Source organism: Telluria aromaticivorans (assembly GCF_013003915.1).
GTDB classification, from domain to species: domain Bacteria; phylum Pseudomonadota; class Gammaproteobacteria; order Burkholderiales; family Burkholderiaceae_D; genus Telluria; species Telluria aromaticivorans.
Window position 1 is genome coordinate 796,244 of record NZ_JABAIV010000001.1, and the last position, 57,406, is coordinate 853,649.

The 57,406-nt window shown below is 65.7% G+C and carries 50 protein-coding genes, 1 pseudogene and 1 riboswitch (2 of these 52 cut by a window edge); of the genes and pseudogenes, 28 read left to right on the forward strand and 23 right to left on the reverse strand.

The genetic code is table 11. From position 1 onward, the window contains the following. Positions 1-1,645, reverse strand: the 5' portion of a protein-coding gene (gene htpG, locus HGB41_RS03670) for a molecular chaperone HtpG (protein ID WP_171081149.1). 275 nt of this gene lie to the left of the window's left edge; the window shows 1,645 of its 1,920 coding nt (coding positions 1-1,645); its start codon is at positions 1,643-1,645; its stop codon lies beyond the left edge, outside the window. 223 nt (positions 1,646-1,868) lie between these two features. Here htpG and HGB41_RS03675 point away from each other — a divergent pair, with 223 nt between their 5' ends. The 3 genes from HGB41_RS03675 (at position 1,869) to HGB41_RS23370 (ending at position 5,007) form a co-directional block, all read left to right on the forward strand. Continuing rightward, entirely contained in the window at positions 1,869-2,330 is a 462-nt protein-coding gene (locus tag HGB41_RS03675; RefSeq protein WP_171081151.1) for a RidA family protein, read from the forward strand. 148 nt (positions 2,331-2,478) lie between these two features. After that, the gene (locus tag HGB41_RS03680; protein ID WP_171081153.1) at positions 2,479-3,672 is read left to right on the forward strand and encodes an aminotransferase-like domain-containing protein; all 1,194 of its coding nucleotides are present in this window, start codon (positions 2,479-2,481) and stop codon (positions 3,670-3,672) included. 174 nt (positions 3,673-3,846) lie between these two features. Continuing rightward, complete coding sequence (locus HGB41_RS23370) at positions 3,847-5,007, forward strand: response regulator (protein ID WP_171081955.1); 1,161 nt, start codon at positions 3,847-3,849, stop codon at positions 5,005-5,007. A 22-nt stretch (positions 5,008-5,029) separates the two neighbouring features. On the opposite strand, the gene HGB41_RS03690 is transcribed toward HGB41_RS23370, so the two are convergent. From HGB41_RS03690 to HGB41_RS03700, 3 genes are read right to left on the reverse strand one after another with little or no spacing between them, the layout of a single operon-like run. Beyond that, complete coding sequence (locus tag HGB41_RS03690) at positions 5,030-6,592, reverse strand: FGGY-family carbohydrate kinase (RefSeq protein ID WP_171081155.1); 1,563 nt, start codon at positions 6,590-6,592, stop codon at positions 5,030-5,032. Continuing rightward, a complete protein-coding gene (locus HGB41_RS03695; RefSeq protein ID WP_171081156.1) occupies positions 6,585-8,147 on the reverse strand; it encodes a glycerol-3-phosphate dehydrogenase/oxidase in 1,563 nt (520 codons plus the stop codon). The genes HGB41_RS03690 and HGB41_RS03695 overlap by 8 nt, the downstream gene beginning before the upstream one ends. Further along, entirely contained in the window at positions 8,144-9,739 is a 1,596-nt protein-coding gene (locus tag HGB41_RS03700) for an FAD-binding oxidoreductase (protein ID WP_171081158.1), read from the reverse strand. Before HGB41_RS03700 ends, HGB41_RS03695 begins: the two co-directional genes overlap by 4 nt. Positions 9,740-9,814: 75 nt before the next feature. On the opposite strand from HGB41_RS03700, the gene HGB41_RS03705 reads away from it, so the two are divergent. From HGB41_RS03705 to HGB41_RS03740, 8 genes are all read left to right on the forward strand, one after another. Then, positions 9,815-10,855, forward strand: coding sequence for an AraC family transcriptional regulator (locus HGB41_RS03705; RefSeq protein ID WP_171081161.1), 1,041 nt, complete (start codon positions 9,815-9,817; stop codon positions 10,853-10,855). A 112-nt stretch (positions 10,856-10,967) separates the two neighbouring features. Continuing rightward, positions 10,968-12,194 carry a succinyldiaminopimelate transaminase gene (dapC, locus tag HGB41_RS03710; protein WP_171081163.1) on the forward strand — a complete coding sequence of 409 codons (1,227 nt, stop codon included), beginning with the start codon at positions 10,968-10,970 and terminating at the stop codon, positions 12,192-12,194. Between the two features lie 36 nt (positions 12,195-12,230). Next, a complete protein-coding gene (dapD, locus tag HGB41_RS03715) occupies positions 12,231-13,058 on the forward strand; it encodes a 2,3,4,5-tetrahydropyridine-2,6-dicarboxylate N-succinyltransferase (protein ID WP_171081165.1) in 828 nt (275 codons plus the stop codon). 134 nt (positions 13,059-13,192) lie between these two features. Next, positions 13,193-14,338, forward strand: coding sequence for a PilT/PilU family type 4a pilus ATPase (locus HGB41_RS03720; protein WP_171081167.1), 1,146 nt, complete (start codon positions 13,193-13,195; stop codon positions 14,336-14,338). A gap of 126 nt (positions 14,339-14,464) precedes the next feature. Beyond that, positions 14,465-14,818: an ArsC family reductase gene (locus HGB41_RS03725; RefSeq protein ID WP_171081168.1), complete on the forward strand. Its 354-nt coding sequence runs from the start codon at positions 14,465-14,467 to the stop codon at positions 14,816-14,818. After that, positions 14,815-15,948, forward strand: a complete 1,134-nt coding sequence (gene dapE, locus HGB41_RS03730) for a succinyl-diaminopimelate desuccinylase (RefSeq protein ID WP_171081171.1) — start codon at positions 14,815-14,817, stop codon at positions 15,946-15,948. Before HGB41_RS03725 ends, dapE begins: the two co-directional genes overlap by 4 nt. 68 nt (positions 15,949-16,016) lie before the next feature. Beyond that, positions 16,017-16,907 carry a 50S ribosomal protein L3 N(5)-glutamine methyltransferase gene (prmB, locus tag HGB41_RS03735; protein ID WP_171081173.1) on the forward strand — a complete coding sequence of 297 codons (891 nt, stop codon included), beginning with the start codon at positions 16,017-16,019 and terminating at the stop codon, positions 16,905-16,907. A 161-nt stretch (positions 16,908-17,068) separates the two neighbouring features. Further along, on the forward strand, positions 17,069-19,066 hold the full coding sequence (locus HGB41_RS03740; protein ID WP_171081175.1) for an ATP-binding cassette domain-containing protein: 1,998 nt from the start codon (positions 17,069-17,071) through the stop codon (positions 19,064-19,066). 36 nt (positions 19,067-19,102) lie between these two features. On the opposite strand, the gene HGB41_RS03745 is transcribed toward HGB41_RS03740, so the two are convergent. Both HGB41_RS03745 and HGB41_RS03750 read right to left on the reverse strand, forming a co-directional pair. Further along, positions 19,103-19,564, reverse strand: a complete 462-nt coding sequence (locus HGB41_RS03745; RefSeq protein WP_229422704.1) for a chemotaxis protein CheW — start codon at positions 19,562-19,564, stop codon at positions 19,103-19,105. Between the two features lie 225 nt (positions 19,565-19,789). Next, positions 19,790-20,350, reverse strand: a complete 561-nt coding sequence (locus HGB41_RS03750) for a PEP-CTERM sorting domain-containing protein (protein WP_171081180.1) — start codon at positions 20,348-20,350, stop codon at positions 19,790-19,792. A 352-nt stretch (positions 20,351-20,702) separates the two neighbouring features. Here HGB41_RS03750 and HGB41_RS03755 point away from each other — a divergent pair, with 352 nt between their 5' ends. After that, positions 20,703-21,041, forward strand: a complete 339-nt coding sequence (locus tag HGB41_RS03755) for a hypothetical protein (RefSeq protein WP_171081182.1) — start codon at positions 20,703-20,705, stop codon at positions 21,039-21,041. 27 nt (positions 21,042-21,068) lie between these two features. On the opposite strand, the gene HGB41_RS03760 is transcribed toward HGB41_RS03755, so the two are convergent. Then, positions 21,069-21,695, reverse strand: a complete 627-nt coding sequence (locus HGB41_RS03760; RefSeq protein ID WP_171081185.1) for an NUDIX hydrolase — start codon at positions 21,693-21,695, stop codon at positions 21,069-21,071. A gap of 374 nt (positions 21,696-22,069) precedes the next feature. Between HGB41_RS03760 and HGB41_RS03765 the strand changes: the two genes are divergently transcribed. Together HGB41_RS03765 and HGB41_RS03770 are read left to right on the forward strand one after the other, a co-directional pair. Further along, entirely contained in the window at positions 22,070-22,912 is an 843-nt protein-coding gene (locus HGB41_RS03765; protein ID WP_171081187.1) for a DUF817 domain-containing protein, read from the forward strand. A gap of 129 nt (positions 22,913-23,041) precedes the next feature. Continuing rightward, positions 23,042-23,545 carry a nuclear transport factor 2 family protein gene (locus HGB41_RS03770; protein WP_171081188.1) on the forward strand — a complete coding sequence of 168 codons (504 nt, stop codon included), beginning with the start codon at positions 23,042-23,044 and terminating at the stop codon, positions 23,543-23,545. 18 nt (positions 23,546-23,563) lie between these two features. On the opposite strand, the gene HGB41_RS03775 is transcribed toward HGB41_RS03770, so the two are convergent. From HGB41_RS03775 to HGB41_RS03785, 3 genes are all read right to left on the reverse strand, one after another. After that, on the reverse strand, positions 23,564-23,950 hold the full coding sequence (locus HGB41_RS03775; RefSeq protein ID WP_171081190.1) for a DUF2750 domain-containing protein: 387 nt from the start codon (positions 23,948-23,950) through the stop codon (positions 23,564-23,566). A 13-nt stretch (positions 23,951-23,963) separates the two neighbouring features. Then, entirely contained in the window at positions 23,964-25,871 is a 1,908-nt protein-coding gene (locus tag HGB41_RS03780) for a flagellar assembly protein A (protein WP_371868434.1), read from the reverse strand. A gap of 163 nt (positions 25,872-26,034) precedes the next feature. Further along, a complete protein-coding gene (locus HGB41_RS03785) occupies positions 26,035-26,433 on the reverse strand; it encodes a hypothetical protein (RefSeq protein WP_229422706.1) in 399 nt (132 codons plus the stop codon). Positions 26,434-26,644: 211 nt separating this feature from the next. On the opposite strand from HGB41_RS03785, the gene ompR reads away from it, so the two are divergent. The 7 genes from ompR to HGB41_RS03820 all read left to right on the forward strand — a co-directional run bounded on the left by ompR (position 26,645) and on the right by HGB41_RS03820 (position 31,816). After that, on the forward strand, positions 26,645-27,406 hold the full coding sequence (ompR, locus tag HGB41_RS03790; RefSeq protein WP_171081964.1) for an osmolarity response regulator transcription factor OmpR: 762 nt from the start codon (positions 26,645-26,647) through the stop codon (positions 27,404-27,406). 157 nt (positions 27,407-27,563) lie between these two features. Further along, entirely contained in the window at positions 27,564-28,937 is a 1,374-nt protein-coding gene (locus tag HGB41_RS03795; RefSeq protein WP_171081194.1) for an ATP-binding protein, read from the forward strand. Further along, positions 28,938-29,567, forward strand: coding sequence for a class I SAM-dependent DNA methyltransferase (locus HGB41_RS03800; RefSeq protein ID WP_371868436.1), 630 nt, complete (start codon positions 28,938-28,940; stop codon positions 29,565-29,567). A 101-nt stretch (positions 29,568-29,668) separates the two neighbouring features. After that, positions 29,669-29,923 (forward strand): tetratricopeptide repeat protein, encoded by a 255-nt coding sequence (locus tag HGB41_RS03805; RefSeq protein ID WP_171081196.1) that lies wholly within the window; start codon positions 29,669-29,671, stop codon positions 29,921-29,923. 55 nt (positions 29,924-29,978) lie between these two features. Next, positions 29,979-30,956 carry a threo-3-hydroxy-L-aspartate ammonia-lyase gene (locus HGB41_RS03810; RefSeq protein WP_171081198.1) on the forward strand — a complete coding sequence of 326 codons (978 nt, stop codon included), beginning with the start codon at positions 29,979-29,981 and terminating at the stop codon, positions 30,954-30,956. Beyond that, complete coding sequence (locus HGB41_RS03815) at positions 30,956-31,342, forward strand: RidA family protein (RefSeq protein ID WP_171081200.1); 387 nt, start codon at positions 30,956-30,958, stop codon at positions 31,340-31,342. Before HGB41_RS03810 ends, HGB41_RS03815 begins: the two co-directional genes overlap by 1 nt. 96 nt (positions 31,343-31,438) lie before the next feature. Continuing rightward, entirely contained in the window at positions 31,439-31,816 is a 378-nt protein-coding gene (locus HGB41_RS03820; RefSeq protein WP_171081202.1) for a DUF4124 domain-containing protein, read from the forward strand. Positions 31,817-31,998: 182 nt separating this feature from the next. Here the strand turns inward: HGB41_RS03820 and HGB41_RS03825 are convergent, their stop codons facing one another. From HGB41_RS03825 to HGB41_RS03840, 4 genes are all read right to left on the reverse strand, one after another. After that, positions 31,999-34,881, reverse strand: coding sequence for a putative bifunctional diguanylate cyclase/phosphodiesterase (locus tag HGB41_RS03825; protein ID WP_371868437.1), 2,883 nt, complete (start codon positions 34,879-34,881; stop codon positions 31,999-32,001). A gap of 173 nt (positions 34,882-35,054) precedes the next feature. Continuing rightward, positions 35,055-35,843 carry an N-acyl amino acid synthase FeeM domain-containing protein gene (locus HGB41_RS03830; RefSeq protein WP_229422709.1) on the reverse strand — a complete coding sequence of 263 codons (789 nt, stop codon included), beginning with the start codon at positions 35,841-35,843 and terminating at the stop codon, positions 35,055-35,057. A gap of 195 nt (positions 35,844-36,038) precedes the next feature. Next, the gene (locus tag HGB41_RS03835; protein WP_171081206.1) at positions 36,039-36,893 is read right to left on the reverse strand and encodes a PhzF family phenazine biosynthesis protein; all 855 of its coding nucleotides are present in this window, start codon (positions 36,891-36,893) and stop codon (positions 36,039-36,041) included. Positions 36,894-36,965: 72 nt separating this feature from the next. Next, a complete protein-coding gene (locus HGB41_RS03840) occupies positions 36,966-37,460 on the reverse strand; it encodes a VOC family protein (protein ID WP_171081208.1) in 495 nt (164 codons plus the stop codon). Between the two features lie 133 nt (positions 37,461-37,593). On the opposite strand from HGB41_RS03840, the gene HGB41_RS03845 reads away from it, so the two are divergent. Further along, positions 37,594-37,890, forward strand: coding sequence for an autorepressor SdpR family transcription factor (locus tag HGB41_RS03845; RefSeq protein ID WP_229422711.1), 297 nt, complete (start codon positions 37,594-37,596; stop codon positions 37,888-37,890). Continuing rightward, entirely contained in the window at positions 37,887-38,561 is a 675-nt protein-coding gene (locus HGB41_RS03850) for an SdpI family protein (RefSeq protein WP_171081211.1), read from the forward strand. The genes HGB41_RS03845 and HGB41_RS03850 overlap by 4 nt, the downstream gene beginning before the upstream one ends. A 168-nt stretch (positions 38,562-38,729) precedes the next feature. Here the strand turns inward: HGB41_RS03850 and HGB41_RS03855 are convergent, their stop codons facing one another. Further along, on the reverse strand, positions 38,730-39,626 hold the full coding sequence (locus HGB41_RS03855; RefSeq protein WP_171081213.1) for a LysR family transcriptional regulator: 897 nt from the start codon (positions 39,624-39,626) through the stop codon (positions 38,730-38,732). Positions 39,627-39,728: 102 nt separating this feature from the next. On the opposite strand from HGB41_RS03855, the gene HGB41_RS03860 reads away from it, so the two are divergent. Continuing rightward, complete coding sequence (locus HGB41_RS03860) at positions 39,729-40,934, forward strand: MFS transporter (RefSeq protein ID WP_171081215.1); 1,206 nt, start codon at positions 39,729-39,731, stop codon at positions 40,932-40,934. A gap of 18 nt (positions 40,935-40,952) precedes the next feature. Then, on the forward strand, positions 40,953-41,759 hold the full coding sequence (gene dkgB, locus HGB41_RS03865; protein WP_171081217.1) for a 2,5-didehydrogluconate reductase DkgB: 807 nt from the start codon (positions 40,953-40,955) through the stop codon (positions 41,757-41,759). Positions 41,760-41,765: 6 nt separating this feature from the next. Here dkgB and HGB41_RS03870 read toward each other — a convergent pair whose 3' ends face one another. Beyond that, the gene (locus tag HGB41_RS03870; protein WP_171081220.1) at positions 41,766-42,473 is read right to left on the reverse strand and encodes a glutathione S-transferase; all 708 of its coding nucleotides are present in this window, start codon (positions 42,471-42,473) and stop codon (positions 41,766-41,768) included. Positions 42,474-42,798: 325 nt separating this feature from the next. Here HGB41_RS03870 and HGB41_RS03875 point away from each other — a divergent pair, with 325 nt between their 5' ends. The 3 genes from HGB41_RS03875 to HGB41_RS03885 all read left to right on the forward strand — a co-directional run bounded on the left by HGB41_RS03875 (position 42,799) and on the right by HGB41_RS03885 (position 47,580). Continuing rightward, complete coding sequence (locus HGB41_RS03875; protein ID WP_171081222.1) at positions 42,799-43,788, forward strand: DUF535 family protein; 990 nt, start codon at positions 42,799-42,801, stop codon at positions 43,786-43,788. A 125-nt stretch (positions 43,789-43,913) separates the two neighbouring features. Then, positions 43,914-45,071 carry an iron-containing alcohol dehydrogenase gene (locus HGB41_RS03880; protein ID WP_171081224.1) on the forward strand — a complete coding sequence of 386 codons (1,158 nt, stop codon included), beginning with the start codon at positions 43,914-43,916 and terminating at the stop codon, positions 45,069-45,071. Between the two features lie 182 nt (positions 45,072-45,253). Beyond that, positions 45,254-45,359: riboswitch (TPP riboswitch) on the forward strand. Positions 45,360-45,447: 88 nt separating this feature from the next. Then, complete coding sequence (locus HGB41_RS03885; RefSeq protein ID WP_171081227.1) at positions 45,448-47,580, forward strand: TonB-dependent siderophore receptor; 2,133 nt, start codon at positions 45,448-45,450, stop codon at positions 47,578-47,580. 347 nt (positions 47,581-47,927) lie between these two features. Here HGB41_RS03885 and HGB41_RS03890 read toward each other — a convergent pair whose 3' ends face one another. The 7 genes and pseudogenes from HGB41_RS03890 to HGB41_RS03920 all read right to left on the reverse strand — a co-directional run. Then, the gene (locus HGB41_RS03890; RefSeq protein ID WP_171081229.1) at positions 47,928-48,902 is read right to left on the reverse strand and encodes an HDOD domain-containing protein; all 975 of its coding nucleotides are present in this window, start codon (positions 48,900-48,902) and stop codon (positions 47,928-47,930) included. 90 nt (positions 48,903-48,992) lie between these two features. Further along, positions 48,993-49,529, reverse strand: coding sequence for an AAA family ATPase (locus tag HGB41_RS03895; RefSeq protein WP_171081232.1), 537 nt, complete (start codon positions 49,527-49,529; stop codon positions 48,993-48,995). Continuing rightward, positions 49,526-50,119, reverse strand: coding sequence for a nicotinamide riboside transporter PnuC (gene pnuC / locus HGB41_RS03900; RefSeq protein ID WP_171081234.1), 594 nt, complete (start codon positions 50,117-50,119; stop codon positions 49,526-49,528). Before pnuC ends, HGB41_RS03895 begins: the two co-directional genes overlap by 4 nt. 102 nt (positions 50,120-50,221) lie before the next feature. Continuing rightward, positions 50,222-52,360, reverse strand: coding sequence for a S46 family peptidase (locus HGB41_RS03905; RefSeq protein WP_171081236.1), 2,139 nt, complete (start codon positions 52,358-52,360; stop codon positions 50,222-50,224). Between the two features lie 271 nt (positions 52,361-52,631). Further along, positions 52,632-54,065 carry an efflux transporter outer membrane subunit gene (locus HGB41_RS03910; protein WP_171081238.1) on the reverse strand — a complete coding sequence of 478 codons (1,434 nt, stop codon included), beginning with the start codon at positions 54,063-54,065 and terminating at the stop codon, positions 52,632-52,634. Further along, complete coding sequence (locus HGB41_RS03915; RefSeq protein ID WP_171081240.1) at positions 54,062-57,346, reverse strand: efflux RND transporter permease subunit; 3,285 nt, start codon at positions 57,344-57,346, stop codon at positions 54,062-54,064. The genes HGB41_RS03910 and HGB41_RS03915 overlap by 4 nt, the downstream gene beginning before the upstream one ends. Continuing rightward, positions 57,343-57,406 (reverse strand): annotated as a pseudogene (locus tag HGB41_RS03920) (efflux RND transporter permease subunit); it runs 3,035 nt beyond the window's last position. The gene HGB41_RS03915 and the pseudogene HGB41_RS03920 overlap by 4 nt, the downstream one beginning before the upstream one ends.

Here is a 57,406-nt window from a genome sequence, read left to right on the forward strand (position 1 = left end):
AGGCAGGCGAGTCGGTCAGGCGGAAGGTGACGCGCACGTCCTTGGCCTTGTCGCCCAGGGCGCCCTTCATCTTCTCGACCAGCTCCTTGTAGCCTTCTTCGGTCTCGGCATGTTCCTTCTTCTCGGCCTCGTCTTCCAGCGAACCGAGGTCCAGGCCGCCCTTGGCCACCGACACCAGCTCCTTGCCTTCGAATTCGGTCAGGAAGGACAGCATCCACTCGTCGACGCGGTCGGTCATGAGCAGCACTTCGACGCCCTTCTTGCGGAAGATCTCCAGGTGCGGGCTGTTCTTCGCGGCGTTGAAGCTGTCGGCGGTGACGTAATAAATCTTGTCCTGGCCTTCCTTCATGCGGGCGATGTAGTCCGCGAACGACACGGCCTGCTCGCTCGAGTCGTTCGAGGTCGATGCGAAGCGCAGCAGCTTGGCGATGCGGTCCTTGTTGGTCGCGTCCTCGCCGATGCCTTCTTTCAGCACCTGGCCGAACTCTTTCCAGAAGGTGGTGTATTTGTCCTTGCCGGCCTGCTCGTCGGCGTTCGCCATTTCTTCCAGCATGCCCAGCACGCGCTTGGTCGAGCCTTCGCGAATCACCTTCACGTCGCGCGACTCCTGCAGGATCTCGCGCGAGACGTTCAGCGGCAAATCGCTCGAATCGATCACGCCTTTAATGAAGCGCAGGTAGGTCGGCATCAGCTGGTCGGCATCGTCCATGATGAAGACGCGCTTGACGTACAGCTTGATGCCGGCACGCTTGTTGCGGTCCCACAGGTCGAACGGCGCGTGGCTCGGCACGAACAGCAGCTGGGTGTATTCGCTGCGGCCTTCGACCCGGTTGTGGGTATAGGTCAGCGGTTCCTGGAAGTCGTGCGAGACGTGCTTGTAGAACTCGTTGTACTGTTCTTCGGTGACGTCGGCACGGTTACGGGCCCACAGCGCGCTGGCCTGGTTGACGGTCTCGACCTCGTCTTTCAGCACGGTCTGCTTCTGCTCTTCGTCCCACTCTTCCTTCTGCATCACGATCGGCAGCGAGATGTGGTCCGAATACTTGCGGATGATCCCCTTGAGCTTCCACGACGACAGCAGCTCTTCTTCGCCGGCGCGCAGGTGCAGGATCACGTCGGTGCCGCGGCCCGGCTTTTCGATCGACTCGATGCTGTAGTCGCCTTCGCCGGTCGACTCCCAGCGCACGCCTTCCGAGGCGAACGCGCCGGCGCGGCGGGTGTTGACGATGATCTTGTCGGCCACGATGAAGCCCGAGTAAAAGCCCACGCCGAACTGGCCGATCAGGGCCGCGTCCTGCTGCTGGTCACCCGAGAGCTTGCTGAAGAATTCCTTGGTGCCCGACTTGGCGATGGTGCCAAGGTGCGAGATGACCTCGTCGCGGCTCATGCCGATGCCGTTGTCCGAAATCGTGATGGTGCGCGCGTCCTTGTCGAACGAGACCTTGATCTTGAGCTCGTGGTCGTTGCCGTACAGGGCATCGTTATTGATCGCTTCGAAGCGCAGCTTGTCGGCCGCGTCGGATGCGTTCGAGATCAGTTCGCGCAGGAAAATCTCCTTGTTCGAATACAAGGAGTGGATCATCAGTTGCAGCAGCTGTTTTACTTCTGCTTGGAAGCCAAGGGTTTCTTTTTCGGCGATAGCCATGTTGTTCCTCGTGGTGGTTCAGGTTAAACGGATTGCAGCCATATAGGGATGGCGAAAGCGATTTCAAGGCCTGTTTTACAAAGGCAATGTTGCAATTATTTTAACCCAGCAGGGCAACTGCGGCCAAGCCCTCCCCTGGCAGGCCCAGCGCTGCCAGTAAACGTGCCGGGTGCGGCTGGCTGGACGTACAATATCGGCTTCATTCACCGCATCCATTAAAACCATGTCCGTCTACGACAAACTCAAAGAACTGAACATCACCCTGGCCGCACCGGCCACCCCGGCCGCCGCCTACGTCATGTACGTGCAGACAGGTAATCTCGTGTTCATCTCGGGCCATATCGCCAAGAACGCGGACGGCTCGCCGAACGCCGGCATCCTGGGCCGCGACAAGACCACCGCGGATGGCCAGGCCGCCGCGCGCTCGGTCGCGATCGACCTGATGGGCACCTTGCAGGAAGCCGTCGGCGGCGACCTGTCGCGCGTCAAGCGCATCGTCAAGGTCATGAGCCTGGTTGCCTCGACCCCGGAATACAACGAACAGCACCTGGTCACCAACGGCTGCTCGGAACTGATCGGCGAAGTGTTCGGCGATGCCGGCAAGCACGCGCGCTCGGCCTTCGGCGTGGCTTCGCTGCCGCGCGGCACCTGCGTCGAAATCGAAATGATCGTCGAAGTCGCATAACATTTGTTTAGGCAAATATAACATTTGTTTAAACCTATCGGTGGTGGGTGGGGCTTATCCAGCCCTGCCCTTTCCGAAGCCGCCTACCCGGCGTGCTTTATAATGGCCCGGCACTACCGTGCGGTCCCTTCCTGTCAGTGAGAACAGTATGAAAATCGAGAATCCAAATCCCATCCAGTGGCAATTTTCGGAGCGCGCGCAGCAGCTGCAAAGCTCGTTCATCCGCGAAATCCTGAAAATCACCCAGCGTCCGGAGATCATCTCCTTCGCCGGCGGCCTGCCGTCGCCAGCCACCTTCCCGGTCGAGCGCATGAAAGCCGCTTACGACAAGGTGCTGAGCGAAGCCGGCAAGGTCGCGCTGCAGTACGGCCCGACCGATGGCTATGCGCCGCTGCGGGAATGGATCGCCAACTCGCTCTCTACGGAAGGCTCGCGCATCCTGCCGGAACAGATCCTGATGACCTCGGGCTCGCAGCAGGCGCTCGACCTGCTCGGCAAGGTCCTGGTCGACGAAGGCAGCCGCGTGCTGGTCGAGACCCCGAGCTACCTCGGCGCGCTGCAGGCCTTCTCGGTCTACCGTCCGGAATTCAAATCGGTCGACACCGATGACCACGGCCTGGTGCCGTCGTCGATCGCCGCCGTGGCCGACGGCGCGCGCATGCTGTACTCGCTGCCGAACTTCCAGAACCCGACCGGCCGTTCGCTGTCGCTCGAGCGCCGCCACGAGCTGGTCGAGACCTGCGCCCGCTTCGGCATCCCGCTGATCGAAGACGATCCGTATGGCGCCCTGAGCTATAAAGGCGAGCCGATGCCGAAGATGGTCGCGATGAACCCGGATGGCGTGATCTACATGGGTTCGTTCTCGAAGGTGCTGACCCCGGGCATCCGGCTGGGCTATGTCTGTGCCCCGCTGCCGCTGGTTCGCCGCCTCGAGCTGGCCAAGCAGGCGGCCGACCTGCACACCGCCCAGCTCACGCAAATGGTCGTGCACGAAGTGGTCAAGGACGGCTTCCTCGACCAGCACATCCCGACCATCCGCAAGCTGTATGGCGACCAGTGCCAGGTCATGCTCGATGCGATGACCGAACACTTCCCAAGCAGCGTGACCTGGACCAAGCCGGAAGGCGGCATGTTCATCTGGGTGACCCTGCCGAAGGGCATCGACGCCATGAAACTGCTGGACCAGTCGCTGGCCGCACGCGTGGCCTTCGTGCCGGGTGCGCCCTTCTATGCCAACGACCCGGCCAGCAACACGCTGCGCCTGTCGTTTGTCACGGTGCCGCCGGAACGTATCCGTGAAGGCATCGCCGTCCTCGGCAAGCTGATCGCGGACATGCTCTAAGAAGCACCCCTGCGGGCGCGCCCAGGCCGCCCGCAGGACAACCGGCAGGTACTTGCCGGGAGTCAACTTCAAGTTGCAGCACCGCAACAGGGATGTTGCCGAGGGAAACGGTAGTTGCCGCAGGCGAAGGTGATGTGGGTATGATCTCCATCAGTTGAGCCGGCCTTGACCCTCATGAATCATCCTGCCTTCGCAATACCTGCGCCCTCGCGCCAGGCTGCGATCCTGATCGTCGACGATACACCTGTCAGCCTTGGGCTGCTGCAGGATATATTGCGCGGCCAGGGTTACCGGACCTTCGTCGCCACCTCCGGCGAACGCGCGCTCGACCTTGCCGGGCGCATCCAGCCCGACCTGATCCTCCTCGACGTGATGCTGCCTGGCCTCGATGGCCTGGAGACCTGCAGCCGGCTGAAGAACCAGCCGGGCACCGCCGACATTCCGGTCATTTTCGTCAGCGCCTGCTCCGCTACCGACGACATCGTCGCCGGTTTCGACCGCGGCGCGGCCGACTACATCGCCAAGCCCCTGCGCCTGCCCGAAGTCTGCGCCCGGGTCCGCGCCCAACTGCAGATCCGCTCCGCCAACCAGTCCCGTACCCAGCAGGTCCAGCGCCTGCGCATGATCGTCGAGGGCATGGACGAGGGCCTGATGCTGCTTGGCCAGGATGGCCGCATCCAGTATGCCAACCCGGCCAGCGAGCGCTGCCTGGGCTATAGCGACCGCGAACTGGCCGGCCGCCCGCTGGCGGAGCTGTTGGCCGAACCTGCCGCCATCGAGGTTGCCGCCTGGTTCGGCGGCATCGATGACGGCATGCCGGAACGCTGCCGCGGCACGCGCGAAGTGCTGCTGCGCCAGCCCGACGGCAGCTTCCTCGCGATGGACCTGAACCTGTCGCCAATCCTGTCGCCAATCGCCACCGGCGAGCAGCTCTGGGTCGCCATGCTGCATGACATTACCGACCACAAGCAGACGGCCAATGCGCTGCAGCGCGCCGCGCTGGCCGACCCGCTGACCGGGATCGCCAACCGGCGCCACTTCGACGCCTGCCTCGAGCGCGAGTGGCAGCGCGCGATGCGCAATGCCAAACCGCTGTCGCTGCTGGTGATCGACGTCGACCACTTCAAGCTGTACAACGACATGCTCGGCCACGCCGCCGGCGACCAGTGCCTGCAAGCGCATTCAGGTCAGTCAACGGACTGTTGTTATTGTAGGGTGGGCGGGTCTCCCGCCCACGCGGTCAATCGCGGTGATTCTGCCTGTGCCGCTATACAAACGCCTGCTATCTCCGCGTGGGCGGCGAAGCCGCCCACGCTACAAATTCTCCTCAAATGACCTGCACTAGCTAAACGCTGCATCAAACCTGCTTCGGATACCCGGTAATCCGCGCGATGTCGCGGTACATCGGCTGCAGTCGCCGGTACATCTTCAGGTAGACCTCGCGGTACAGCCGGTCATAGACCGCATGGTTGGCCGCGACCGGTTCGAACACCCTCCCTACCCGCGTCATCGCAGCGATCGCCGATGTAAAGTCCGGGTACAGCCCCAGTCCCACCGCCGCATCGATCGCCGCGCCCAGGCCCGAGGTTTCATACACGTGCGGGCGCGAAGTCGGCAGGCCGAAAATGTCGGCCGTAAGCTGCATCGCCGCATCGCTCTGCGAGCCGCCGCCGGAAACACGCAATTCGGTAATGCGGGTGCCGCCGCGGCGCTCGATGCGCTCCTTCCCTTCGCGCAGTGCATACGCCAGCCCCTCCAGGATCGCGCGGTAGACGTGGGCTCGGGTGTGCACGTCGCCAAAACCGATGATGGCGCCCTTGGCCTCGCGGCCCGGCACGCGGATGCCCGGCGTCCAGTAAGGCTGCAGCATCAGTCCCATCGAACCCGGGGGCACCGCATTGGCCAGCTCGTCGAACAGGCGCTCGGGCGCCACGTCTTCCAGCAGCGCGCGCGACTGCTCGTGGTGGCCGAACTGTTCCTTGAACCAGCTGACCATCCAGTAGCCGCGGAACACCTGCACCTCAAGGCTGTAGGCGCCCGGGATGGCAGCCGGGTACGGCGGCACGAAGGGCGTCACCTCGACATAGCGCTTCGTCGTGGTATTGATCGTGGCGGTGGTGCCGTAGCTCAGGCAGCCCACCTGCGCGGCGCTGCAGCCGGCCCCGATGACTTCGCAGGCCTTGTCGGCGGCGGCGGCCAGCAGCGGCAAGCCCTCGGGAATGCCGGTGTCCAGCGCCGCCGCTGCGCTGATCCGGCCCAGCCGGGTGCCAGGCTCGAACAGCTCGGGCAGCATGCGCGGCTCCACCGCCAGCGCCTGCCATTTCCAGTCCCGCTTTCCGGCCCACTTCCGACGGCGGTAGTCGAAGGGCACATACGCCACCTGCGAGCCGGACGAGTCGGCATAGCGCCCGCACAGGCGGTAATTCAGGTAACCCGACAGCAGCAGGAATTTGTGGGTGGCTTGCCAGATGTCGGGCTGGTGCGCGCGGATCCAGTTGATCTCGGCTTCGCCCCGGAAATAATCGATGGTGCCGCTCACCCGCGCCAGCCTGAAGGCCGTGCGCCACAGGGGCCCGATGGGCGGCACGTCCTCGGTGCGGCGCTGGTCGAGCCAGGTGATGGCGGGGCGCAGCGGCTTGCCATCGACGTCGACATTGATGACGGTGCCGCGCTGGGTGGTGACGGCCACGCCGGCGATGCGGGCGCGGTCGGCGCCGGGCTGGGTCCACAGCTGGCTGCAGGCCTGGCACAACGCCTGCCAGAAGCCTTCCGGGTCATGCTCGGCCCAGCCGGGATGCGCGCTCGTATAGTCCAGCAGCTGCACCTGCGACCTGGCGACGATATCGCCCTTCAGGTCGAACAGCAGCGCGCGCACGCTCTGGGTGCCGTTGTCGATGGCGAGGATCAAGGGGTCAAGCATGGTGTGGCTCATTCTTTTGGGGGTTCGGGATGCCGTAATGCGCCTGCCACAACGCGAGGTAGGCGGCCTGCTCGGCCTCCCAGCATGCGTCGTCCCAGCCGAGCTCCGGCTGGCAAACGGCGCGGATGCGGGGCAGCAGCGCGCTAGCGCCCGCGCGTAGCTGGAGACCCAGGCGGGTGCGGCGCAGCAGCAGGTCTTCCAGCCGGTGGACCGCTTCGCTGCGCGCGGCCCAGCGCAGTTCGGCCCAGGGCGTGAGCGTGCCGGGAATGATCTCCAGCTCGCCCGCCTGCGCCGCATCGACGACGGCCTGCGCGTGGCCGCCATGGCGGCCGGCGAGGCGCTGCAACAGCCCGGTCGGCGTACCACGCGGCCCTAGCGGTATTGGCTGCCGTGAGAACACCGGCTGCGGCGCAAGGTCGGCATGCCAATCCGCCAGCTGCCGTGCGACGTGGCCTAATGTATCGAGTGCGATGGCGCGGAAGGTGGTCAGCTTGCCGCCGGTGACGGCCACCAGGCCCGGTTCGTCCCAGACCAGGTGTTCGCGCGCTTCCTTCGAGGGCGCCACACCAAGGCCGCTGTCGAGCACCGGGCGCACGCCCGCATAGGTTGCCAGCACGTCCCCTTCCTGCAAATCCAGTTGCGGGAACTGCGCGCGCAGCGCAGCCATCAGGTAATCGAACTCGCCGCGCGTGATGCGGGCTTCGAGCGCCAGGCCGTCGCCGTGGTCGACATCCGTGGTGCCGACCAGGGTCACGCCTTCCCAGGGAAAAGCGAACACCGGCCGGCCGTCGAGCGGATGCATCAGGCTGACCGCTTGCGCCAGCGGCAGCCGCCAGGCAGGCAGCACCAGGTGGCTGCCGCGCAGCGGACGCAGGCGCGGCGCATTGCCCTGCCCCGCGATGCCGCAGGCCCAGGCGCCGGTGGCGTTGACCACGACCCGTGCACTGACTTCACCCAGGTCGCCGGTACGTGCATCGCGCAGCAGCGCGCCCGTCACCCGTCCACCGGCACGCTGCAAGGCCTCGACAGCGACATAGTTGCGCGCTTGGGCGCCATGGCTGCGCGCCTCGTCCAGCACGCGCAGCACCAGCCGCGCGTCGTCGGTCTTCGCGTCCGTATAGCGGATGCCGCCCGCGAGTCCTGCACGCTCGATGTTCGGCGCCAGCATGGCGAAGTCCTCGGCGTCGAGCCAGTGTTGCTCACGCCGCCCGGCCATGAGGTCGTAGATGGCGAGACCGGCCAGGAAACTGCGGCGCTTGCGCCGGCTCGCGCCGTAGTCGGCAAAGGCAAAACCCTGCGGCTCGACCAGGCCCGGCGCATCGCGCAGCAGCGCTTCGCGTTCGCGGACGGATTCGCGCGTCAGTCGCAGGCGTCCTTCGGCGAGGTAGCGCAGCCCGCCGTGCACCAGCTTCGATGAGCGGCTCGAGGTGCCCCAGGCGAAGTCGCGCTGCTCGACTAGCAGCGCCTTCAAGCCGCGCCGCGCGGCTTCGAGCAGGACGCCGGCGCCGGTGATGCCGCCGCCGATGACCAGCAGGTCGTAGTCTTCGTGCTTCATGGCGCGACCAGCTTGCCGGGATTCATGCGCCCGTCCGGGTCGAAGTGACGGAACAGCGCGCCCATCGCACCCAGCCCCATTTCCCCTTTTTCCGCCGCCAGCCAAGGGGCGTGGTCGACACCAACGCCATGCTGGTGGCTGATGGTGCCGCCCGCCGCGACGATCGCCGTCGACACGCTGTCCTTGAGCCGGCGCCAGCGCGCCAGGTCGGCCTCGTAGTTCCCGGCCAGGCGGAACACGAAGGTCGAATACACGCTCGCGCCCTGAGGATACAGGTGCGACAAATGGGTGTAGGCGTGCACCTTCTCGCCCATGGCTTCGAGCGCACCCCTGGCGGCGCCTTCGATGCCTTCCATGGCTTGCGTCACGCGCGGCCAGTCCACCGCCGTCTCCACCGTGTCGATCGCATAGCCCTGCGCCCATGCTGCATTGCGCAGGTAGACGCTGCGGTAGCGGTTGCGGCGCCAGCGTTCGCCCAGGCCGCGGCCCGCATGCACGCCACGGTAGCGGCGCGCGATGCCGAGGGCCGCGCGCAGGGCCGGCACCGCCTGGGCCTTGGCGCCGCTGGCGCCGATCATCAGCATGCACTTGCCCTCGCCGCAGCCGCGCAGCGCCAGCCAGCCTCCAAGCAAGCGCACCAGCCGCGCATGCCCGGCCAGCGTCAGCATGGTGGTGGTCTCGATGGCATTCGACAGGCGCAGCATCGACAGCGGCAGCCGCGCCTGCGCCAGTTCGCGCACGGCAGCCAGGGCGCGTTCCCAGTCCGGGAAGAACACCGCGTGGAACGCTTCATGTCCGGGCAGGCGGCTGACGCGCACCGTGGCCTCGGTGACGATGCCGAGCCGCCCTTCGGAACCGAGCACCATCTCGCGCAGGTCGATGCCGGCGCTTGACGCCGGAAAGGTCGGGATGGCGAGCGTGCCGCCCGGCGTCTCGACCCGTCCGCCGGCAAACAGCTGCTCGATGCGCCCGTAGCGCAGCGACTGCTGGCCCGAGGAACGCGTCACGATCCAGCCGCCCAGGGTCGAGTATTCGAAGGATTGCGGGAAGTGGCCGAGCGTGTAGCCGTGCGCGCGCAGCTGGGCTTCGAGGTCGGGACCGGTCACGCCGGCGCCGAAGGTCGCCAGCTGGGATTCGCGGTCGAGCCAGACCAGCGCGCGCATGCGGCGCATGTCGAGGCTCAATGTCGGGCGCGAGGTCTGATGCACGCCGAGGTGGCCCGCGACGCTGGTGCCGCCGCCGTAGGGAATCACGTCGGCGCCCTGCTCTTTCGCGAAGGCCAGCAGCTCGCGCACCTGTTCGGCAGATTCGGGATAGGCAACGCCGTCGGGCGCCGCATCGATGCGACCGTGGCGCAGGCGCAGCCAGTCGGGCAGGCTCTGGCCGAGCGCGTGCAGCAGGCGTGCACCGGGACTGGCGTCGACCAGCGGATGCGGGGCCAGGCGGCCCGGCGCGAGCCGCGCGCATGCTTCCTCGAAGCTGGCGTCCTGCGGGCGCGTCCCCTGGCCCAGGCGCCCGGCAAGGAAGGCCTGCGCCCCCGCACCCAGCGGCATATCGATCGTATCGTCACCCCAGCCATTCCACCGCCGCATCGTGTTTTCCCCTTATACTCAGCCTTGTCATTCTCGCCAGAGTAAGCGTCCATCACTCTACCGTATTGCGCTTTCATGCCACAGCTTTGCTCCATTGCGCCAGCCGCTTGCGCCGACGCCGGCCGGGTCACCGGCGCCTACCTGCAGCCGCTCATCGAGACCGCCGCAAGCTGCGGCGTCGATGCCCCGCGGCTGGCGCAGGCGGCCGGTTTGCCTGCCGATGCGCTGGACTCCCTGCCCGACTCGCTGGCCGCGCGCGACTACATCGCGCTGCTCGATGCCGGCGCCAGCCTGGGAGGCGACCCGCACTTCGGCCTGCACGTCGGCGAACGGGTGCGGCCCGGCACCTTCTCGGTGTATGGGCTGGTGCTGATGGCCTGCAGCGACTTCGGCCAGGCCCTGGCCCAGACCCAGCGCTACGAGGGGCTCGCGCATGATTTGGGACGCACCAGCCTCGCGGTCGAGGGCGCGGACGCGCTCTACACCTGGACCAGCCACTATCCCGGCGCCAGCCGCCACCTGGCAGAGAGCGTATTTGCCGGCATCCGCGTGTTCGGCAGCTGGCTGGCCGGGCGCCCGCTGGACCCGCGCCATTTGGCATTCGCCCACCACAGCGATGCGCCATCCAACGAATACCTGCGGGTGCTGGGCGTAGAGCCGGAGTTTGGCGCGGCAGCCAATGTCGCGCGCTTCGATGCCGCGCTGCTCGGCATGCCGGTGCCGAACGCCGACCCGAGCCTGTACCCGGTGCTGCGCCAGCATGCCGAGCGGCTGCTGGGCGAGCGCAGCGCAGCCGCCGGCGGCATTGTGGCGCAGGTGCGCGCGGCCATCATCCGCAGCCTGGCGCAGGGCGAAGCGCGCCTGCCCTCGATTGCTGCGCAACTCGGTCTGTCGGCGCGCACCCTGCAGCGCAAGCTGGCCGATGCCGGCTGCAGTTTCCAGGAAGTGCTCGACGGCGCCCGCTACGAACTGGCGCGCGGCTACCTGCGCCAGCGCGCGCTTAGCCTGGTGGACATCGCCTTCCTGCTGGGTTACCAGGAGCAGAGCGCCTTCACCCACGCCTTCCGCGACTGGTCCGGCCTCAATCCCGGCGCCTGGCGCCTGGCTGCTGGCTGAGCACGAAGCGGCGGTCCCGGGCACAGGCTCGGCAGCCGTCTGCCGCCTCTCCTTGCAAGGGCTATAATTGACGCAATAGCGACAGCGCACACCGCACCTGGCGGTTACCGACGTGAACCCACATCTCGACCAGCTCCACCCCTACCCGTTCGAACAACTGCGCCAGCTGTTTAGCGGCGTGGTCGCTAACAGCGGCTACAGCCCGATCAGCCTGGGCATCGGCGAACCGAAGCACCCGACGCCCGCCTTCATCGAGAAAGCCCTGATGCATGCGATGGCGGGCCTGTCCAGCTACCCCAGCACCATCGGGGGCGAACCGCTGCGTGCGGCGATCGCCAGCTGGCTGGAACACCGCTACGGCATCCCGGCGGTCGACCCGGCCACGATGGTGCTGCCGGTGAACGGCTCGCGCGAAGCGCTGTTCGCGATCGCCCAGTGTGTGGTCGACGCCACGCGCGGCAAAGCGGCCGGCGGCGCGCTCGTGATGAGCCCCAATCCGTTCTACCAGATCTACGAAGGCGCGGCCTACCTGGCAGGCGCCGAGCCGTATTACGTGAACTCGGAACCCGGCCGCAATTTCGCGCCCGACTTCGGCAGCGTGCCCGACGCCGTCTGGCCGCGCGTGCAGCTGCTGTATGTCTGCTCGCCCGGCAACCCGACCGGCGCCGTGCTCTCGCTCGAGGACTGGCGGCAGCTGTTCGAGCTGTCCGACAGCCACGGCTTCGCGATTGCCGCCGACGAGTGCTATTCCGAGATTTATGTTGGCGCGACGGCGCCGCTGGGCGCGCTCGAAGCTGCTCACCAGTTAGGGCGGAGCAGCGGTGAACATCCTTATGCCAACCTGATCGTCTTCTCCAGCCTGTCGAAGCGCTCGAACGTGCCGGGGATGCGCTCGGGCTTCGTCGCGGGCGACCCTCGGCTGCTGAAGAAATTCCTGCTGTACCGCACCTATTGCGGCGGTGCGATGTCGCCGCCGGTGCAGGCGGCCTCGATCGCGGCATGGAACGACGAACACCACGTGCAGGAAAACCGCGCGCTCTACCGCGAGAAGTTCAGGCTCATCACCCCGCTGCTGCGCGAAGTGATGGACGTCGAACTGCCCGACGCCGGCTTCTACCTGTGGGCCGACGTGCGCCGCACCGGGCTGTCCGACCTGGATTTCGCACGCCGCCTGTACGCCGAATATAATGTCACGGTCCTGCCGGGCAGCTACCTGGCACGTGAGGCCCATGGCATCAACCCCGGCCGTAACCGCATCCGCATGGCGCTGGTTGCCGGCGTCGACGAAGGCCTCGACGCGGCGAACCGCATCAATGAGTTCTGCAAGAGCCTGGCCTGAGCACGCATCCCCACATTATTCACTGAAGATCCCATCATGACCCAACAACTCCAGAACATCATCGACACCGCGTGGGAACAGCGCGCAGAAATCAGCCCGGGCAACGCCAGCGCCGAAGTGCGCGACGCGGTCTCGCACGTGCTCGCCGGCCTGGATGCCGGCACCCTGCGCGTCGCGCAGAAGGACACCGGCAGCTGGGTCGTGAACCAGTGGATCAAGAAGGCCGTGCTCCTGTCCTTCCGCCTCGAGAACAACGTCGCGGTGCCCGGTGGCGGTGGCATGCAGTTCTACGATAAAGTCCCGACCAAGTTCGCCGACTACACGCCGGAAGATTTCGCCAAGGGGGGGTTTCGCGTGGTGCCGCCGGCCGTCGCCCGCCGCGGCAGCTTCATCGGCAAGAACGTGGTGCTGATGCCGTCCTACGTCAACATCGGTGCTTATGTCGATGAAGGCGCCATGGTCGACACCTGGGCGACCGTCGGCTCCTGCGCGCAGATCGGCAAGAACGTTCACCTGTCGGGCGGCGTCGGCATCGGCGGCGTGCTCGAACCAATGCAGGCCAACCCGACCATCATCGAAGACAACTGCTTCATCGGCGCGCGCTCGGAAATCGTCGAAGGCGTGATCGTCGAAGAGAATTCGGTGATCTCGATGGGCGTGTACATCGGCCAGTCCACCAAGATCTACAACCGCGAAACCGGCGAAGTGACGTACGGCCGCGTGCCGTCGGGCTCCGTCGTGGTCTCGGGCAGCCTGCCCTCAAGCGATGGCAAGTACAGCCTGTACTGCGCCGTGATCGTCAAGCGCGTGGACGCGCAGACGCGTTCGAAGACCGCGATCAACGATTTGCTGCGCGGGGATTGAAGCGCTCGTTGAACGCGCGGGCGGGAGGACCCACCCACCCTACGAAAACCGGATCGCCGTACGTAGGGTGGTCGGCTTCGCCGACCGCGCGTTCAAACTCCGCTTGCTGACCACTACAATATCGGGAGACGACGATGGCCATGGACCGCCTGTTCCAGCTGATGAAGGAGAAGAACGCGTCAGACATGTTCTTCGCCGTGAACTCGCCGGTGCATATCAAGATCAACGGGAACCTCATCCCGATCAACCAGCATCGCCTCGAACCCGAGAACATCATCTCCCTGCTGTCGGAAATCGCCACGCCCGAGCAGATGACCGAGCTCGATCGCGAGAATGAGCTCAACCTCGGCGTCTCGGTGCCCAACCTCGGCCGCTTCCGCCTGTCTGCCTTCCGCCAGCGCGGCTCGATTTCCGCGGTATTCCGCTTCGTGCCGGCGAATATCCCGCCGATCGGCGAACTGGGCCTGCCGCCGGTGCTGTCCGAACTGATCATGGAAAAGCGCGGCCTGCTGCTGATCGTCGGCGCCACCGGTTCCGGCAAGTCGACCACCATCGCCTCGATGCTGGATCACCGCAACGAACAGCGTCCCGGCCACATCCTCACGCTGGAGGACCCGATCGAATACCTGTTCAAGAACAAGAAATCGATCGTCAACCAGCGCGAGATCGGCAGCGACGCCACCAGCTTCGGCACCGCCCTGCGCAACTCCATGCGCCAGGCCCCTGACTGCATCCTGATCGGCGAGATCCGCGACAAGGAGACCATGGCGGCGGCCCTGGCCTATGCGCAGTCGGGCCACCTGGTGCTGGCCACCCTGCACGCGAACAACAGCTACAACGCGCTGAACCGCATCATCAGCTTCTATCCGATCGAGAACCGCGCCGCCCTGCTGCAGGACTTGTCGTCCGCAGTGAAGGCGATCGTCTCGCAGCGCCTGGTCAAGTCGGCCGCGGGCGGCCAGCGCCAGGCCGCGGTGGAAGTCATGCTCAACACCCGCTACATCGCCGACCTGATCGAAAAAGGCGAGATCGGCCAGATCAAGGAAGCGATGGACAAGAGCCTGTCGCCCGGTTCGCAGTCCTTCGAGACCGCCCTGCTCGCGTTGGTCAAGGCCGGCCTGGTGACGCAGGAAGAAGCGCTGGCCAATGCCGACTCGGCCACCAACCTGCTCTGGCTGCTCAACAATGGGCCGGAAAGCCAGACGCAAACGGAAGAGCAGCAAAAGCCCAATGCTGATCCGTCAAGCGCCTCCTTCACCGAGTTCACGCTCAACACCTGAGTCCAGCCGTCCGCTCCTGAAAACCGCCCCTGTGTAGAATCCTCGCAGGGGCGCGCTGTGCTATCCTCCCGCCTTTCCAAAATATCTTCAGCCTGCGCGCTCGCGCGGGTGTAACGAGCTACGCCCATGACCATTACCCTGCACGGCATTCCCAACTGCGACACCGTCAAGAAAGCCCGCACCTGGCTGGCGGACAACGGCCACGACTTCAGCTTCCATGACTTCAAGAAGCAGGGCTTGAGCCGCGAACTGGTCGCCGGTTGGCTGGAGGAGCTCGACTGGGAAACCCTGGTGAACCGCAAAGGCACGACCTGGCGCAATTTGCCCGGCGAGCGCAAGTCCCACATCACGGACAAGGCCAGCGCTCTGGAACTGATGCTGGAGAACCCGTCCGTGATCAAGCGCCCGGTGCTTGCCGGCGCTGGCCCGGTTTCGGTCGGCTTCTCGGCCGATCAATACGCGGCAAAGTTCGCCAAATGAAGCCGTCCCGCACCCTGCTGCTTACCGAAGAGCTGATCGCCCTCGATTCGGTCACTCCGCACGACAAGGGCTGCCAGCAGCGCCTGATTGAACTGCTCGCGCCGCTCGGTTTCGTGTGCGAAACCATCGAATCGAATGGCGTCACCAACCTGTGGGCGCGCAAGGGGACCACCAGCCCGGTGTTCGTCTTCGCCGGCCACACCGACGTGGTGCCGACCGGCCCGGTGCAGCAGTGGGAGTCGGCACCCTTCGTGCCGACCCGGCGCGACGGCAAGCTGTATGGCCGTGGCGCCTCGGACATGAAAACCTCGATCGCGGCGATGGTGGTGGCCTGCGAGGAGTTCATCGCAGCACATCCCGACCATAAAGGCTCGATCGCCTTCCTGATCACCAGCGACGAAGAAGGCCCGGCGACCGATGGCACCGTGGTCGTCTGCGAACGCCTGGAAGACCGCGGCGAGACGTTCGACTATTGCCTGGTCGGCGAACCGACGTCGAATCACGTGATGGGCGACACCATCAAGAACGGACGCCGCGGTTCGCTGTCTGGTCATTTGGTCATCAAGGGCATCCAGGGCCATATCGCCTACCCGCACCTGGCGCGCAACCCGATCCACCAGGCCGCGCCGGCGCTGGCCGAACTGGCCGCCGAGGTCTGGGACGAAGGCAACGAATATTACGCACCGACCAGCTGGCAGGTTTCCAACATCCAGGCCGGCACCGGCGCCAACAACGTGATCCCGGGCAGCATGAGCCTGGAATTCAATTTCCGCTTCTCGACCGCCAGCACGTCCGACGGCCTGGAGGCCCGGGTGCACGCCATCCTCGACCGCCACTGCCTGGATTACGAGCTGCAGTGGACGCTGTCCGGCCAGCCCTTCCTGACGCCCAAGGGCACGCTGTCGGATGCCTTGTGCGTGGCGATCCAGGACGAGCTGGGCGTGCAGACCGAACTGTCGACCACCGGCGGGACCTCGGATGGGCGCTTCATCGCCCGCATCTGCCCGCAAGTGATAGAATTCGGGCCTCCGAACGCCAGCATCCACAAAATCGACGAACACATCGAGCTGCGCCATATCGACCCCCTCAAGAATATCTACCGCTGCACGCTGGAGCAGTTGCTGGCTTAGTAACCGGCGTAGTTGCTGATGCAGTTGCACATTGAGCAGTAACAGAACAAACAGGACAGGAGAAGGCCATGACCACCACCAATTTCAGTACGCCGCGCGACCTGCTGCGCTATGCCATTACCCGCTTCAACGGCGCCAAGCTGTTCTTCGGACATGGCAGCGCCGAGGCCTTCGACGAAGCGGCCTACCTGGTCCTGCACACCCTGAAGCTGCCATTGGACCGCCTTGAGCCCTTCCTGGATGCCAAACTGCTGCAGGAAGAAGTGCTGCAGGTGCTGCAGGTGATCGAACGCCGCGTCAGCGAGCGCGTGCCGGCCGCCTACATCACCAAAGAGGCATGGCTCGGCACCTACCACTTCTACGTGGACGAGCGCGTGCTGGTGCCGCGTTCCTTCATCGCCGAACTGATTCCCAACACCTTCAGCCCATGGGTGCAGGATCCGGATGCGATCGAAAACGTGCTGGAACTGTGCACGGGCAGCGGCTGCCTGGCGATCATGATGGCCGACGCCTTCCCGAACGCCGTCGTCGATGCGGTCGACATCTCGAAGGATGCGCTGGCCGTGGCCGAGCACAACATCCGCGAGTACAAGCTGGAAGGCCGCGTCAACCCGATCGAATCGGACCTGTACACCAACGTGCCGTTCAAGAAGTACAACCTGATCGTCACCAATCCGCCGTACGTGAACAGCGTTTCGATGGGCAAGCTGCCGCCGGAGTACCAGCGCGAACCGCAGATCGCCCTGGCCGGTGGCGAAGACGGTATGGACCTGGTGCGCAAGATCGTCGCCGGCGCCGCCGAACGCCTGAGCCCGGACGGCGTGCTGGTGGTCGAAATCGGCAACGAAGCCGAATACGCGGAAGCCGCGTTTGGCCACCTCGGCCTGACCTGGCTCACCACCAGTGCCGGCGACGACGCCGTGTTCCTCTTGACCGCCGAACAGCTGCAAGCCAAGTAAATAATTCATTCGGTCACCGCCTGGTGATTGATCGATGTCCGTAGGGTGGGCGGGTCTCCCGCCCGCGCGTTCAACCGGCGTATGCACTACGCAAATGTAATTTGAACGCGCGGGCGGCGAAGCCGCCCACCCTACGCAAATCCCAACATAGTTAGTCTCCCATGATCCGATTCCAGAACGTCAGCCTGATGCGCGGCACCAAGCCGCTGCTCGTGGACGCCGACCTTACCCTCAACCCGGGCGACAAGATCGGCCTGATCGGCGCCAACGGCGCCGGCAAATCGAGCCTGTTCGCCATGCTGCGCAACGAGCTGCACGCCGACCAGGGCTCGATCGACTTCCCGTCCAAGTGGCGCATGGCCTACGTGGCGCAGGAGACGCCGGCGCTCGACCGCCCGGCCCTGGAATACGCGATCGACGGCGACGTCAACCTGCGCCGCCTGGAGGCCGAACTCGAACGCCTGGAAGCGCACGAGGACATGGACGCACACGGCATGGCGCTGGGCGAAGTGCACGGCGCGCTGCTCGATGCAGATGCCTATACCGTGCAGTCGCGTGGCGAGCAGCTGCTGCTGGGCTTGGGCTTCTCGCTCGACCAGATGCAGCAGCCGGTGGCGAGTTTTTCGGGCGGCTGGCGCATGCGCCTGAACCTGGCGCAGGCACTGATGTGCCCTTCCGATTTATTACTGCTCGATGAGCCGACCAACCACCTCGACCTGGACGCCATCATCTGGCTCGAGGACTGGCTCAAGCGCTATCCGGGCACCCTGGTCATCATTTCGCACGATCGCGATTTTTTAGATGAGATCGTCAACGTCATCGTGCACATCGACGAGCGCAAGCTGAAACGCTATGGGGGCAACTACTCGAGCTTCGAGCGCCAGCGCGCCGCGGCGATGGTGCTGGCCGCCAGTGCGATGGAAAAGCAGCAGCGCACGCGCGCCCACCTGGAGTCCTTCATCAACCGCTTCAAGGCGCAGGCCACCAAGGCGCGCCAGGCCCAGAGCCGCATGAAGGCCCTGGCCAAGATGGAAGAGCTGGCGCCCTTGCGCGCCGCCGCCGAATTCTCGTTCGAATTCCGCGAGCCGCTGGCCGCACCGAACCCGCTGCTGGTGCTGGACAACGTCAACGCCGGCTATCCGCTGCTCGACGAGCATGGCGACAAGGTGGGCGCCAAGACCATCGTCAAGCGCATCAACTTCTCGCTGCAAATCGGCCAGCGCATCGGCCTGCTGGGCGTGAACGGCGCCGGTAAATCCACGCTGATCAAGACCATCGCGGGCGAACTGGCTCCGGTCGAAGGCATTGCGACCCTGGGCAAGGGCCTGTCGATTGGTTACTTCGCCCAGCACCAGGTCGAGATGCTGCGCCATGACGAATCGCCGCTGTGGCACCTGGCCAAGATCGCACCGACCGTGCGCGAGCAGGAACTGCGCAACTTCCTGGGCAGCTTCAACTTCCCCGGCGAGATGGTCGCCAGCCCGATCAAGCCGTTCTCCGGCGGCGAAAAGGCGCGCCTGGCGCTGGCCCTGATCGTGTGGCAGCGCCCGAACCTGCTGCTGCTCGATGAACCGACCAACCACCTCGACCTCGAAACACGCGAAGCATTGACCCTCGCACTGGCGCAGTTCGAAGGCACCGTTGTCCTGGTATCCCACGATCGCCACCTGCTGCGCGCCACCACCGACGAGTTCATCATCGTTGCGGACGGCAAGCTCCAGCCCTTCGACGGCGACCTGGACGACTACAAGGAGTGGCTGTTCAAGACCAAGCTCGGCAAGGGAACGGTCACCCTGCCGACCATCGCCCCGGCGACGATCACTGCGGCGGCCACCGAGGCCAGGGCCGCGCTGGCGGCGGCGCCGTCCGGAGAACGCAAGGACCAGAAGCGCATGGAAGCCGGCGAGCGCCAGCGCATCGCCGCGCTGCGCAAACCCATCGAGAACCGGGTCAAGCGACTGGAAGAGCAGATGGCGAAGCTCAACACCAAGAAGGCCGGCATCGATGCCGAGCTGCTCGACCCGGCCGTCTACGAAGCCGCGCACAAGGAGCGCTTGAAGACGCTGGTGGCCGAACAGGCCTTCGCCGTGCGCGACCTGGAACAGCTCGAGACCGAATGGATGGGGCTGCAGGAGCAGCTCGAAGGACTGGCGGCCTGACACCTTCCGGGCTGCCTGCGCCGCCCGGGAGGGCCGTCAGGCCACCTGGCGCGGCGCGGCCGGCGCCAGCGACATCAGGCGGTCGATGTCGATCAGGATCAGGCGCCGGCCCTTGAGGGTACCGAGGCCGATCAGGTAGTCGGCGTCGGCCCGGACGCCCGGCAGCCGCGTTACCTGCTCCGGCTGCAGCCGCACCACGCCCGTCACCCGCTCCACCACCACCCCGACCACGCCGGCCGATACGCGCACGACGATCACGTCCGTGCCCGGATCGGGTACCGAAAACTCCGCGGAGAACGCGGCGCGCAGGTCGACCACGGGCATGATCACCCCGCGCGACAGCGCCACGCCGCCGATGATCTCGCCATCGCTGGAAAAGCGCTCGAGCGACTTGAACACCTTGAGTTCCTGGACTGCTGCGTAGTCGAGCCCGTATTCGAGCCCGCCCAGGGTGAAGCCAAGGAACTGCTGGGGTGCGGCAAGCGGTTGGTTCGACATGGTGGGTCCTTTCATCGGCATCACCAATCCTAAGGGCGCGGCCCTTCTCGACTGTTGACTGTAGTCAACTAATGCACCATGCCATCGCACGCAGCCCCATAAGCCGCGGAAACGACAAGGCCCGGTCGTTTTACCGACCGGGCCTTTGTGCGTCGTGGATGCCGGCAGCGCGCAAGCAGATGGGGCGCGCAGCCGGCCTTCCCTACCGGTGCTGCAAGCTGCCGATTATTTCGCCGATTTGCGGCGGCGCGCTGCAGCCATGCCTGCAATCGCCAGGCCGAACAGGGCGATCGACGCCGGCTCGGGGACCTGCGACGAGGTGATGCTCATGGTGGCATTCCGGGTGGTCAGCGACCAGCCCGGGTAGCCCCACGAATTGGTGAACATGCGCATCGAGACGGCCAGGTTGGCCGACTGGTCGATGGCGAGCAGGAGCGCATTCAGTTCGGTCAGGTCGGCAGCGCCGAAATTGCGGGTCTGGGTCGACCAGTCATGGCCGGCGCCGGCCAGGTGCAGGTTGTACAGGTGGTTTTCGCCGTTGTACAGGCCGACGTAGACGCCGTTGCTTGGATCCGAGCCGCCCCAGCCCTGGTCAACCAGGGTAACCGAGCTGCTCAGGTTCGACACGTAGTTGGTGCCCGCAGCGAAGGTCACGCGGCCCAGTTCCTGGTTGCCACCCTGTTGATACGAACCGGCTGGTGCAGTGGTTTGCACGACCGAAGCCGAGGCCGACGCTGCAGCAGTTGCCAGGACCATCGAGATTGCGAAAGCTTTCAGGAGTTTCATTTGTTCTTCCTAGTAGTTGGTTTTAGTTTTCCCGCCTGTACTTACAAGCAATCATCATGCCAGTAGGAAAATCTTCTTTAGATTCAACACATTAGTTAGAAACAGCAATTAATTTCACATAGGAATGTAAAATTTCTCGACAGATCTAAAAAGTATAATAATGCAACATCGATCTCGCCTCCGAAGGGTTGTTATAGCCGGGGTTCATGCTGCGTGCCGGTCGTCCCGTCCTGCGCATCTCAGTTGTCGTTTTCCATGCCCGCTTCTATCGATAGGCCAACCAGGACGCCCTGCCCGCACCAGCGCCGGCATGCGTGCGTATGGATGACGATGCCTTCGGTATAGTCATGCCATGCCCGCCACCCCAAGCTATCCAGGCACGCCTGACGGACGGTATTTCGTCGTCGCCGGACGCCTCTGGCGTACCAGTAATCCCGGCCTTGCGCCGGACGAAAGGCAGCGGCTGGTCAATCGGCTGATGGACGCGCGCAGGCAGGTCGGGGCCGCGAAAAAAGCTGGCGACGCGGAGGCGGAGCGCGGCGCGCGCGCCGCCGTCGACGACGCCAAGCGCGCACTCGGCGAACGCGGGCCGGTCTGGTGGCTTGACGGCGCGCCGGATTTCAACCGCCGGCTCGTCGTTAATACGCCTTATGCCGGCTGGTACGCCGCGCTGGCCGGGGATGCGGCCTGAGACTGCTCAGGCGACCTCGCCTGGCGCTTACTGCAGCGAGCCGACCAGCGGCGCATCGTTCGGATGGACCAGCACCGTATGCAGCAGCGCACGCGGCACCAGCGACACTGCCTGGCTCTCCCATCCCATGTCGGACGGGCAGCCGCCTACCCGGCGCCCCAGGTAGTAGCGGGTCCGGCTCCGGCTGCGGGTCAGGTCGGCAAGGAAGCCAGTCAGTACGACCTGCAGGCCGCTCTCCTCGAAGGCCTCGCGGATCGCCGTGGCACGCAGCGGCACCCCGTGATCCTGCGAGCCTTTCGGGAAGGTGGCCTGGTAGCCGCCATAGCCGTTCGACGGGTGGACGACCCAGACCCGCCCGTCCGCTTCCTCGATCACGACACCGGCCGCGACGCGCATGCCGGCAACCGGTTCGTACACGGGTTCACTGAAAGCAGCATCCTGGCCAGCCACCGACGCCCATCCCGCATCGTCCTGTGGCGCGGCGGTCCATGGGCGGAACCCGATGCCGTTGAGCGCAGCCGGCATCGATCCCCCGGGGAGGACGGTTGCAGCCAGCGCCGGATCGAGCCAGTCCGGCCCCGCTGTCGCGGCGCTCGGGGCGGCAATCGCCACCAGTTCGCCGTCGTCGTTTTTCTTCGGGTGGAAAGTGGTCATGGCCGCATCATACGATAAGCCCGGCGGCATGCCGGGGCCTTCAGCCCAGCAGCCCCAGCAGCTGCTGGATGTCCACTGGTTTGACCAAGGTAGGGATTGGGCGAGGCGTCGACCAGCGCGCGGTAGGGGTGGAGGAAGGCGCCATGGCCAGATTAATATTGTGGTTGCAAGAATATTGTTGCAGGAATGCTGGCCTGTCTCCATTCTTACCGAAGTGAATGCTGACCAGATTTCCTTACGATCAGGCACTTTTCGCCGGAGCGAGGATTGATTCGGCGATCCTTCTGTGACAACATCGGATCACTCATCGGCTCACGCTTAGGCCCATCCTTCAGGTCCGCACAACAATGAAAAGAACGCCCGGCTCGGCCCCCATGACCCTCGCGCTCGACAATGTCCTGCTCGATACCCGCCCGCGCAAACTGGGCGGTTGGCGCCGCGGCGGCGTCGAGTTCCTGTATTTCGGCTTCAAGAATGCGCGCGCCTGCCTGTTCGTCGGCCTGTTCTTCGCCGCCATGATGCTGACTCCGCGCGCCGGTGTGTTCGGCATCCCGCGCTACGACGTGCTGCTGCTGGTGGCGCTGGCGATCCAGCTGTGGATGGTGCGGTCAAGCCTGGAGACGATGGACGAACTCAAGGCGATCTGCCTGTTCCATGCAGTCGGCTTCGTGCTGGAAGCGTTCAAGGTATCCGGTACCATCCAGTCCTGGAGCTATCCGGACTTCGCCTACACCAAGGTGCTCGACGTGCCGCTGTTCTCGGGCTTCATGTACGCGGCCATCGGCAGCTATATCGTGCAGGCCTGGCGCCTGTTCGACCTGCGCATCCGCCACCATCCGCCGCACTGGATGGCCTGGACCATTGCGATCCTGATCTACGTGAACTTCTTCACCCACCACTACATCGGCGACTACCGCTGGTACCTGGCGGCCTGCGCCCTCGGCCTGTACTCGCGCACCATGGTGGTCTACCGCCCGCTCGACCGCGACCGCAAGATGCCGCTGCTGCTGGCCTTCGTGCTGATCGGCTTCTTCATCTGGCTGGCCGAGAACATCGGCACCTTCTGGGGCGTGTGGCGCTATCCGAACCAGCTCGGCGCCTGGTCGGTGGTCCACATGAGCAAATGGAGTTCGTGGTCGCTGCTGGTGATCATGACTTTCACCATCGTCGCCAACCTCAAGCACATCAAGGAAAAGATCCACGTCGCGCGGGCCTGACCGGACAGACTCGTACGCGAACCGCATAAGCGCGTCGCGTATGCGCCACGGGTCAGCCTGCGGCGCAGCCCGCTGCACTATGATGTGCCATGCGGACAGCCTCCTGCCCGTATCGGAGGAAGACTGAGCATGAAGCGCCTATTCAGTATTGCCGTCCTGCTGGCGGCCCAGTTCCTGACCAGCGCCGCTTGCGCGGCCGGGGCGCAGAGCCATCGACTGACTACCGCCGCGGAAAGCGAGATCCAGTCCGCGCTGCTTGCCCTCGAGCGCCAGCGCGCCGGCGCCATCCTGCGGCGCGACACCGCTGTCCTGCGCGCGCTGATGGACCGCCAGTACTACCACGTGGAGAGCCGCGGCCGGGTGCGCAGCAAGACCGACCTGCTCACGGCCATCGAGCGCGACGACATTCATTTCCGGGTCTACGAGACCGAATCGACCGAGATCCAGGTGCTCGACGGCGGGGTGACCGCCATCGTCACCGGCATCTTCCGCAGCCAGCTGGCTGCGGCCGGCTCCAAACTCTTCCGCGGCCGCTATGTGCGCGTGTGGGTGCGCCAGCCCGACGGCTGGAAGAACACCTCCCACCAGACTACCGAGATCCGGCCGGCCCAGGACAACTGCCAGTGCGACTAGGCGTGTCGCGCGGCCGGCTCAGGGGGCCGGCGCCGCGGTGTCGCTATCCGGATGCACGAGGAGCGCCTGCGCCAGGTCGACCGGCGCCATCTCGACGCCCGCCATGCCGGCATTGAATTCGACCCCGGCCAGCATGCCATCCTCGTGCATCCCGCGCAGCCAGGTGTCGACGAAGTCCTCGAAGGCGATCGCGGCCGGCTTGTAGGCCGCCCACTCGCCCTGGGCATGGCGGCGCGCATAGGCTTCCTCCGACCAGAACACCAGCACCTGGGCGTCGCTGTCGTTCGACCGGCAGCATGCCCAGCCCTCTTCCGATTGCAATCCCCAGGCGACGCCGCTGTCGCGGACGGCGGCGATGAAACGGTCGCGGCCGGCCTGCAGGTCGGCATTCAGGTGGAGCGTCATGGGGTGTCCTTGTCTAGGTTGATGGTTCAGTGGCAGCGGCGTCGGCCGTGCTCCAGCTGAAGGCGCCGCTGCTGCCGGAGAATAGCAGCTCGGCGCCGCTGGCATCGCGCAGGCGCGCCTTGAAGTCGCGCGCCGGCAGGGTATGCAGGCTTTCGCTCTCCGGTTCGACGCTGATGGCGCGCACCGTGATGTCGCCGGCCGCCTCCACGATCTCGACGCTGGCTGCAGCGCTGTGCTGGGCGCGCTGCGCTTGCAGGCGCGCCTGGAAGGCCACGCCGGCTTCCTGCTCGGCTTCGGTGTCCTTGAGCTCCTGCGCAAACGTCGACATCTGCTTCAGTGCCGGGGCGGCGCCCGCTGCCAGCTTCTTGAACATCGGTTGCTGCTCGGGCGTGAGCACCAGTTCGCCCTTGCGCACCCGCCCCGCCAGCTTGACGTAGCTGGCCACGTCCGGCTGGGCGGCCAGTTCCTGCATCGCCGCGCGCCGCTGCGCCGCCAGTTCGCCGAATTGCGCAATGCGCTCGCCGATCATGCCGATCGCCGCGTCGATGCGGGTGCAATCGGGCCGCAGCACGAACACCCGCAATTCGCTGTGCCCGCGCGGCGCGGCGCGCTCGATCGTGACCCGCCTGGCGGCGATCGCGCAGCCTTCGGCCTGGCCCACGCTCACCTCGTCGGCGATGATCTCACAGTTGACTGCCTCGGCCACCGTGACCTTCACGCCCGAGATCGTGCAGTTCTCGGCGCGCTGCACGCTCACCTCGCCCTTGACGCTCTGGATAATGGCGCCGGAGGCCACGCCCATCACGTGGATCGGCCCATCGGCATTGCGCGCGCTGCCGCCCATCAGGTTGCGGTTCAGGCATACCGCGCCGCCACGCGAGGCGATATGCCCGTACACGTCGGCATGCACCGTGATGCCCTCGCCCTCGATGATGCGGTTTTCCTGGACTTCGCCGAATTCCTCGTAGTCGCCGGTCAGCTGCAGGTTGCCCGTGGTGCGGGCGCTCACGCCGTCATGGCTGACGATCTTGTCGCCCACCGCAATGCGGGTGCTGCCCGGCTCCACATTGAGGAAACCGTCCTGCAGCGCCACCACGAATTCGCCCTCGAGGATCCGGTCCACAACCGTGCCGGGACCGCTCCAGCCGGCCAGATCGAGGTCGCTCGGGACCTCGGGTGGCAGCGCGATGCCGGACAGGTCGAAGCCCGGTTCGCCGTAGACGCGCGGCAGCTTTTGCAGCAGCCGGTCGCCGCGGTGGACCTGGGGGAAGCGGTTCTGGAAGCTCATCAGGTCAAGCTTGCCATTGGCGAGCTGGCGCGGGGCGTCGCTGCGGTGCAGGTCGTTCGAGACCTCGACCACGTGCGCATCTTCGCCCGGCTTGGGCTCCAGCCGGCGCGCCACGATCAAGCGGCCGGCCGCACCCGTCGCGATAGCCCCGTTGACTGCCGCGACGTCGACGCCGAAGCGGATTCCCTTCATCCACATGTCGGCGATGAATTCGTCGAGGTCCAACCGGGCCGGCTGCTCGGCACCCTCGTCGTCCGGCAGGAACACGGGCTCGAAATAGTATTCGGCCTGCCCGTCGGCGATCTTGGCGGCGCGGTACAGCGCGCGGCGCGTCGGCTCGAAGGGAAGGATGTCGTCGGCCAGGCGCACCACGGTCTCGCCGCGCGCGTTGCGCGGCAGCTCGGGCCCGTGGTCGAATAGGGCCTTGACCAGCACGGCGTAGTCGAGCCCCGCGAAGTACTGGTTCTTCAGGAAGATGGCGTCGACGGCCGCCAGCAGCGCCGGACCGAGCGCCGTCACGTCGGCATAGACGCCGTCGGCTTGCTTCGCGATGCACTGGCCGCCCGCGGCAAGCGGCGCTTGCCCGCGCGTAGCGGGCAAGGCGTCGGAGGTAGACACTACGGAGTCGGACACGGTCGCGCTCTTCATTCAGCAAGGGTGAACGCCAAGATACCATGTTGCGCCATACAAATAAACGTATGGCAACAATATTTCTTTTGAGAAAGTCCAGCCGAGGAGAGTGGTGCCGCAACGAAAACGGCGCCCTAGGGCGCCGTCGCAAGCAGCAGGCCGGTGTTCAGCGCCGGCGTGCGTTCGGGTACAGGTCCGCGCCCGCTTCGTTGATCTGGCGGCGCAGGTCGCGGCGCTCGTCCGGCGTCATGCGCCCGCCGCGGCGTTCTTCGCGACTGCGGTTGGCTTCTTCCTGCATCACCGCGCGGCGCTGCTCTTCGCGCAACTCGTAGGCACGCCGGTCGAAACGCGGATCCTGGGCCTGGGCTTCGAAACGCTCGCGCTGCTGCTGCTGGACGTCTTCGCGGCGCGAGCCACGGTCGCGTTCCTGCGCAAAAGCGCCGGCGGCGGTGCAGGCCAGGACGCAAGCGACCACACCATTGCGCACGATGCTGGAGAAACCCCGGACGAATTCATGCCCGGCGGTACCGGTTGCTGCCTGGTTTTTCATAAGCGCGTCGTTCATAGTGTTCCTCTTCCGCGATGCCATATAAACAGATAAGCTGTGTTCTTTACTTGCAGCCAGTTTATGTGCATAGCGTCCGAGGGGTAAGCTTGATTGGGTAAAGTTTGTAACACAATGTAATGGCTGAGCCATATGGACGAGATGTCCAAGCGATAAGACGTTACCATAGCGACATGCTTCTGACAATTCTGGAATCCATATGAATCCATCGATGAACAACACGGGTACTACCCCGACTCCCGGCGCCCAGGGCGGCCACAGCGCGAAAATCATGGTCGTGGACGACGACGTGCGCCTGCGCGACCTGCTGCGCCGCTACCTCACCGAGCAGGGCTTCCAGGTGGTCACCGCCGAAAGCGCACCTGCAATGAACAAGCTCTGGCTGCGCGAACGCTACGACCTGCTGGTGCTCGACCTGATGCTGCCGGGCGAAGACGGCCTGTCGATCTGCCGCCGCCTGCGCGGCGCGGGCGACCAGACCCCGATCATCATGCTCACTGCCAAGGGCGAAGACGTGGACCGCATCGTCGGCCTCGAAATGGGCGCCGACGACTACCTGCCGAAACCCTTCAACCCGCGCGAACTGGTGGCCCGCATCGGCGCGGTCCTGCGCCGCAAGGGCCCGGACGAAATCCCCGGCGCACCAAGCGAGACGCCGCAGACCTTCGAGTTCGGCGACTTCGTGCTCGACCTGGGCACGCGCACGCTCAAGAAGAACGGCGACACCGTGCCGCTGACCACCGGCGAATTCTCGGTACTGAAGGTCTTCGCCCGTCACGCACGCCAGCCGCTGTCGCGCGAGAAGCTGATGGAACTCGCCCGCGGCCGCGAATACGAAGTCTTTGACCGCTCGCTCGACGTGCAGATCTCGCGCCTGCGCAAGCTGATCGAACCCGATCCTTCGAGCCCGCTGTACATCCAGACCGTCTGGGGCCTGGGCTATGTGTTCATTCCTGAAGGCCAGCCGCGTTGAGGACTCGACCGGAAATAAATGTGAGTTTTGGCAAACAGAACCGGATGCGGTGCAAGGCGGCGAGTGCGCGGCAGTGCGAGCACTGCAAGCAGGAGCCAACGCCGCAACGCGCCGGTTATGGCAGACAAAAACACATTGATTTCAGGGTGAGTACTTAGTGTTTGCACCTTTCACGGCGGCGCGGCGCGCCGCGCGCTTTGCCTGGTACCGCAGCGGCCTGTTCTGGCGCACCTTCCTGCTCATGTCGCTGCTCACCGCGGCCTCGATGGGCTCGTGGATCGGCATGATCAGCGTGTTCCAGCGCGACCAGAAGGTCCAGCAAACCGCCGAGCTGGTGGGATCGGCCGTCACCATCACCAGGGCCGCCCTCACCCACTCGGCGCCGGACCTGCGCCGTGAACTGCTGCTCGAACTGGTGTCGAACGAAGGCATCCGCGTCCTCACGCTGAACGACTACGACATCGTCGAGCCGCCGCCGAACACGCCCGTGATGGCGGAGATCGCTACCGCCGTGCGCGAGCGCCTCGGCAAACAGACGCGCCTGTCCAGCTCCGTCAACGGCGTCCCGGGTTTCTACATCAGCTTCAACATCGACGAAGACGAATACTGGCTGATGCTCGAGCGCGAGCGCCTGACCGGCCTGTCCGGCGTGCAGTGGCTTGGCTGGGCAACCCTGGTCGGCCTGCTGTCGCTGGTCGGCGCCGCCGTGATTTCAAATCTCGTCAACCTGCCGCTGGCGCGCCTGACGGCAGGCGCGCGCGCGATCGCCAAGGGCGAACGGCCGGTGCCGCTGCCCGAGAAAGGCTCGCAGGAGATCATCGAGGCCAACCGCAGCTTCAACCAGATGGTGGAAGACCTGGCCCAGGTCGAGAAAGACCGCGCTGTCATCCTGGCCGGCATCTCGCACGACCTGCGCACGCCGCTGGCGCGCATGCAGCTCGAAATCGAGATGGTGGATCTGCCACAGGATGCGCGCGAAGGCATGCAATCGGACATCAACCAGATGGACGCGATCATCGGCCAGTTCCTCGACTTCGCCAAGCCGACCGACGCCTCCACTTTCGTCGCGGTGAATTTGTCCGAGATGCTGTCCGACGTCGGCCGCGAGGCGGGCCGCATCCGCGACCTGAAGGTGGTGGTCGACCTGATGCCGGGCGTGCACGTGATGGGCAACACGACCGACCTGCGGCGCGTGGTCAACAACATCATCGAGAACGCCCGCAAATACGGCAAGACCCCTGGGCAGGACTATACCGAGATCGCCATCGTGCTGAGGGTGAAGGCAACGGGCCACGGACGGCGCGCGTTGATCGAGATCTGCGACCATGGCGTGGGCGTGCCGGAAGACCAGATCCCGCAATTGCTCAAACCCTTCACACGGCTCGACAGCGCGCGCGGGCAGGCGAATGGCGCGGGACTGGGGCTGGCGATCGTCGAGCGGGTGCTCACGCGGCATAACGCCGAGCTGACGGTGAGCAATCGCGAAGGGGGCGGCTTGCTGTTGCAGGTGGCCTTGCCGCTGGCGGGCTGAGTGAGCCACTTGCCTGGCTCCCGGATTGCGCAGGCCTACGACGCATTGGCCGAACGCTGGCTCGACCACAGCTTCGATCCGGCGAACGGCATGCAGCAGCACCGGCGCGCCCTGTCCTTCCTCGAACAAAAGCCCGGCGCCTGGGCGCTGAACGTCGGCTGCGGATGCAATACGCGTTTCAATGCCCCGATGCGCGAGCGTGGCCTGGAGATCGAAGGCATCGACATCTCGGCGCAGATGGTCGCCCTGGCCCGCCAGGCCGATCCGGCGGTCGTCTTGCATCATGCCGACGCCTGCGACTGGCAGCCGGCCCGCGCCTACCGTTTCATCACGGCCTGGGACAGCATCTGGCATGTTCCGCTGGCTGCCCAACGACCCTTGATGCTGAAGTTGATGGGGGCGCTGGAGGATGGCGGCGTCATGATCTTCTCCGCCGGTGGGCTCGACGAGCCTGACGAACATGTCGACGCTGCGATGGGACCGGAGGTCTGTTACAGCACGCTGGGGATACCAGGCCTGCTGGCCACGATTGCCGATGCCGGATGCGTGTGCCGGCATCTCGAATACGACCAGCATCCCGAGCAGCACGTCTTTCTCGTCGTCCAGCGCCTGCCGGTCGCCGGCGCTTGAGTCTCGAGTCATCCGGACATATTTACACCAAGGCTCCCATTTCACAGGGCCTGTTTTGGCTGCGTCGCGCCCACAACAATGGAAACCTGAAGGCGAGCATCATGCTCTGCGGCGCCTACCTCGACGGGGAGGTGCTGCAGCCGGATGCGAAAAAGGCCGTTGCCTACATTGTTCCCGCCGCAGAGGGCGGCGATACAAATGCCCAGTACATGTACGCCAATCTGCTGATCGAAGGTGAAGGGATCGGGCAGGATGAGGAACAAGCCATTTTCTGGCTGCGCCGCGCCGCCGAGCGGGGCAATGACAAGGCGAGGCAGATGCTGCTCGACAATGACATCTCCCTGGCCGACGAGTAAGCGTCAGGACCGGCCCTTCGCTATACTGTCGGCTCCCGACCTCCGCGAGACCGACATGACCGATACTGCCGCCGCCCTCTCCTACCATGACGTCGAACTGGCCGCCCGCCGCCTTGAGGGCGCGGCGCACCGCACGCCGGTGCTGACCTCGACCACCGCCGACAAGCTCTCGGGCGGCACGCTGTTCTTCAAGTGCGAGAACTACCAGCGCATGGGCGCCTTCAAGTTCCGCGGCGCCTATAACGCGATCGCGAAGTTCGACGATGCCCAGCGCGCGGCGGGCGTGGTGACTTTCTCGTCGGGGAACCATGCGCAGGCGATCGCGCTGTCCGCAAAGCTGGCGGGCATCAAGTCGGTCATCATCATGCCGAATGACGCGCCGGCCCTGAAGGTCAAGGCCACGAAGGAATACGGCGGCGAAGTCGTCACCTACGACCGCTATACGGAAGACCGCGAAGCGATCGGGCGCCGGCTGTCGGAAGAACGCGGCATGACCCTGGTCCCGCCCTACGACCACCCGGACGTCATCGCCGGCCAGGGCACGGCGGCCAAGGAGCTGTTCGAGGAAACCGGTGAGCTGGACATCCTGCTGGTCTGCCTCGGCGGCGGCGGCCTGCTGGCCGGCTGCGCACTGGCGGCGCGTGCCCTGTCGCCGAATTGCAAGGTGATCGGCGTCGAGCCGGAGGCCGGCAACGACGGCCAGCAATCATTGCGCCTCGGCGAGATCGTGCACATCGCGGTGCCGAAGACGATCGCCGACGGCGCCATGGTGACCCACCTTGGCGTGCACAATTTCGAGGTCATCAAGCACCACGTGGACGACATCGTCACCGTCAGCGACGCCCAGCTGGCCTCGAGCATGGCCTTCTTCGCCGAGCGCATGAAGATGGTGGTCGAGCCGACCGGCTGCCTCGCCGCGGCTGCGGCCCTGCACGGCGTGGTGGACGTCAGGGGCAAGCGGGTCGGCATCCTGATCAGCGGCGGCAACGTCGACCTGTCGCGCTTCGCCGAACTCGTGACGGCGGCGGCCTAATGGAATTCATCCAGTCGCCCGAGCTGCCCGCCCCCGCCGGGCATTACTCGCAGGGGGTGGTCACGCGCGGCGGCCTGGTATTCGTCTCGGGCGTGCTGCCGGCGCGCGAGCTCGCCGGCGCGGACTTCGAGGCGCAGTGCGCCTCGGTGTTCGACCAGTGCGAAAAGGTCCTGCGCGGCGCCGGCTGCGGGTTGCAGGACGTGGTGCAATGCACGGCCTATCTCGCCGGGGTCGAGCACTGGCCGGCGTTTAACACGGCCTATGCCGGCGTGTTCGGCGACCATCGGCCGGCGCGCGCAGTCGTGCCTGTGCCGGCCCTGCATTATGGTTTCCTGGTGGAAGTGCAGCTCGTGGCGGAAACGCTTCTCCCAGGACAGAACGGCTGAGTGATTGTCGCAAGTGTGGTGCGCACGTGTGTGCTACCGAACAGAGAATTGTCAATATGACACCAATAATGGAGGCTCAAGAACAAGGAGTCGACCATGAAGCGTCATCTCTGCCTGAGCCTCATCATCGCAGCCACCACCCTCACCACGCCTGGCGCCTTCGCCGGCTCGGACATCGTCAAATGCGTCGACGGCGCCGGTCACGTCACCCTGACCGACCAGGCCTGCGACGCCAACACGGCCACCGTGCAGCTTGCCAGCACCGTGGTGCGGGAAGAAGCCCCGCGCGCGGAAACGCATCCGCTGGCGGTCGAGCATGTCGCATTGCCGCAGCCGCCCGTGCAGCGCCGCCACCTGGCGCCGCGGGTCAAGGCCAAGCCGATGATGCGGGATGTCGCGACCTTGAGGGAAGCGCGGGCGCATTTCTTGATGCTGGATTCCGTACCGCGGCAGAGGCTGGCGACGCTGGATTGATTGACGTCGGCGACGAGTAGTTCGAGCTAAGCGACTACGCTACGTCCAGTTGATCGCGTGGGCATTCGTAATTCCGGGCACTCCTCGAAATTACCCTGCCCACCCTACCAGACCGAAGTTCGTAGCGTGGGCGGGTCTCCCGCCCACGCGGTCAAATCACCTTTGATCCGCGCGCTCGCTCCTCAATGCAAATCCTGCATCCGCATCACGCCCGCCAGCAGTGGCGCTGACTGCGCGTTGATCACCTTCAGCACGTCGAGCAGTTCCGGGTCGGTGATGAAATCGGCCGACGAGCGTGCCTCGAGCATGCGCTCAGGCGGCAGCGAGCGCGCCACGGCCCATCCCTGCACATAGTCCACACCGATCTCCGACAGCGTCTGCACGGTGGCGGCATCTTCCGCCCATTCCGCGATCGTCTTCATGCCCAGGTTCACGGCCAGGCTCACGATCGCCTCGACGATCGCCACGTTGGCCGGGTGGGCGTTGATGTTGACGATGAAGTTGCCGTCGATTTTCAGCACGTCGGCCGGCAGCTCTTTCAAATACGAGAACGAGGTATAGCCGGCGCCGAAATCGTCCAGCGCGACCTTCACGCCGAAGCTGCGCACCTGGTCGATGAAGCGGCGCGTGTTGTCCAGGTCGTGCAGGGCGACGCTCTCGGTGATCTCCAGGCACAGGCGGCTCGCCACGTGCACGTAGCGCCCGAGGATGTCGAAGGTGTCCTGCACGAAGCGCTCGTCGTTGAGGGAGGCGCCGGACAGATTCATGCACACGAAACGGGTATTCACCAGCTGGTCGGCGTGTTGGGCGATCCAGGCCAGGGTGGTGGACAGCACCCAGCGGTCGATCACGCTGGCGCGGCCGCTCTTCTCGGCGGCCGAGATGACCGCGCCGGCCGGCACGATGCGGCCGTCCGGCTCGCGCATGCGCAGCAGCACTTCGAAGTTCAGGGATTCGTGCGGGTGCTTGAGCGACATGATCGGCTGCATTTCCAGCAGCAGGCAGTCGGTGGCGTCGGTAGCCGAGAGGCGCGCGACCATATCCAGCTCTGCCGCGCGCTGGCGGAAGGCTTCGGCGCCGCGCTCGTACACTACCAGGCCTTCACCAGCCCCTGTCTTGGCTTCGCGGCAGGCGCGGTCGGCGGTCGACACCGCATCCTTCATCTCGATGCCCGGCGTGACTTCGATCAGCCCGACCGAGCCGCGCACATGGAAAGCCTTGTCGCCCACCCGGTAAGGGGTGTTACCGAGGCGGTCGACGATGCCGCGGCAGATGATCGAAGCCAGCGGGATCGCCGTTTCCGGCATCAGGACCACGAATTCGTCACCGCCGACGCGGCCGATCTGCTGGCCGCCGGCCAGCATGGTGGCCATCCGTTCGCATACCTGTTTCAGTACTTCATCGCCGGCCGCATGGCCGAACAAATCATTGATCAGCTTGAAGCGGTCCAGGTCGACATAGGCCAGGGCCATCGGCTTGCCCGCAGCCAGGCCGCCGGCAGCCTGCGCGAATTCGCGCTCGATGCCACGGCGGTTGTAGACCTTGGTCAGCGGGTCGTTGTTGGCCATGAACTGCAGCTGCGCCGTGGCCTTGTATTTCTCGGTGGTGTCCTGCAGCACGCCTTCGATGCGAGCGCGCGCCAGGGTGGCGCTGACCAGGAAGCGTTGGGTGCCGTCGCGGCTGGTGAGTTCCATCTCGGCTTCAGCCCTGGCATGGACCTGCTCGTGCAGTTCGGTCCAGGTGCTTTCGGTAAAGAACTGGCGCCAGGCGGTGCGGCCCGCAACAAAGCTCGTGATGCCCAGCATTTTTTGCAGGGCCGGGTTGACGCTCAGGAAGTGGCCGTACATGTCGAGCGTGAACAGGCCGACCGGCATGGCCTGGTAGGCGTGCGCCAGCTCCTGCTGGGCTTCTTCGCGCTGCTCGGTCTCGGTACGCATCTGCTCGGCCACGGCCAGCGCCGCCAGCAGGCTCGAGGCCAGCGCGGCGGTGACGCTGTTGATGAAGCCCAGTAGTTCGCGCATGCCGAGCGCGGCCGAGGCGACCTCGGCGATCGTGGCCAGGAAGCTGACCGCGAACGAGGCGGCGAACCAGGACGCGACGCGGTTGCGCGACTCGGCGATGATCTTGAACAGGCCCACCGTCATGACCGAGAAGCAGCACACGGTGATGCCCCACAGCAGCGGCAAATACATGCCGTAAGGCAGGAACATGGCGGCGGCCAGCATCGGCAGGCAGAGCCACTGCATGATGCGCATCGGCAGCACGTAGCGCATGGCGGCGATGTTTTCGCGCAGCAGCGCCTGGTAGAGGGTGAGCGTCGCGATACCGTACAGCGTGATGGTCAGCGAGCGGCTGCGCAGCAGCCAGTCGGACGGCAGGGTCTGGCCCAGCCACTGGATGTCCCAGCCGGCAGACAGCGCGCCGACCCGCAGGTTCAGGATCAGCCAGCCGGCGAACAGCACGTACAGCGCCTGGCGATTGATCAGGGCGGTGATCAGGATGAACAGCGCGAGCACCACCATGCCGCCGTCGAGCAGGCCCGACTTGCGGTGATATTGCTCGACCGAGAGCGCGTACTGGTCGGACGGCCATTGCAGCACCGACAGGCGCGCCGGGCCGGCAAAGGTGGCGCGGCACAGCAGGCTCGAGGGCAGCGGCGCCAGCTTCAGGGCAAAGCCGGCCTTCGAGGCTTCGATAAAGCCGGTGCCGGCGCCGCGCGTGGCGGTGCCGAGCGGGGCCAGGCTGCCGGCATCCCAGCAGGCCACGTCCTGCGCATGGCGCGACGGGAATTCGACCACCTGGCTACCCGCACGCGGCATCGGTTCGAAGGCGAACCAGACCGGAGCTTCGGATAAATGGGTGTCATGGCCGGTCACGAGGCTGCCGGTCTCGGCGCGGGCCAATGCTGCGCCCGGCGCCAGCGATGCTTCTTTCTGGACCGTGACGAGCATCGACAGCGGCACGTCGCCCACTGTGCGGTACTGGTTCTGCCAGAAAAACAGGGCGATCAGGGAAACCAGGCCGATCCCGAGTGGAATCAGGTAATAGGCAAAGACCTTCAACACCCGCTCCACTACCGCGTGCGCAGCGGCGGGAAGCGAAGAACGGCGAGTGGGTGTTGGAATGGGCATAGGCAGTATGAATGCGGTCGAATGCTCCCCCTTGGCCGGGGGGAGCGCCAAAGCGCAAGGATACAGCCTTATATTGATGCCGTCATGCAATATGTATAGATTATCCCTCAGGCGACGGCGAATTCGCGTGCCTGCAACGCCGGTTGCGCGCTCACGCGGGCAGCCGGCGCCGCCAGCGGCGGCGGGGGCACTGCCGGGCCAATGTTGATGTCCGGATGATGGGTATTGAAGAAGAAATCCAGCAAGGGGTGGCGCGCCTCGGTATAGCGCTGTTCGAAGCTGGCGATCTCGAAGGCCATCACGCGGTGCGGGATGTTGCCGACGTGGCGCAGCGCGACCAGGCCCTGCTCCGGGAACACGTCGGTGAACAGCATCTGTTCGTACTGGCGGTCGACCGGCGGGCGGCCGGTGGCGACCGAATAATCGATGGCGTTGTCTTCGCAATACATGAAGCAGGCCTTGACCAGTGCCACCTTGACCATGCGGCCGACCCGGCCCTCGTCGATGCCGAGGCGGGTCGCCTCGACCAGGCGGCGGCCCTGCAGCCAGTTCGGCAGCTCGATCGATTCCTCGACGCCCAGCGGACGGTAGAGGTTGGTGCGGATGCGCGTGCTGCCCAGCGGCGTGCCGTCCAGCTTGGACTCGGCCAGCAGCACGATGGTGTCGTCTTCGTAGTCGGCCGCCTCAGGCTGCGCCAGGCTGCGCGCAAACTCCGGCACATGGCGGGCGTAGGCGGCGTGGCGGACCTTGACCGCTTTCAACAGGTCGGCCTCGGTTTCCACCCGGCGAATGGTGAAGGGCAGGCGCTCGGTGGCGCGGCCAGCTGCACGTGCTTCGCGGGCAGCGCGGATGCTTGCGCTGGCAGGGTTGGAGACGACTGGGTCGAACAGCGACATGGCGGGGTACTCCTCGGGTTGGAAGAATGAAACAGAACTTGTCTGAATCAAATTATCAATCCGATTACTAGCAATCTAATTGCTGAGCAGAAGCACTTTATGCCTTCTGTTTATCCTACGCAGATGAAAGATTTGTCCTACATCAAACCGTGCGCGCTACAAATAGTGTATAGGGCGCGCACGGCTGTCACCTTATCAGGACGACATCATGCGTGCACTGCCCGACACCCGGATCGAGCTCCCAGGTTCGGGGCCGATTTCCGCCGCCAGGCGCGAGCGCATGCCCATGTCCTCGCCCTGCACTACCTCGATCCGTCCGCCGTGCGGCCAGCCGAGGTCGCGCAAATAGCCGGCAAAGGCCGCTGTGCCCGCGCCGGTGGCCGGGTCTTCGAGCACGCCGCCGGAGGCGAACGGGTTACGGGTATGGAACAGCTGCGCATTTTCGGCCCAGGCCAGCACGACGGTGACCAGGCCGTGTCCGTTCATCAGGCGGCGCCCGGCGTCGAGCTCGTAGGACATGCGTGCCAGCGCGGCGCGGCTGTTCAGCGCCAGCACCAGGTGGTCGGCGCCGCCATGGACCAGGGCCGGCGGGATGCGTGGGTCGAGGTCGGCGTGGGTATAGCCGAACAGCGCCAGCGCGGCGTCGACCAGCGGCGCCGGGGCCGGCTGGCTGCGGGTGGGCGGCGATTGCAGGCTGGCAGCCACGCGCTCGCCATCGACGCGGCCCTCGACCGTGATGGCGGCCGCGTTCAGCGCCAGTGCGTAGCGGCCGTCGCCGAAGCGGCGCGCCAGGGCCGCGCCGAGTGCGATGGTGGCGTGGCCGCAGAACGGCACCTCGGATTCGGGAGAAAAATAACGCACCCGCCAGCCCTCGCCCGCCGGCGCGGCGAAGGCGGTCTCGGAAAATCCGATGACGTGGGCCAGGCGCGCCATCTCGGCCTCCGGCGGCAGCGCGTCGCCGATCCAGACCCCGGCGGGATTCCCGCCCTGGCCGCCGTCGTCGAAAGCCGCGATGCGCAGCACCTCATCCAGGTTTGCAGTGACGTCCATGACTGTTCTTTTCGTAGTTAAGGAACAGTCATCTTAGCGCGCCCTCCGGCTCGCTGCCGGCGCCGGCCTGGTTCACTGCCCTTCGGGGCGGCCCTGCTGCATCCCTTGCTGCATTGCCTGGGCCATTTCGTCGGGCGAGACGTCGCGGATGTGGGTGGCCATCGACCAGCGGTGGCCGAAGGGGTCTTCCACCACGCCGTAGCGGTCGCCCCAGAACATGTCGGCCGGCGCCATGCGCGCCTTCGCGCCCGCCTCGACCGCGCGCTCGAACCAACGGTCGACGTCGGGCACCGCCAGGTGGATGGTGACCGGCGAGCCGCCCAGCGCGGCCGGGCCGGTCGCATCCCAGTCGGGGAACTCGTCCATCAGCATCACCATCGAATCGCCGATGCGCACGGCCGCATGGGCCAGCAGGCCGCCAGGGCCGGGCAGGCGCATGACCTCTTCGGCGCCGAAGGCGCGTTCGTAAAATTCGATGGCGTCGGCCGCTCCTGCGCAGACCAGGTGCGGGGTGACGGTGTGCATGCCGTCTTCGACGGGCTTGACATTGGTTTGGGGGGCATTCATGACATCTCCTCGGGTTGGACAAGCTGGATGACATTAGCCTTTGGCGAAGGTTCAGGCAATCTCCAAAAGGCTTGACCCGGGAGGCTGCCGCGCCTAGTATTTAGATATTCATCTAATTAGAAAACGATCAAACATGGCAGGACCGCTGAACGAGGTATTCAAGGCCATCGCCGACCCGACCCGGCGCGAGATCCTGCGCCTGTTGCGCAATGAAGAGATGAGTGCGGGCGACGTGGCGGCGCGGTTCGACATGACCAAGCCGACCGTGTCGCACCATTTTGCAGTGCTCAAGGCGGCCGGCCTGATCACCAGCCGGCGCGACGGGCAGACCATCTGGTATGCGCTCGACACCACGGTGCTGGAGGACGTGCTGGCCTGGTCGATGGACATGGCGCGCGGCGTCAAGGAAGACAAGGGAGGGAAACAATGAAGGATGTGAAGAACAAGCCGATGTGGAAGCGCTTTTTGCTGCTGTTCCTGGCCGTGGTGGTGGTGACCGTGAACCTGGTCGTGGCCGTGTATCCGGAACTGCCTTCCCTGATCCCGGTGCACTGGAACGCCGACGGCGAGGCCGACCGCTGGGGCCCGCGCTCGATGGTCTTGCTGTACCTGGCCATCATGGTCGGCTCGGGCCTGCTCTGGCTGGTGCTCCCGAAGCTCTCGCCGAAACGCTTCGCAGTGGAGGAATTCGAAGCGACCTGGTGGTATGTCGGCATGGTGAGCGTGTCCTGCTTCGCCTACCTGCAGTGCGTGCACCTGTGGGGCGCGTGGAGGCCGGGCTTCAACGTCGACCGCGCCATGCTGGGCGGGCTGGGCATGTTCTTTCTCCTGGCAGGTAACGTCACGGGCAAGGTGCGCCGCAATTTCTGGCTCGGCGTGCGCACGCCGTGGACGCTGGCCAATGAACGGGTCTGGTATGCGACGCACCGGTTTGCGGCCAAGACCATGGTGGCGGGTGGGGTGCTGGCGCTGGTGACGGCGCTGGCCGGGTGGCCGACGCTGCTGGCGCTGGTGGCGCTGGCTGCTGGGGCGCTGGCGCCGGTGGGGTTTTCGCTGGTGTATTACAAGCGGTTGGAAAGAGCGGGGACGCTGGAGGCTTAGATGAGAAGACTCGGCTGCGACACCGCTGGTTGAACGCGTGGGCAGAATCTGTCCACCCTACGGTATACGGCGGCTCGTAGGGTGGGCAGGGTAAAACAGTCCAGTGGACTGTTTTACCCTGCCCACGCGTTCAACCGGCTCGCGCATTGCCTGTGCGACCGCTCTCACCTACCGCTCCAGAATTCCCTCCAACCGCCGCGCCAGAAAATCCACCAACGCCGCCACCCGCGGCGCCAGGGCCCCCTGCTTGTAGAACACCGCCCACACCGGCTGCGTCCACGGCAGCGTCGCCCCCTCCAGCACCGGCGCCAGCCGCCCCGCCGCCACATCGGCCCGGGTCAGGAAATCCGACAGCGAAGCAATCCCGGCGCCGCCAAGGGCCAGGTGGCGCACCGTCTCGCCGCTCGACGCGCTGACTGCCGGCGTCACCGTCCACCCTTCTCCTCCGGCGTGCTGCAATGGCCAGGTATTGAGCGACACCGGCGCGGTGAAGCCGAGCGTGCGGTGCCCGCTTAACGCCGCGACGTCGAGCGGCGCGCCGTACTTCGCGATATACGCGGGCGCGGCCAGCACGCGCAAACGCGTGGTGCCGAGCCGGCGCGCATTGAGCGTCGAATCCGGCAGTGCGCCGATACGGATCGCCAGGTCGGCGCGCTCCTCGATCAGGTCGACATAGGTCTCGCCGCTGATGAGCTCCAGCTGCACCAGCGGATACGCGTCCATGAATTCGGGCACCAGCGGCGCCAGCAGGTGATCCAGCGCCGGCGTGGCCGCATTCACCCGCACCAGCCCGGCCGGCTGCGAGCGGCGGGCGGCTGCCTCGGCTTCGGTGTTCGCCAGGTCGGCCAGCAGGCTGCGCGCCCGCCCCAGCAGCCAGCTTCCCTCTTCCGTCAGTTGCAGGCGCCGCGTCGTGCGGTGCATCAGCGTCATGCCCAGGTGATCCTCGAGCCGCGAGATCGTGCGCGAGACACCCGAGGGCGTCTGCCCCAGCCGCTCGGCGGCAGCCGAGAACGAGCCAGTATCTATGACTGCGGAAAACGTAATCAAGGCATCGACATCGATCATTTGTGACTCCAGATCAAAAGTGAATTGTACGGCAAGGCATTTTTCTTATGTTTGCGCATAGGCACACTGCATGCCTCCATCACCCTGCACCAGGAGCACTCCATGCCACTTGCACTCTGGGCGCTGACACTCAGCGCTTTCGCCATCGGGACCACCGAATTCGTCATCGTCGGCCTGATTCCCACCATCGCCGCCAGCCTCGGCGTGTCGGTGCCCTCGGCCGGCCTGCTGGTCAGCCTGTATGCGCTCGGCGTGGCCATTGGCGCGCCGGTACTGACCGCGCTTACCGGCCGCATCCCGCGCAAGCAGCTCCTGATCGGCCTGATGATGCTGTTCACGGTCGGGAACCTGGTGGCCTGGATGGCGCCCGGCTATGCCGCGCTGATGGCGGCGCGCGTGCTCACCGGCCTGGCGCACGGCGTGTTCTTCTCGATCGGTTCGACCATCGCCACCAGCCTGGTGCCGAAAGAGAAAGCTGCCAGCGCCATCGCGCTGATGTTCACCGGCCTCACCGTGGCCCTGGTCACCGGCGTGCCGCTCGGGACCTTCATCGGCCAGCACTTCGGCTGGCAGGCCACCTTCCTCGCAGTGTCGCTGCTGGGCGTGGTCGCCATGATCGGCAGCTGGATCCTGGTGCCCTCGGCGATCGCGAACAGTAAGCCATCGAGCCTGCTGACCCAGCTCGCCGTATTGAAGAAACCGCGCCTGCTGCTGGTGTATGCGATCACGACGCTTGGCTACGGCGGCTCCTTCATCGCCTTCACCTATCTTGCGCCGATCCTGCAGGAAGTCTCTGGCTTCGCAGCGTCGAGCGTAGGCCTGGTAATGCTGGTGTATGGCGTCTCGGTCGCGGCCGGGAATATCTGGGGCGGCAAGCTGGCCGACCGCAAGGGCCCGCTGGCCGCGCTGCAAATCGTGTTCGCGCTGCTGGCCCTGGTGCTGCTGGTGCTGGCTTTTACCGCGCCGAGCAAACCGCTGGTGCTGCTCACCGTGCTGGCCTGGGGCGCGGTCGCCTTCGGCAACGTGCCGGGACTGCAGGTGTATGTGGTGCAGCGTGCAGAGCGCGATGCGCCGCATGCGATCGACGTGGCCTCGGGCCTGAACATCGCAGCCTTCAATGTCGGGATCGCGCTGGGCGCCTGGGGCGGCGGCCTGATCGTCGCCAAGTTCGGGCTCATGGCCACGCCCTGGATCGGTTCCCTGATCGTGGTCGGCGCCTTTGCCCTCACCACACTGGCTGCCTGGCTCGACCGCCGCGATGGCGTGCCGGTCAATCCGGCGCGCAGCACCGCAGTCGCAATTCATTAATCTCTACAAGGACATCACATGCACATGCCACAACTCGGCCTCGGCACCTTCCGCCTGCAGGGCCCGCAAGCCATCGACTCGGTACGCAACGGGCTCGAACTGGGCTACCGCCACATCGATACCGCCCAGATTTATGGCAATGAAGAAGAAGTCGGCAGCGCATTGGCGGTCTCCGGCGTGCCGCGCGACGAGGTCTTCGTCACCACCAAGATCTGGACCGCGAATTTGAAAGGCGAGGTCCTCATCCCGAGCCTGAAGGAGAGCCTGCGCAAGCTGCGCCTGGACAGGCTCGACCTGACCCTGGTCCACTGGCCTTCGCCCGGCAAGGAAGTGCCGGTGCGCGAATCGATGCAAGCCCTGCTGGCCGCGCGCGACCTGGGTTTGACCGGCGCCATCGGCATCTCGAACTTCCCGGTGGCGCTAATGCGCGAAGCGGTCGATGCCGTTGGCGCGGCCAATATCGCCACCAACCAGGTCGAGCTGCATCCCTACCTGCAAAACCGCAGCGTGGCTGCGGCCGCGCGCGCGCTCGGCATCGGCATCACGGCCTACATGCCGCTCGCTTATGGAAAAGTGCTGGACGATGCGGCCGTCAAGGCGATCGCCGCGCGCATCGGCGCCACGGCCGCGCAGGTGACGCTGGCCTGGCTGATGGCGAAGGGCTACACCGTGATTCCCTCGTCGACCAGGCGCGCCAACCTGGAGAGCAACCTGGGCAGCACCGGCATTACGCTGGCGCTGGAAGACATCGCCGCCATCGATGCACTGGATCGGGGCGGACGCCTGGTCAGCCCGGAGTTCGCGCCCGAATGGGATGCCGGCTAAGCCGGCCTACTCGTCCAGCTCCGGATAGTGGCGGAAGATCCCGTTCTCGTTGAACGGGACGCGCCGCGGCGAAGCCAGGTAGGCGGCGATATTCGGCCGCGCCGCCACGCGGTCGCGCAGGGGGCCCAGTGCCGGATATTCGCCCTCCAGGCGCTTCATCGCATTCGGGAAGGCATAGCGCAGGCCCTCGACCACCTGGAACAGCGACAAATCGGCATAAGTCGGCTTTTCGCTCACGAGCCAGTCGCGCGCCTCGGGATTGGTGAGGATGCGCGAGAAGTAGCCGAAGAATTTCGGCAGGCGCGTTTCGATGAAGTCGGCGGAGCGCCGCTGGGCTTCCGGTTTCTGGTCTTCGTAGTAGAGCGAGGTGGCGATCGGATGGTGGGTGTCGTGGATCTCGGCGACCAGGTCGGCGATGGTCAGCTGCAGCTGGTGGGTCCAGAGGCGCCCCGGATCGGTGCGCGGCGCCAGGCCATGCTGCTCGCCGAGGTAGAGCAGGATGTTGGCAACCTGTCCAATCGTCATCTCGCCGGCTTTCAGGAAGGGCGGCGCGAACGAAGGATGGGTTTCGGTGTCGAGCGCGGAGTTCAGGAGGTCCATCCCGCCATGGCGTCGCGCCACGTCCACATATTCGGCCCCGGCCTCTTCGAGGGCCAGCCGGACGAACTCGCCACGCCCCTGAATACTAGGCCAGTAAAAAAGTTCGTACGCCATCTTGCTCCTCCGGTGTGTTTCGGTTTGGCGCAATTATCGGCGATGAATTGGAAGCGTGTCGCAGCACAAACATGGTAGTCTTGTTTGCCTGTCAGGCGAAAACAAAAAGTCAAACAATAGAGAGAGACCACATGACCGCTTCTTCTGACCCAGGTTCCACCACGCCTCCAGTTCAATATCCGGGCACGAGCTAGCTTTTCGGCGGATAATGCTTTTCGGAATTAATTTTCCGTTGAGCTAGCTCGTCATCCGTGACGGGCATCGAGTTAAAGACAGGGGCGCCGCTTCGGCGCCCGCACCTTTACGCCGACTGGAGCGCCCCACAATGATATTCGCTCACCTCGCCAAAGCTTGGCTCGCCCGCCGCGGCCAGTACACGCCCGCTTCCTGGATGCTCAGTATCGCGCGCAGCCTGCGCGTGCTGCGCTACTGGCGCGAACACCAGGCCCTGTGCCGCCTCGACCTGGTACGCCGCTTCGTGGCGGCCGCGCCCAACGACGACCTGTTCCACCATCTGAGCCACCGCAGCTACCTGGCGAAAGACCTGAGCCCACGCCAGCGCGTGCAGTGCGTGCTCTCCCATTACCGCTTCGAAGACAGCACCTTCAGCAATGCCTACCACCAGCTGGTGTACGGCGGCGGCAATAATGGCGGCGGCAACGGCCTGGTCCTGTGGCAGCACCAGGCGCAACTGGAAAGCGGCGAGCACAGCTTCCTGCTGCGCCTGGAAATGGCGCCGCGCAGCGATGCCGAGGGCGACATCACGATCTCGCTGGTCGCCGACGGCAAATACCTGCACCGCCTGTCCTATACCTGGGTCGACGGCCAGCTAGCCGGCGTGGATCTCCCCACCGTGCCCTTTGTGACGCGCAACCAGGGCCGCTGGACCGATTCCGGCGCCGCCTTCGAAGCCTTCGAAGAAGCCTTCCCGAACAATTCGCCGAGCTTCTTCTGCTTCGCCGCCATGCAGGGCGTGGCGCAGGCGGTGGGCATCGACCGCGTGGTTGCCATCAAGTGCAGCTCGCACATTGCCTACAATCCCCTCGACACCAAGCATTTCGAGAATGCCTACGATGGCTTCTGGAAGGTGCTGGGCGGCGTCGAGATGCCGGGCCGCAGCTTCCTGGTGCCGCTGCCCTTCTATCTCAAGCCGCTGGCCGAGATGCCGTCCAAGCACCGCAAGCGCGCGGCGCAGCGGCGCGATTACTGGCGCGCCATCGGCGACTCCACCCGCTCCACGATGCTGCGCCACATGGTGCCGGCGGTGGCGACGCAAACACGGTCGGTGGCCACACCGGCGACTGCGGAAGCCTGAACCTGCACTGACGATGGGCCCTTGATTCGGCGGCTACGTGCGAAGCCCGCCGAATCGGGGGTCCCGGGCGCCGTCCACCTGCTTCGGCGATAATCCCCTCTTTGTCTCCGCAACGAGGGGTAGCCTTGCTCAATTTCGATTACCAGAACCCGACCCGCATCCTGTTCGGCCAGGGCCAGATCGCCGCGCTCGCGCCGCTGGTGCCGCAAGGCGCACGCGTCCTGATGCTGTACGGCGGCGGCTCGATCCGCGCCAACGGCGTGTACGGCGAAGTGATGGCTTCACTGCAGGGCCACGCGGTGCTCGAATTCGGCGGCATCGAGCCGAATCCCACCTACGAGACGCTGTGCAAGGCGATTGAGCTTGTGCGCAGCGAGCGGATCGATTACCTGCTTGCGGTCGGCGGCGGCTCGGTCATCGACGGCACCAAGTTCATCGCAGCAGCGGCCCTGCTCGACGAAGACCCGTGGTCGATCTTCGAGAAGCGCGCCGCCAACGTGACGGCGGCGCTGCCCTTCGGTGTGGTGCTGACCTTGCCGGCCACCGGCTCGGAGATGAATTCGGGCGCCGTCGTCACGCGCCGGGCCACCCAGGAAAAGCGTGCCTTCGCCAGCCGCCACGTGTTCCCGCAATTCGCCGTGCTCGATCCCACCACCACCTATTCGCTGCCGGCGCGCCAGGTGGGCAATGGGGTGGTCGACGCTTTCGCCCACGTCATGGAGCAGTACCTCACCTATCCGGTGAACGCCAAGGTGCAGGACCGCTTCGCCGAAGGCCTGCTGCTGACCCTGGTCGAGGAAGGGCCGCGCGCGCTGTCGGAGCCGGACAACTACGAAGTGCGGGCCAACCTGATGTGGACCGCGACCCTGGCCCTGAACGGCCTGATCGGCGCCGGCGTGCCGCAGGACTGGGCCACCCACATGATCGGCCACGAACTCACTGCGCTCCACAACCTCGACCACGCCCAGACGCTGGCCGTGGTGCTGCCGGCGATGCTGCGCGTGCGGCGCGAGGCCAAGCGCGCCAAATTGCTCCAGTACGCGGCGCGGGTGTGGAACCTGGTCGAGGGCGATGAGGAGGTGCGCATCGACGATGCGATTGCACGCACCGAGGCCTTCTTCCGGGCGATGGGGTTGGCGACGCGGCTGTCCGGTTACGGGCTGGGGCGCGAGCATATCGAGCCGGTGCTTCACGCGCTGGAAGCGCACCGGATGACCAAGCTGGGGGAGGATCGGTTGGTGACGCTGGATGTGAGCCGCAAAGTGCTGGAACTCGCACTCTGACCGGTTTTCGTAGAGTGGGCGGGTCCCCCGCCCGCGCGTTCAACTATCGGAGGCGTCGGCACAAAGCATCTGTAATTTGAACGCGTGGGCAGGAAAACCTGCCCACCCTACGGTGTTCGACAATTCGAGGCTGACCACTGCTTGCCACATTCACCACGCCCGCCCGGGACCGTGGTACACTGCCGCCTCGCTAGGGGTCCTGGACGTGCATATGCGCGATTCGGGTGAGAGATACCCTTCGTACCTGATCTGGATAATGCCAGCGAAGGAAAGCGCAACGCAGTCCCATTCTTGTTTGCCCTTCCCCCACGTTGGCTCCGGCTTTTTATAAAAGCAGCGCGTCCCGTTTCCGTGGCGCGCGAAGACGAGCAAACACATGAAATTCAACCTGAAGCAATCCGTACTCGCCTGCGCCGTCCTGCAGGCGTTCTCCGCGACCGCATCCGCCCAGCAAACGCCTGAGGGCGTAGCCTCGGTGGTCGTTACCGGCAGCCGCTGGGTCGCCAGCGACCGCGCCAGCATCGGCGGTTTCAGCGATGCGCCGCTGCTCGACACCCCGGCCGCGATCAGCGCCCTCACCCGCACCCAGATGCAGGACCTGTCGATCCGTAACGTCACCGATGCGGCCCGCTTCGACGCCTCGGTGGGCGACGCCTACAATGCGGTCGGCTATGCCGAGCAGTTCTCGATCCGCGGCTTCGCGCTCGACAACGCCACCAGCTACCGCAAGGACGGCATCGCGATTCCCGCCGATACCCAGATCCCGCTCGAGAACAAGGAACGCATCGAGACCCTGCGCGGCCTGGCCGGCCTGCAGGCGGGCGTCGCGGCGCCGGGCGGCATGGTCGATTTCGTGACCAAGCGCCCGACCAGCGCGCCGCTGCGTTCGGCCCTCGTGGAAGTGAGCGAACGCGGCACCCTGCACGGCTCGGTCGACCTGGGCGGGCGCTTCGAGGATCGCCGCTTCGGCTATCGCATCAATGCCGCGTTTGAGGACCTGAAGTCCTACGTGCGCGGCGCCGACGGCGAGCGCCAGTTCGCTTCCTTCGCCTTCGATTGGCAGCTCACGCCCGACGCACTGCTGCAGCTGGATGTCGACCACCAGCGCAGGTCACAAATTACGGCTCCAGGCTACCAGTTGATTCGCAACGAAACCCTGCCGACCGGCGTGTCGCCGAAGACCCTTTTGAATAAGCAGGCCTGGACCAGGCCGGTGGAATCCGACAGCAGCAACCTCGGGCTGCGCTTCGAATACCGCATCAATCCCGACTGGACCTTCACGGCCAACGCCAACAAGCACTGGTTCAAGCGCGACGACTATACCGCCTTCCCTTACGGCTGCAGCAACGAGGGCGAGGGCTACTATCCGGGCTACTGCTCGAACGGCGACTACGACGTTTACGACTACCAGAGCGTCGGCGAACGCAAGACCCCGTGGGGCGCACAAGCCATGCTGCAGGGCCGCTTCGCCACGGGCGCCGTGCGCCACGCATTGACCGTCGGCGCCGCCATGTCGGAACGCCACGACAGCTTCGGCGAATACGTCTACGACTACGCCGGCTACAGCAATATCTACGACAACCTGCTGGTCGACCCGGCACCGGGCAATCCCACGACGGGCCCGGTATTGGCCCGACGCAGCGATGTCGAGCGCTCGCTGTTCGTGCAGGACCTTGCCACGCTCTCGAACGCATTCACGCTGCACACCGGCCTGCGCTACGTGAAGCTCAAGCGCGACGAACTGGCCGAGATTGGCCAGCCGCGCGTGCAGGCGAATGATTCCTTCGTGCTGCCGAGCGTGGCGCTGGTGTTCAAGCCAGCGCGCGACTGGAGCGTCTACGGCTCGCTGAGCCACGGCCTGCAGCATGGCGGCATCGCCGAGATGGGCACCACCAACGAAAACACCGCGCTGGCGCCGAGCCGCTCGAAGCAGGCCGAGCTGGGTGTCAAAGGCATCGTCAACAATGCCACGATGGTGTCCGCCGCGCTGTTCGACATCAAGCAGGGCCTGGAATACGTGAACGCCGCCGGCACCTTTGTGCGCGCCGGCGAGCAGCGGCACCGCGGGGTCGAACTGGCGGCGCAGGGCAAGCTGGGTGCAGACCTGAACTACAGCCTGTCCCTGATGGCGCTGGACGCGAAACAGACCGGCACCGGCGACGCCAGTGTCGAAGGCAAGCGCGTGACCAACGTGCCGGAATTCCGGTCGACTGCCTGGGTGGAGTATGCGGTGCCGGCGCTGGCCGGACTGAAGGTCGACGCGCTGTGGCAGTACTCAGGCAGCAAGGCCTTCGATGCGGCCAACCGCGCGGTCGTACCTGGCTACCATGTGGCCGGCCTGGGCGCCTCGTATGCGCTGAAGTTCGGCGGCATGAACACGGTCCTGCGCGCGCGCGTGGACAACGTCTTCGACAAATTCTACTGGCGCGACGTAACGCAGTCGCTGGGTGGCTACCTGCTGCCGGGCGCCCCGCGCACCTTCCGCCTGTCGGCCCAGTTCGACTTCTGAGGGTGTCCGCAGGCAGCCTTCAATCCACAAGGCGGTGGGCCGTCGTGACCCGTAGGGTGGGCAGATTCTGCCCACGCGTTCAAGCAGCGATGGAACAGCCGCGCTGGCAGCATGGACGAGGTTTGACTGCGCGGTGATCGTTGCGGTATATACCGGCGCACCGACTGCCGCACCGTGATTTGAACGCGCGGGCAAGGTAAATCAGGGCAATGCCCTGATTTACGAATTGCCCACCCTACGAGAAAGTGGCGGCTCTGAAGTGATCGGCATCAGGGCATGCCCTCCCGGCCCCTCCTATTCTACAGGGCGCCGTCAGCGGCTTGTCATTGAGCCGCGGCAGGCAGTCCTCAATCTGCGAGTTCGGCCAGCTTGCCCAGGCAGCGGCGCTGGAAGCCGTTCAATCCCTTGGTGACGAAGCTGTCGTCAAGCTCGATCACGACGCCATCGATCAGCAAGCGCAGCTTGGCGATGCGGTCGCCCTGGGCCAGGGCCTGGGTCAGGTGCGAGGCGTCCGGCGCATCTGGCTCTCCTGCCTTGGCGATGGCCTCGACCACGTCCGCCGGGAAGTCCCAGTGCTGCGCAATCACCGACGACAGCCGGCGGCTGGCGGCGAACAGTTCGATCCCGAAGCTGCCCGAACCCGGCACCTTGCCCTCGCAATGGCGGTCGGCCACCTGGAAGGCCACCTGCAGGCCCACGTTCTGCATCAGGCCGGCCAGGTAGGCTTCGAAAACGCTTGCAGACAGTCCTGGCGCCATCACGCTGGCGGCGAAGGCGCAGCGTTCGGAATGGCGCCATACGTTCGGCGCCACCGCGCGCGCGACGCCCTGGACCTTGACCCGCACCAGCGGCCGGAACGCGATCCGCGCCAGCAGCATGCGCAGGCCGTTCAGGCCGAGCATCGCCACCGCGCCGTCGAGGGTCTCGATTGGCTTGGCCGGCCGGTAGTAGGCGCTGTTGGCCTCGCGGATCACTTCGGCGACCAGCACCAGGTCGCGCCCCACCTCGGCCGCGACCGCGGCGCTGGAGATGTTCTCGTCCGACAGTGCATTGAGCAGCTGCGCGACCAGGTCAGGGATGCGCGGCACCAGTCCGGACGCATTCTCGGGATCGTCGGCCAGGGCGAGCACCTCGGCCAGGATGGCTTCTTCGACCTCGGGTTTGGCATTGGTGCCGTGCGACGCGGCCAGCCAGCGGTAGAAGGCCGAGTCGATCTCGGCCGCCATGTCGTCGCCATCCACGGCCGCCGCCGGCACAGGGCCGGGGGCTGCGTCAGTCTCCTTGCTGGTGCCGCCTAACAAGCGGTCTATCCATTTTTTCACGGTACACCGCCATCGTTATGCAGAAAAATTTATTCTAATACCATACAGCAACAAATAATAGTGGTAAGGAGCGTTTCCTTGACTTGCGCCTCAGGAACCCGCTTGCACCCCGGCCTCCAGCACCGCTTCCACCTGCCGCAGCCGCCGCTCCAGCCCGCCCTCCAGCAGGACATAGGCAATGCCGCGCGCCTCCAGCGTCTGCACCAGCATCCGGTGCACGTTCTGGCGTACTTCTTCGGATTCGCGCTGCAGGCCGTCCGGTTCCCAGGGGCTGTCGGGCGCGGTCACCAGGGTCCACGCATAGTCGTGACGGCTGTCGAGCCGGGCAAGTTGCGGATCCACCCTGCCCCAGTACTGGCGGCTGTACAGCGCCGTCATCAGGGGGGTGGTATCGCAGAACAGGAAACGCGTCGCGCGGCTGGCTGCGGCATCTTCGCGCGCGCGCTGGGTGCAGGCAATCGGGTACTGGTCGCTCTCGAAAGGCACGCGGGCATGGGTGTCGACGAATTCGCGCAGGTATTCGGGCACCCACAGGGTTCGATAGCGCGCGGCCAGCGCCTCGGCCAGCGTCGACTTGCCGGACGATTCGGCGCCCAGCACCGCAATGCGCAGCACCGGCTCCGTCATGCATCCCTCCGCGCGATGTTCGACCAGGCGCGCAGGCCGGTGTACGCCAGCACCACGAACAAGGCGTACAGGAAGGCGGTCAGGTTCAGGCCCTTGTAGACATACAGGCCGACATACAGCACGTCGACCACGATCCAGACGATCCAGTTTTCCACTTTCTTGCGGCCCAGCAGGAGCTGGCCCACGAGGCTGCCGGCCGTCAGGAAGCCGTCCGCATGCGGCACGTCGGTGTCGGTGTAACGGTCGAGGAAGGAGGACAGCAAGATGAAGCCGATGGCCCAGCCGGCGATCGCCCAGCCCCAGGCGGCGCGCTTCAGGCGCGTCACCACCAGGGGCTGCTCGCCGGCGCCATGCAGCCACTGATACCAGCCCCAGATGGATGCGGCGATGAAGACGAACTGCAGGCCCATGTCGCCATACAGCTTCGCATCGAAGAACACGACCGCATAGGTCGCCGAGGAAGCGATCGAGAACAGCCAGGCCCAATGCTTCTGGCGGATGTTGAGGGCAACCGTGGTGATGGCCAGCAGGAAGGAAATCAGTTCCAGCGGCGTGGTGACCAGCCCGGCGAGGGTAAGCGCTTCGTTCATGGGGTCCTATCGGAAGACGCCGGATGGTAACAGCCGCAGTCAGGCAGGACAAGGCCGCGGCGCTTGTGAGCCGCCGCGGCCTTCACTTGCTCAAAATCCGGCTTACTTCTTCGGGTATTTGATCGTCATTTCCTTGAGCAGGTTGTCGGCATGGTCGACTTCCTTCATCACCCACAGCATGTAGCGGATGTCGACGTGGATCGCACGCGTGATGGCGCTGTCGAAATACCAGTCCTTGGTGATCGATTCATAGGTCGAATCGAAGTTCAGGCCCACCAGCTCGCCGCGCTTGTTCATCACGGCCGATCCCGAATTGCCGCCGGTGGTGTCGGCGCTCGACAGGAAGTTGACCGGCACGGTGCCCAGCGCCGCATCCTTGAACACGCCGTAGCGCTTCTGTTTCACCGCTTCGGTGAGCGCGGCCGGCACGATGAACGGATCCCTGGTGGTGGTCTTCTCGACGATGCCTTCCACGGTCGTGAACGGACCCTTCACCAGGCCGTCGCGCGGCGAATACGGCGCCACGGTGCCGTAGGTCACGCGCAGCGTCGAGTTGGCATCCGGGTAGACCGGCTTGCCCTGGGATTTCTTCCAGGCGATCACCGCGGTCATGTATTGCGGGATGACGCGTTCGAGGTTGCCTTCGAGCTCGTTGCGGCGGTTCTCCAGGGCCATGCCGGTATCGTGCAGGCGTACGGCCAGCTGGACGAACGGGTCGTTCGACTTGCGGAAGGCTTCCGGATCCTTGCCGATCCAGGCCAGGCGCTTGGCGGTGTCTCCGAGCTCGCTCGCCTTGACCATCGCGCCGAGCGCATTCGGCGCCGGCAGCAGCGCGTCCAGGCCTTGCGGACGCGCCTTGGCGTCGATGCGGGCATAGCGCGCCAGTGCGGCGCCGTAGCGCGCTTCGTCCACGCTCGCCACGAAGGACTGCTCGAGGCGGGTCAGGCGCGCCTTGATGAAGGACAGGTCGCGCTCCTGGTAGCCGGCTTCGCGCTGCGCGTCCGGCTTCTGGCGTTCCAGCGCCAGGCGGTACAGGGTGCGTGCGCTCTTGAGCAGGTCGCTGTGGGTCGCTTCCGCCCAGGCGGCTTCCTGGCGCGACTGCGCCATGTCCTGCGCGATCACGCTATCCAGCTCGCCCAGCAGGTTCCTGGAGCCGTTACCGTTCTGCTTGTGCCAGGCCCGGAATTCGGCATCCTGCACATCCTTGATCGCGGCGATGTCCTTGCGCGCGAAGCCGTCCATCAGGCCCTGGGTTTTCTTGAGCACGTTGTTCAGGCTCTTGGCGACGCTCGCATAGCGCACGTCCCAGGCCGGGTTGCCCTGGGTCGCGGCGGCGATCACCGACAGGTCGGCGGTGATGCTCGCGGCCTTGGCCGGGAAGTCGACATCGCGCGCGAAGCGGATCTCGCTTGGGAGCTTGTAGCGGCTGGTGCGGCCCGGGTAGCCGGCCAGCAGGATCGGGTCGCCGTTCTTCAGGCCTTCGGCCGACACCACCAAAAAGTCTTTCGACTTGTAGGGCACGTTGTTCGGCGACGGGTCGGCCGGGCGTCCATCCGGGCCGACATAGGCGCGCAGGAAGGAGTAGTCGCCGGTCTGGCGCGGCCATTCGTAGTTGTCGATGTCGCCGCCGAAGTTGCCGATACGGTCGGACGGCGCGTACACCAGGCGCACGTCGCGGATCATCAGCTGCTTGATGCGGTAGTACTCGAGGCCACGGTGGAAGGCCGGCACCGAGCAGCGGATCGATTTGTCCGTTTCGCATTCGGCGACCAGGGTCTTGATGCGCGACTCCACCAGCTCGTGGCGCTCGCGTCCCGACATCGAAGGGCTCAAGCCCTTGAGCACGCGGTCAGTCACGTTCTCGACCTTTTCGGTCACGTAGACCAGCGTGTTCGGGCCGCCCGGCAGCTCCTCAACGCGGGTCTTGGCCAGGAAGCCGTTGATGATGTAGTTCTTTTCGGGGGTCGAATTGCGCTGGATGGCGCCATAGGCGCAGTGGTGGTTGGTGACCACCAGGCCGTCGGGCGAGACGAAGGAGGCCGAGCAGCCGCCCAGCGACACGATCGCGCTCATCGGATGCCTCGTCAGGTCGGCCAGCTTCGCGGCCGGCATGGTGATGCCGATGCGCTTGAGTTCGGAGGTGAGTTGCGGCAGCTGGTGCGGCTGCCACTGGCCTTCATCGGCGACGGCACAGGCGGCGGCGCCCAGCAGGGCAACAGGCAAGACGATGGATTTGAACAAGATGACCCCAGGAAGGATGTAAAAAGCAGCCGGGAGTATAGCTTTGTTGTACCCACGATGGGTCGTTTTTTGGCGTCTTGACGGGGCGGGGGTCATAGTGAAACGACATGTCCCAAGGTCTGTCTGGGCAATGCCTGGAGACGCCATGGCAACATGCCGGTCGTTGTAGGGTGGTCGGGTTCCCCGACCGCGCGTTCAGCTCCGGCGTGCATCAAGGCGGCGCAGGAACCGGCTGAACGCGCGGTCGGCACAGCCGATCACCCTACGACGCTCACCGTTCCAAGCTTGCGTCAGTCAACCGGCCTCCCGGCAGCCAGCCGCCCCCGAGCGACTGGATGAGCGCCACTGCCGCCGCCTGGCGGTCAGCCTGCACCTGCACCAGCGAACGCCGCGCACCGAGTGCCGTGGCCTGCGCCTGCACCACTTCCGAATAGCTTACCTGCCCCGCCCGATAGCGGTTCAGGATCTGCTGCTCGACCTTGTCGGCAGCTTCCGATGCCACTCGCCGCAATTCCTGCTGCTGTTCCAGGATGCGGGTTGCCGCCAGCTGGTCTTCCACGTCGGCGAAAGCGGTCAAGACGGTCTGGCGATAGCGTGCGACCGTGGCCTGGTGGCGCGCTTCCGCGCCCGCCACGCTGGCGCGGGTGGCGCCGGCATTGAAGATCGCCTGCGCCGCCGACAAGCCGAAGGACCAGGCCGCGTTCGATACCGAGAACAGGTCGGATACCCTGCTGCCGCCCGTGCCGAGCGATCCGCTCAGGCCGATATTGGGGAAATAGGCGGCGCGTGCGATGCCGATCTCCGCATTCGCGGCGGCGACGTCGCGCTCGGCGGCGGCGATGTCGGGCCGGCGCTGCAGCAAGGTGGCTGGCACGCCGACCGGCACTGCCGGCACGGTCACGCGCCAGGTCGGTGCGACGGCCAGCGTGAACTCGCTCGGGGCCTTGCCGACCAGGACCGCGATGGCATGTTCGAACTGGGCGCGCTGGCGGCTGAGGGACAGTTCGTCGTTGCGCGCGTTGGCGAGCTGGGTCTGCGCCTGCAGCACGTCGGTGCGGGCAACGATGCCGGCATTGAAGCGGTTCTGGGTGATCTGCAGCTCGCGCTCGTAGCCGGTGATGGTGCGGGCGAGCAGTGCGCGCTGGGCGTCGAGCGCGCGCACGGCAAAGTAATTCGCCGCCAGTTCACCCTGGGCCGCCAGGCGGGCACTGGCCAGGTCGGCCGCCGTCGCGTCCGCGCCGGCCTGGGCGCTGGTGACGCCGGCACGCAGCCGCCCCCACACATCCGGCTCCCAGCTGCCGCCGAGGTTCAGGCGGAATGCGCTGTCCGCGCCCCCGTTGCGCACGCCGGAACGGTCGGCGCCCACACCCAGGTTCACGGTCGGGAACAGCGCTGCGCGCTGCTGGCTGACGAGGGCCCGGGCCTGCGCATAGTTGGCCACGGCCACCGCAACGTTCTGGTTCGAGACTTCGACGCCGGCAGCCAGGGCGTTCAGGTCCGCATCGCCGAACAGCTGCCACCAGGGTCCGCGCTCGAGCGCATCGGCCGGCGCTGCGGGGACCCAGCCCTGCATCTCCTTGAAGGCCGCCGGTTCGGGCGTCGTGGGCCGCTGGTAGGCCGGGCCGACGGCGCAGCCTGCCAGAAGGCTAGCCGCGAGGGCGATGAGGGTAAGGCGCAAGCGCAGGTGGGTTTGCATGAAGGTCATGGTTTTACCGGGGTCGGGTCGCCATCGATGGAATGGCGGGTCAGCTCGCGCTCGTCCGGCTTGCGGGTGCGCAGCTTGTCGAGCAGGACGTAGACGACGGGCGTGGTGAGCAGGGTCAGGACCTGGCTGGCAATCAGGCCGCCGATGATGGCGATGCCGAGCGGCCGGCGCAGTTCCGAGCCCTCGCCGAAGCCGATCGCCAGCGGCAAGGCGCCGAGCGCCGCGGCCAGCGTGGTCATCAGGATCGGGCGGAAGCGCAGCAGGCAGGCTTCGCGCACGGCTTCCATCGCCGACAGGCCGCGCGCGCGCTCGGATTCGAGGGCGAAGTCGATGATCAGGATTGCGTTCTTTTTCACGATGCCGATCAAGAGGAAAACCCCGATCAGCGCGATGATCGAGAACTCCATCCGGAACAACAGCAGCGCCAGCACCGCGCCCACGCCGGCCGAAGGCAGCGTGGACAGCACCGTGACCGGATGCACCAGGCTCTCGTACAGGACGCCGAGCACGATGTAGATGACGACGATGGCCGCCAGGATCAGCAGCGGCTGCTCCTTGCTCGATTCGTTCGCCGCACGCGCCGTGCCTTCGAAGCTGCCGCGCACATTGGTCGGCATGCCGATATCGGCTTCGGCCTGCTTGACGGCGAGCTGGCCGTCTTCGAGGTTGAAGCCCTCGGCCAGGTTGAACGAGACCGTGGTCGCCAGTTCGCCGTCCTGGTGGTTGACCGAAGTCGGCGTCGAGCTCTCGGCAAAGCTGGCAATCGCCATCAGCGGCACCATCGTGGTCGCGCTGGAGGACAAGGCCGAGCCGCTCGACGGGTCGCGCGCGGCGGTCAGGTTGGCGGGTGCGGCGGGCGTGCCCGTGGCCGTGGTGGCGGTGGTGGCGGTGGTGGCGGTCGAAGCCGTGGCAGCCGCACCGGATGACGACCCGCCCCCGGTCCCGCGCGCCGGCACGTACACGTCGCGCAGCGCTTCGGGCGACTGCGCATAGCGCTGCGCCACGCCCATGATCACGTGGTACTGGTTCAGCTCATCGTAGATATTCGCCACCTGGCGCTGGCCGAAGTTGTTGTACAGCGCATTGTTGATGTCGCGGGTGCTGATGCCCAGGCGCGAGGCGGTTTCCTTGTCGATGGTCACAAAAGTCTCGACGCCGTTCTCGGCCTGGTCGGTATCGACGTCGACCAGCGAGGGTTGGCGCTTCATGCTCTCGGCCAGGCGCGTGGCCCACTGCTTCAGGTCGGCCGCGTTGTCGCTCTTCAGGGTGTACTGGTAAGTCGAATTGCTGGAACGCCCGCCCATGCGCAGGTCCTGCACCGGGTTGAGGAAGATCGACACGCCGGTGACGCGCGCCAGCCTTGGGCGCAGGCGCGCGATCACGGCCTGGCCGGTGTCGCCCTCTGCCCGGTCCCGGACGGGCTTCAGGTTGATGAACATGAAGCCGCCCCCTGCCCGCCCGCCGCCGGTAAACGCCACCACGGTATCGACTGCCGGGTCGCGCTTGATGATGTTCACCAGCTGGCGCAGCTTGCCCTGCATGGCCTGGAAGGAGATGCTCTGGTCGGCGCGGATGCCGCCATTGAGCTGGCCGGTGTCCTGCTGCGGGAAGAAGCCCTTCGGGGCCGCCGAAAACAAATACACGTTGAGCGCCACCACGAAGGCCAGGATCAGCATTACCAGTGCCTTGCTGGCGAGCGCCCAGTCGAGCGAATGTTCATAGCCGCGCAGCACCCGGTTGAAACCGTTCTCGGACCAGCGCGCCAAACGGCCCGGCTTTTTCTCCTTGTCTTCCTTCCTCAAGAGCCAGGCGCACATCATCGGCGTGGTGGTCAGCGAGATCACCAGCGAGATCATCACCGCCGCCGACAGGGTCACCGCGAATTCGCGGAACAGCCGGCCCACCTGCCCGCCCATGAACAGCAGCGGGATGAACACCGCCACCAGCGACAGTGAAATCGACAGCACCGTGAAACCGACTTCGCGCGCGCCCAGCAAGGCCGCCGTCATGCGGTCCATGCCGGATTCGATATGGCGCGCGGTATTTTCCAATACCACGATGGCATCGTCCACCACGAAGCCGGTGGCCACCGTCAGGGCCATCAGCGACAAATTGTTCAGGCTGAAGCCCAGCATGTACATGACACCGAAGGTCCCCAGCAGCGACACGATGGTCGCCACCGCCGGGATGATGGTGGCGCGCACACTGCGCAGGAACACGCTCACGACCAGCACCACCAGCAGGATCGACAGCACCAGGGTGAATTCGATCTCGTGCAAGGACGAGCGGATCGAGTTGGTGCGGTCCGAGGCCACCTGCAGCTTGACGTCGCCCGGCAACTGGGCCTGCAGCGAAGGCAGCAGCGCGCGCACGCCGTCCACCGTCTCGATCACGTTCGCATCCGGCTGGCGCGTGATCAGCACGATCACTGCCGGTTCGCCGTTGAACAGGCCGAGCGTGTTCACGTTTTCGACGCCGTCGATGACCTCGGCCACGTCCTGCAGGCGGATGGCGGCGCCGTCGCGCCAGGCCACCACCAGGTCGCGGTAATCCGACGCACTGCGCCCGCCATTGCCCATGGTCGGCTGCGAATAGATCTGGAAGCGGTGGCCATTGCCCTCGATCGCACCCTTGGGGCGGTTGGCATTGGTGGCCTGGATCGCGGCGCGCACGTCTTCGCTCGAGACGCCGTACTTATTCAGCGCATAAGGCAGCAGCTCGACCCGCACGGCCGGCAACGAGCCGCCGCCGATTTCGACTTCGCCCACGCCTTTTACCTGGGCCAGGCGCTGCTGCACCAGGTTCGAGACGGATTCGTAGATCTGGCCGGGCGAGCGGGTCTTCGAGGTCAACGCCAGGATGATCACCGGCGCATCGGACGGGTTGGCCTTGCGGTAGGTCGGGTTGCTGCGCAGCGTGGCCGGCAGGTCGGCCCTTGCCGCATTGATCGCGGCCTGCACTTCGCGCGCGGCCGAGTCGATCTTGCGGTTCAGGTCGAACTGCAGGCTGACCCGGGTCGAGCCATTGCCGCTGTTCGAGGTCATTTCGTTGACGCCGGCGATCACGCCCAGGCGCCGCTCGAGCGGCGTCGCCACGCTCGAGGCCATGGTCTCCGGACTGGCGCCGGGCAGCGAGGCCGATACCGAAATGGTCGGATAGTCTACCTGCGGCAGCGGCGAGACCGGCAGCACCAGGAAGGCGGCAATTCCCGCCAGCGCGATCCCGATGGTCAGCAGGACGGTCGCGATCGGGCGCTCGACAAAGGGGCGCGACAAATTCATGCGCCTACCCTTTCCGGCTTATTCGAGCCCTTGCCGGTCCTGCGGCGCGCCAGGCGGTCG

Coding starts and splice junctions, on each gene's coding strand:
- ompR (WP_171081964.1), top strand. CDS start 26,645: ATGAACAACACGGGTACTACCCCGACTCCCGGCGCCCAGGGCGGCCAC.
- HGB41_RS03810 (WP_171081198.1), top strand. CDS start 29,979: ATGACCGATACTGCCGCCGCCCTCTCCTACCATGACGTCGAACTGGCC.
- HGB41_RS03725 (WP_171081168.1), top strand. CDS start 14,465: ATGACCATTACCCTGCACGGCATTCCCAACTGCGACACCGTCAAGAAA.
- HGB41_RS03675 (WP_171081151.1), top strand. CDS start 1,869: ATGTCCGTCTACGACAAACTCAAAGAACTGAACATCACCCTGGCCGCA.
- HGB41_RS03700 (WP_171081158.1), bottom strand. CDS start 9,739: ATGCGGCGGTGGAATGGCTGGGGTGACGATACGATCGATATGCCGCTG.
- HGB41_RS03870 (WP_171081220.1), bottom strand. CDS start 42,473: ATGGCGTACGAACTTTTTTACTGGCCTAGTATTCAGGGGCGTGGCGAG.
- HGB41_RS03720 (WP_171081167.1), top strand. CDS start 13,193: ATGGCCATGGACCGCCTGTTCCAGCTGATGAAGGAGAAGAACGCGTCA.
- HGB41_RS03815 (WP_171081200.1), top strand. CDS start 30,956: ATGGAATTCATCCAGTCGCCCGAGCTGCCCGCCCCCGCCGGGCATTAC.
- dkgB (WP_171081217.1), top strand. CDS start 40,953: ATGCACATGCCACAACTCGGCCTCGGCACCTTCCGCCTGCAGGGCCCG.
- HGB41_RS03875 (WP_171081222.1), top strand. CDS start 42,799: ATGATATTCGCTCACCTCGCCAAAGCTTGGCTCGCCCGCCGCGGCCAG.
- HGB41_RS03740 (WP_171081175.1), top strand. CDS start 17,069: ATGATCCGATTCCAGAACGTCAGCCTGATGCGCGGCACCAAGCCGCTG.
- HGB41_RS03695 (WP_171081156.1), bottom strand. CDS start 8,147: ATGAAGCACGAAGACTACGACCTGCTGGTCATCGGCGGCGGCATCACC.
- HGB41_RS03895 (WP_171081232.1), bottom strand. CDS start 49,529: ATGACGGAGCCGGTGCTGCGCATTGCGGTGCTGGGCGCCGAATCGTCC.
- HGB41_RS03885 (WP_171081227.1), top strand. CDS start 45,448: ATGAAATTCAACCTGAAGCAATCCGTACTCGCCTGCGCCGTCCTGCAG.
- HGB41_RS03840 (WP_171081208.1), bottom strand. CDS start 37,460: ATGAATGCCCCCCAAACCAATGTCAAGCCCGTCGAAGACGGCATGCAC.
- HGB41_RS03745 (WP_229422704.1), bottom strand. CDS start 19,564: ATGTCGAACCAACCGCTTGCCGCACCCCAGCAGTTCCTTGGCTTCACC.
- HGB41_RS03680 (WP_171081153.1), top strand. CDS start 2,479: ATGAAAATCGAGAATCCAAATCCCATCCAGTGGCAATTTTCGGAGCGC.
- dapD (WP_171081165.1), top strand. CDS start 12,231: ATGACCCAACAACTCCAGAACATCATCGACACCGCGTGGGAACAGCGC.
- HGB41_RS03835 (WP_171081206.1), bottom strand. CDS start 36,893: ATGGACGTCACTGCAAACCTGGATGAGGTGCTGCGCATCGCGGCTTTC.
- HGB41_RS03770 (WP_171081188.1), top strand. CDS start 23,042: ATGAAGCGCCTATTCAGTATTGCCGTCCTGCTGGCGGCCCAGTTCCTG.
- HGB41_RS03910 (WP_171081238.1), bottom strand. CDS start 54,065: ATGACCTTCATGCAAACCCACCTGCGCTTGCGCCTTACCCTCATCGCC.
- HGB41_RS23370 (WP_171081955.1), top strand. CDS start 3,847: ATGAATCATCCTGCCTTCGCAATACCTGCGCCCTCGCGCCAGGCTGCG.
- HGB41_RS03690 (WP_171081155.1), bottom strand. CDS start 6,592: ATGCTTGACCCCTTGATCCTCGCCATCGACAACGGCACCCAGAGCGTG.
- HGB41_RS03760 (WP_171081185.1), bottom strand. CDS start 21,695: ATGACCACTTTCCACCCGAAGAAAAACGACGACGGCGAACTGGTGGCG.
- HGB41_RS03860 (WP_171081215.1), top strand. CDS start 39,729: ATGCCACTTGCACTCTGGGCGCTGACACTCAGCGCTTTCGCCATCGGG.
- HGB41_RS03705 (WP_171081161.1), top strand. CDS start 9,815: ATGCCACAGCTTTGCTCCATTGCGCCAGCCGCTTGCGCCGACGCCGGC.
- HGB41_RS03775 (WP_171081190.1), bottom strand. CDS start 23,950: ATGACGCTCCACCTGAATGCCGACCTGCAGGCCGGCCGCGACCGTTTC.
- HGB41_RS03785 (WP_229422706.1), bottom strand. CDS start 26,433: ATGAACGACGCGCTTATGAAAAACCAGGCAGCAACCGGTACCGCCGGG.
- dapE (WP_171081171.1), top strand. CDS start 14,815: ATGAAGCCGTCCCGCACCCTGCTGCTTACCGAAGAGCTGATCGCCCTC.
- HGB41_RS03805 (WP_171081196.1), top strand. CDS start 29,669: ATGCTCTGCGGCGCCTACCTCGACGGGGAGGTGCTGCAGCCGGATGCG.
- HGB41_RS03755 (WP_171081182.1), top strand. CDS start 20,703: ATGCCCGCCACCCCAAGCTATCCAGGCACGCCTGACGGACGGTATTTC.
- HGB41_RS03850 (WP_171081211.1), top strand. CDS start 37,887: ATGAAGGATGTGAAGAACAAGCCGATGTGGAAGCGCTTTTTGCTGCTG.
- HGB41_RS03915 (WP_171081240.1), bottom strand. CDS start 57,346: ATGAATTTGTCGCGCCCCTTTGTCGAGCGCCCGATCGCGACCGTCCTG.
- HGB41_RS03820 (WP_171081202.1), top strand. CDS start 31,439: ATGAAGCGTCATCTCTGCCTGAGCCTCATCATCGCAGCCACCACCCTC.
- HGB41_RS03765 (WP_171081187.1), top strand. CDS start 22,070: ATGACCCTCGCGCTCGACAATGTCCTGCTCGATACCCGCCCGCGCAAA.
- HGB41_RS03845 (WP_229422711.1), top strand. CDS start 37,594: ATGGCAGGACCGCTGAACGAGGTATTCAAGGCCATCGCCGACCCGACC.
- HGB41_RS03855 (WP_171081213.1), bottom strand. CDS start 39,626: ATGATCGATGTCGATGCCTTGATTACGTTTTCCGCAGTCATAGATACT.
- HGB41_RS03750 (WP_171081180.1), bottom strand. CDS start 20,350: ATGAAACTCCTGAAAGCTTTCGCAATCTCGATGGTCCTGGCAACTGCT.
- pnuC (WP_171081234.1), bottom strand. CDS start 50,119: ATGAACGAAGCGCTTACCCTCGCCGGGCTGGTCACCACGCCGCTGGAA.
- prmB (WP_171081173.1), top strand. CDS start 16,017: ATGACCACCACCAATTTCAGTACGCCGCGCGACCTGCTGCGCTATGCC.
- HGB41_RS03830 (WP_229422709.1), bottom strand. CDS start 35,843: ATGTCGCTGTTCGACCCAGTCGTCTCCAACCCTGCCAGCGCAAGCATC.